The 55256-nt window shown below is 60.7% G+C and carries 56 protein-coding genes and 1 pseudogene (2 of these 57 cut by a window edge); 38 read left to right on the top strand and 19 right to left on the bottom strand.

Annotated features, from left to right (window positions below):
* The 8 genes from AC07VL_RS21535 to AC07VL_RS21500 all read left to right on the top strand — a co-directional run.
* Positions 1–307: the end of a TolC family protein gene (locus AC07VL_RS21535; protein ID WP_494807648.1), read on the top strand. Its footprint begins 986 nt before the window's first position; the window shows 307 of its 1293 coding nt (coding positions 987–1293); the start codon falls outside the window, past its left edge; its stop codon occupies positions 305–307.
* Between the two features lie 105 nt (positions 308–412).
* Complete coding sequence (locus AC07VL_RS21530; protein WP_494807647.1) at positions 413–1690, top strand: lipoprotein-releasing ABC transporter permease subunit; 1278 nt, start codon at positions 413–415, stop codon at positions 1688–1690.
* 102 nt (positions 1691–1792) lie between these two features.
* A complete protein-coding gene (locus AC07VL_RS21525) occupies positions 1793–3058 on the top strand; it encodes a lipoprotein-releasing ABC transporter permease subunit (protein WP_494807646.1) in 1266 nt (421 codons plus the stop codon).
* Positions 3059–3074: 16 nt separating this feature from the next.
* Positions 3075–3800, top strand: a complete 726-nt coding sequence (gene lolD / locus AC07VL_RS21520) for a lipoprotein-releasing ABC transporter ATP-binding protein LolD (RefSeq protein ID WP_494807645.1) — start codon at positions 3075–3077, stop codon at positions 3798–3800.
* A 19-nt stretch (positions 3801–3819) separates the two neighbouring features.
* Entirely contained in the window at positions 3820–4617 is a 798-nt protein-coding gene (locus AC07VL_RS21515) for a TatD family hydrolase (protein ID WP_494807644.1), read from the top strand.
* Between the two features lie 4 nt (positions 4618–4621).
* Positions 4622–5863, top strand: coding sequence for a PQQ-dependent sugar dehydrogenase (locus AC07VL_RS21510; RefSeq protein WP_494807643.1), 1242 nt, complete (start codon positions 4622–4624; stop codon positions 5861–5863).
* 156 nt (positions 5864–6019) lie between these two features.
* Positions 6020–6409, top strand: a complete 390-nt coding sequence (locus AC07VL_RS21505) for a Rap1a/Tai family immunity protein (protein ID WP_494807642.1) — start codon at positions 6020–6022, stop codon at positions 6407–6409.
* A gap of 1 nt (position 6410) precedes the next feature.
* Positions 6411–6884: a T6SS effector amidase Tae4 family protein gene (locus tag AC07VL_RS21500; RefSeq protein ID WP_494807641.1), complete on the top strand. Its 474-nt coding sequence runs from the start codon at positions 6411–6413 to the stop codon at positions 6882–6884.
* Positions 6885–6887: 3 nt separating this feature from the next.
* Here AC07VL_RS21500 and AC07VL_RS21495 read toward each other — a convergent pair whose 3' ends face one another.
* The gene (locus AC07VL_RS21495) at positions 6888–8873 is read right to left on the bottom strand and encodes a helicase-related protein (RefSeq protein ID WP_494807640.1); all 1986 of its coding nucleotides are present in this window, start codon (positions 8871–8873) and stop codon (positions 6888–6890) included.
* 417 nt (positions 8874–9290) lie between these two features.
* Here AC07VL_RS21495 and AC07VL_RS21490 point away from each other — a divergent pair, with 417 nt between their 5' ends.
* Positions 9291–10082 carry a ComEC/Rec2 family competence protein gene (locus AC07VL_RS21490; protein WP_494807639.1) on the top strand — a complete coding sequence of 264 codons (792 nt, stop codon included), beginning with the start codon at positions 9291–9293 and terminating at the stop codon, positions 10080–10082.
* Positions 10083–10092: 10 nt separating this feature from the next.
* On the opposite strand, the gene AC07VL_RS21485 is transcribed toward AC07VL_RS21490, so the two are convergent.
* Positions 10093–10458, bottom strand: a complete 366-nt coding sequence (locus AC07VL_RS21485; RefSeq protein WP_494807638.1) for a helix-turn-helix domain-containing protein — start codon at positions 10456–10458, stop codon at positions 10093–10095.
* A 364-nt stretch (positions 10459–10822) separates the two neighbouring features.
* On the opposite strand from AC07VL_RS21485, the gene AC07VL_RS21480 reads away from it, so the two are divergent.
* From AC07VL_RS21480 to AC07VL_RS21470, 3 genes are all read left to right on the top strand, one after another.
* Positions 10823–11260, top strand: coding sequence for a hypothetical protein (locus AC07VL_RS21480; protein WP_494807637.1), 438 nt, complete (start codon positions 10823–10825; stop codon positions 11258–11260).
* Between the two features lie 219 nt (positions 11261–11479).
* Positions 11480–13282, top strand: coding sequence for a recombinase family protein (locus AC07VL_RS21475; RefSeq protein WP_494807636.1), 1803 nt, complete (start codon positions 11480–11482; stop codon positions 13280–13282).
* A 458-nt stretch (positions 13283–13740) separates the two neighbouring features.
* On the top strand, positions 13741–14451 hold the full coding sequence (locus tag AC07VL_RS21470; RefSeq protein ID WP_494807635.1) for an AbiU2 domain-containing protein: 711 nt from the start codon (positions 13741–13743) through the stop codon (positions 14449–14451).
* Positions 14452–14473: 22 nt separating this feature from the next.
* Here the strand turns inward: AC07VL_RS21470 and AC07VL_RS21465 are convergent, their stop codons facing one another.
* The 6 genes from AC07VL_RS21465 to AC07VL_RS21440 form a co-directional block, all read right to left on the bottom strand.
* A complete protein-coding gene (locus AC07VL_RS21465; protein WP_494807634.1) occupies positions 14474–15052 on the bottom strand; it encodes a hypothetical protein in 579 nt (192 codons plus the stop codon).
* A gap of 56 nt (positions 15053–15108) precedes the next feature.
* Complete coding sequence (locus tag AC07VL_RS21460; RefSeq protein WP_494807633.1) at positions 15109–16158, bottom strand: hypothetical protein; 1050 nt, start codon at positions 16156–16158, stop codon at positions 15109–15111.
* A gap of 128 nt (positions 16159–16286) precedes the next feature.
* Positions 16287–16475 carry a hypothetical protein gene (locus AC07VL_RS21455; protein ID WP_494807632.1) on the bottom strand — a complete coding sequence of 63 codons (189 nt, stop codon included), beginning with the start codon at positions 16473–16475 and terminating at the stop codon, positions 16287–16289.
* Between the two features lie 388 nt (positions 16476–16863).
* Positions 16864–17496, bottom strand: coding sequence for a hypothetical protein (locus AC07VL_RS21450; RefSeq protein WP_494807631.1), 633 nt, complete (start codon positions 17494–17496; stop codon positions 16864–16866).
* A gap of 420 nt (positions 17497–17916) precedes the next feature.
* Positions 17917–18246: a hypothetical protein gene (locus AC07VL_RS21445; protein ID WP_494807630.1), complete on the bottom strand. Its 330-nt coding sequence runs from the start codon at positions 18244–18246 to the stop codon at positions 17917–17919.
* A gap of 199 nt (positions 18247–18445) precedes the next feature.
* A complete protein-coding gene (locus tag AC07VL_RS21440) occupies positions 18446–19051 on the bottom strand; it encodes a tyrosine-type recombinase/integrase (RefSeq protein WP_494807629.1) in 606 nt (201 codons plus the stop codon).
* A gap of 194 nt (positions 19052–19245) precedes the next feature.
* Here AC07VL_RS21440 and AC07VL_RS21435 point away from each other — a divergent pair, with 194 nt between their 5' ends.
* The 9 genes and pseudogenes from AC07VL_RS21435 (at position 19246) to AC07VL_RS21395 (ending at position 27528) form a co-directional block, all read left to right on the top strand.
* Complete coding sequence (locus tag AC07VL_RS21435; RefSeq protein ID WP_494807628.1) at positions 19246–20619, top strand: serine/threonine protein kinase; 1374 nt, start codon at positions 19246–19248, stop codon at positions 20617–20619.
* 14 nt (positions 20620–20633) lie between these two features.
* Positions 20634–21776: an ATP-binding domain-containing protein gene (locus tag AC07VL_RS21430; protein WP_494807627.1), complete on the top strand. Its 1143-nt coding sequence runs from the start codon at positions 20634–20636 to the stop codon at positions 21774–21776.
* Positions 21763–23202, top strand: coding sequence for a hypothetical protein (locus tag AC07VL_RS21425; RefSeq protein ID WP_494807626.1), 1440 nt, complete (start codon positions 21763–21765; stop codon positions 23200–23202). The genes AC07VL_RS21430 and AC07VL_RS21425 overlap by 14 nt, the downstream gene beginning before the upstream one ends.
* Before the next feature lie 21 nt (positions 23203–23223).
* A complete protein-coding gene (locus tag AC07VL_RS21420) occupies positions 23224–23478 on the top strand; it encodes a hypothetical protein (protein ID WP_494807625.1) in 255 nt (84 codons plus the stop codon).
* Positions 23479–24041: 563 nt separating this feature from the next.
* Positions 24042–24638 (top strand): hypothetical protein, encoded by a 597-nt coding sequence (locus AC07VL_RS21415; protein ID WP_494807624.1) that lies wholly within the window; start codon positions 24042–24044, stop codon positions 24636–24638.
* 19 nt (positions 24639–24657) lie between these two features.
* The gene (locus AC07VL_RS21410; protein WP_494807623.1) at positions 24658–25200 is read left to right on the top strand and encodes a hypothetical protein; all 543 of its coding nucleotides are present in this window, start codon (positions 24658–24660) and stop codon (positions 25198–25200) included.
* Positions 25201–25284: 84 nt separating this feature from the next.
* Positions 25285–26937 (top strand): annotated as a pseudogene (locus tag AC07VL_RS21405) (DNA internalization-related competence protein ComEC/Rec2); the annotation flags it as partial.
* 81 nt (positions 26938–27018) lie between these two features.
* The gene (locus tag AC07VL_RS21400; protein ID WP_494807622.1) at positions 27019–27258 is read left to right on the top strand and encodes a hypothetical protein; all 240 of its coding nucleotides are present in this window, start codon (positions 27019–27021) and stop codon (positions 27256–27258) included.
* A 39-nt stretch (positions 27259–27297) separates the two neighbouring features.
* Complete coding sequence (locus AC07VL_RS21395; RefSeq protein ID WP_494807621.1) at positions 27298–27528, top strand: hypothetical protein; 231 nt, start codon at positions 27298–27300, stop codon at positions 27526–27528.
* A 24-nt stretch (positions 27529–27552) separates the two neighbouring features.
* Here AC07VL_RS21395 and AC07VL_RS21390 read toward each other — a convergent pair whose 3' ends face one another.
* Entirely contained in the window at positions 27553–28476 is a 924-nt protein-coding gene (locus tag AC07VL_RS21390; protein WP_494807620.1) for a LysR family transcriptional regulator, read from the bottom strand.
* A 150-nt stretch (positions 28477–28626) separates the two neighbouring features.
* Between AC07VL_RS21390 and AC07VL_RS21385 the strand changes: the two genes are divergently transcribed.
* The 4 genes from AC07VL_RS21385 to dcd all read left to right on the top strand — a co-directional run bounded on the left by AC07VL_RS21385 (position 28627) and on the right by dcd (position 31667).
* Positions 28627–29388 carry a sulfite exporter TauE/SafE family protein gene (locus tag AC07VL_RS21385; protein ID WP_290599778.1) on the top strand — a complete coding sequence of 254 codons (762 nt, stop codon included), beginning with the start codon at positions 28627–28629 and terminating at the stop codon, positions 29386–29388.
* Between the two features lie 21 nt (positions 29389–29409).
* Positions 29410–30087 carry an HAD family hydrolase gene (locus AC07VL_RS21380; RefSeq protein WP_494807619.1) on the top strand — a complete coding sequence of 226 codons (678 nt, stop codon included), beginning with the start codon at positions 29410–29412 and terminating at the stop codon, positions 30085–30087.
* A gap of 76 nt (positions 30088–30163) precedes the next feature.
* Positions 30164–30964: an alpha/beta fold hydrolase gene (locus AC07VL_RS21375; protein WP_494807618.1), complete on the top strand. Its 801-nt coding sequence runs from the start codon at positions 30164–30166 to the stop codon at positions 30962–30964.
* Between the two features lie 133 nt (positions 30965–31097).
* Positions 31098–31667 (top strand): dCTP deaminase, encoded by a 570-nt coding sequence (gene dcd / locus AC07VL_RS21370; RefSeq protein ID WP_034755486.1) that lies wholly within the window; start codon positions 31098–31100, stop codon positions 31665–31667.
* A 31-nt stretch (positions 31668–31698) separates the two neighbouring features.
* On the opposite strand, the gene AC07VL_RS21365 is transcribed toward dcd, so the two are convergent.
* On the bottom strand, positions 31699–32934 hold the full coding sequence (locus tag AC07VL_RS21365) for a PrpF domain-containing protein (protein WP_494807617.1): 1236 nt from the start codon (positions 32932–32934) through the stop codon (positions 31699–31701).
* A 173-nt stretch (positions 32935–33107) separates the two neighbouring features.
* Here AC07VL_RS21365 and AC07VL_RS21360 point away from each other — a divergent pair, with 173 nt between their 5' ends.
* Positions 33108–33446: a FlxA-like family protein gene (locus tag AC07VL_RS21360; protein ID WP_494807616.1), complete on the top strand. Its 339-nt coding sequence runs from the start codon at positions 33108–33110 to the stop codon at positions 33444–33446.
* Between the two features lie 24 nt (positions 33447–33470).
* Here AC07VL_RS21360 and AC07VL_RS21355 read toward each other — a convergent pair whose 3' ends face one another.
* Both AC07VL_RS21355 and AC07VL_RS21350 read right to left on the bottom strand, forming a co-directional pair.
* Positions 33471–34988, bottom strand: a complete 1518-nt coding sequence (locus AC07VL_RS21355; protein ID WP_494807615.1) for a sensor histidine kinase — start codon at positions 34986–34988, stop codon at positions 33471–33473.
* Positions 34989–34990: 2 nt separating this feature from the next.
* Positions 34991–35680 (bottom strand): response regulator transcription factor, encoded by a 690-nt coding sequence (locus AC07VL_RS21350; RefSeq protein WP_494807614.1) that lies wholly within the window; start codon positions 35678–35680, stop codon positions 34991–34993.
* A 242-nt stretch (positions 35681–35922) separates the two neighbouring features.
* Between AC07VL_RS21350 and AC07VL_RS21345 the strand changes: the two genes are divergently transcribed.
* The 4 genes from AC07VL_RS21345 to AC07VL_RS21330 are packed head-to-tail and all read left to right on the top strand — an operon-like array spanning position 35923 to position 38090.
* Positions 35923–36414, top strand: coding sequence for a periplasmic heavy metal sensor (locus AC07VL_RS21345; RefSeq protein WP_494807613.1), 492 nt, complete (start codon positions 35923–35925; stop codon positions 36412–36414).
* A gap of 21 nt (positions 36415–36435) precedes the next feature.
* Positions 36436–37107: a hypothetical protein gene (locus AC07VL_RS21340; RefSeq protein ID WP_494807612.1), complete on the top strand. Its 672-nt coding sequence runs from the start codon at positions 36436–36438 to the stop codon at positions 37105–37107.
* Between the two features lie 3 nt (positions 37108–37110).
* On the top strand, positions 37111–37275 hold the full coding sequence (locus tag AC07VL_RS21335; RefSeq protein ID WP_494807611.1) for a hypothetical protein: 165 nt from the start codon (positions 37111–37113) through the stop codon (positions 37273–37275).
* Positions 37233–38090, top strand: coding sequence for a dioxygenase family protein (locus tag AC07VL_RS21330; protein WP_494807610.1), 858 nt, complete (start codon positions 37233–37235; stop codon positions 38088–38090). The genes AC07VL_RS21335 and AC07VL_RS21330 overlap by 43 nt, the downstream gene beginning before the upstream one ends.
* Here AC07VL_RS21330 and AC07VL_RS21325 read toward each other — a convergent pair.
* From AC07VL_RS21325 to AC07VL_RS21315, 3 genes are read right to left on the bottom strand one after another with little or no spacing between them, the layout of a single operon-like run.
* The gene (locus tag AC07VL_RS21325; protein ID WP_494807609.1) at positions 38087–39535 is read right to left on the bottom strand and encodes a DUF1501 domain-containing protein; all 1449 of its coding nucleotides are present in this window, start codon (positions 39533–39535) and stop codon (positions 38087–38089) included. The genes AC07VL_RS21330 and AC07VL_RS21325 overlap by 4 nt on opposite strands.
* A gap of 9 nt (positions 39536–39544) precedes the next feature.
* Positions 39545–41350 (bottom strand): DUF1800 domain-containing protein, encoded by a 1806-nt coding sequence (locus AC07VL_RS21320; protein WP_494807608.1) that lies wholly within the window; start codon positions 41348–41350, stop codon positions 39545–39547.
* Between the two features lie 18 nt (positions 41351–41368).
* Complete coding sequence (locus AC07VL_RS21315; RefSeq protein ID WP_494807607.1) at positions 41369–41764, bottom strand: hypothetical protein; 396 nt, start codon at positions 41762–41764, stop codon at positions 41369–41371.
* Between AC07VL_RS21315 and AC07VL_RS21310 the strand changes: the two genes are divergently transcribed.
* The 8 genes from AC07VL_RS21310 (at position 41763) to AC07VL_RS21275 (ending at position 49971) form a co-directional block, all read left to right on the top strand.
* On the top strand, positions 41763–42338 hold the full coding sequence (locus AC07VL_RS21310) for a hypothetical protein (RefSeq protein WP_494807606.1): 576 nt from the start codon (positions 41763–41765) through the stop codon (positions 42336–42338). The genes AC07VL_RS21315 and AC07VL_RS21310 overlap by 2 nt on opposite strands.
* Before the next feature lie 83 nt (positions 42339–42421).
* Entirely contained in the window at positions 42422–43141 is a 720-nt protein-coding gene (locus AC07VL_RS21305) for a hypothetical protein (RefSeq protein WP_494807605.1), read from the top strand.
* Between the two features lie 4 nt (positions 43142–43145).
* Entirely contained in the window at positions 43146–44501 is a 1356-nt protein-coding gene (locus AC07VL_RS21300; protein ID WP_494807604.1) for a hypothetical protein, read from the top strand.
* 10 nt (positions 44502–44511) lie between these two features.
* Positions 44512–46650: an 8-amino-7-oxononanoate synthase gene (locus tag AC07VL_RS21295; RefSeq protein ID WP_494807603.1), complete on the top strand. Its 2139-nt coding sequence runs from the start codon at positions 44512–44514 to the stop codon at positions 46648–46650.
* 20 nt (positions 46651–46670) lie between these two features.
* Positions 46671–47717, top strand: coding sequence for an aminotransferase class I/II-fold pyridoxal phosphate-dependent enzyme (locus AC07VL_RS21290; RefSeq protein WP_494807602.1), 1047 nt, complete (start codon positions 46671–46673; stop codon positions 47715–47717).
* Positions 47701–48531 carry a hypothetical protein gene (locus AC07VL_RS21285; protein ID WP_494807601.1) on the top strand — a complete coding sequence of 277 codons (831 nt, stop codon included), beginning with the start codon at positions 47701–47703 and terminating at the stop codon, positions 48529–48531. The genes AC07VL_RS21290 and AC07VL_RS21285 overlap by 17 nt, the downstream gene beginning before the upstream one ends.
* A gap of 36 nt (positions 48532–48567) precedes the next feature.
* Positions 48568–49218 carry a hypothetical protein gene (locus tag AC07VL_RS21280; RefSeq protein ID WP_494807600.1) on the top strand — a complete coding sequence of 217 codons (651 nt, stop codon included), beginning with the start codon at positions 48568–48570 and terminating at the stop codon, positions 49216–49218.
* An 18-nt stretch (positions 49219–49236) separates the two neighbouring features.
* Positions 49237–49971: an amidohydrolase family protein gene (locus AC07VL_RS21275; protein ID WP_494807599.1), complete on the top strand. Its 735-nt coding sequence runs from the start codon at positions 49237–49239 to the stop codon at positions 49969–49971.
* Between the two features lie 6 nt (positions 49972–49977).
* Here AC07VL_RS21275 and AC07VL_RS21270 read toward each other — a convergent pair whose 3' ends face one another.
* The 4 genes from AC07VL_RS21270 to AC07VL_RS21255 form a co-directional block, all read right to left on the bottom strand.
* Positions 49978–51363, bottom strand: coding sequence for a sigma-54-dependent transcriptional regulator (locus tag AC07VL_RS21270; protein ID WP_494807598.1), 1386 nt, complete (start codon positions 51361–51363; stop codon positions 49978–49980).
* A 278-nt stretch (positions 51364–51641) separates the two neighbouring features.
* The gene (locus AC07VL_RS21265; protein ID WP_290599755.1) at positions 51642–53900 is read right to left on the bottom strand and encodes an arginine/lysine/ornithine decarboxylase; all 2259 of its coding nucleotides are present in this window, start codon (positions 53898–53900) and stop codon (positions 51642–51644) included.
* Between the two features lie 262 nt (positions 53901–54162).
* The gene (locus AC07VL_RS21260; protein WP_494807597.1) at positions 54163–54648 is read right to left on the bottom strand and encodes a dihydrofolate reductase; all 486 of its coding nucleotides are present in this window, start codon (positions 54646–54648) and stop codon (positions 54163–54165) included.
* 74 nt (positions 54649–54722) lie between these two features.
* A protein-coding gene (locus tag AC07VL_RS21255; protein ID WP_494807596.1) for an alpha/beta fold hydrolase crosses the window boundary here: on the bottom strand, positions 54723–55256 show its 3' portion. The gene runs 237 nt beyond the window's last position; 534 of the gene's 771 nt are visible here — the last part of the coding sequence; the start codon falls outside the window, past its right edge; the stop codon is at positions 54723–54725.

The following is a 55256-nucleotide window of genomic DNA, read 5'->3' as shown; positions in this document are numbered from 1 at the left end:
GCGCGCCGAGCAGGGCACGCGCGCCGACCTGGCCAGCATGCTGCCGCGCATCGCCAATGCGCAGCGCACCCTGGCCCTGCTCGACGAGCAGGAAAAGAAGATGGCCTTCGTCGTGCGCGGCGGGACCATCCAGTACGAAGCGGGGCGGCGCAACCTGCAGCAGATCATCCAGACGCGCGACACGTATTTCACGATACAGCAGCGGCGCATCGACCAGCTGCACCGTCTGACCCTGGCGCAGATGCGGCAATATGCGCTGGCGGGGCAGCTGTTGCGGGTTTTCGGCCTGGCGCAGGAGGCAAAATAGGGCAGGCGTGCGCGGTTTCACACAGAGATGACGCAGAGTTGATGCATGAAATGCCCATTGTGTGGCACACTGCGCGCTCGCATATCATCGTTGTCGCGGGAGCGCATGAGCATCATCAAACAATTTCCCTTCGAGTGGCAGGTCGGCGTGCGCTATACGCGCGCCGGGAAACGCAGCGGGCGCAATAGCTTCATTTCCTTCATCTCCCTCATTTCCGTGGCCGGCATCGGCCTGGGCGTGGCCGCCCTGATCGTCGTCCTCTCCGTCATGAACGGCTTCCAGAAGGAAGTCACGGACCGCCTGATGTCGGTGCTGGCCCATGTCGAGGTGTTCGACACCAGCGGCTCCATGCCCAACTGGCAGGCGCAGGAGCGCGCCGCCTACGCCAACCCGCAGGTGAAAGCCGTGTCGCCCTTCGTGGAAACCCAGGGCATGCTGCTCAACGACGAAACCATGCGCCCGTCCATCGTGCGCGGCGTGCTGCCGCAGCAGGAAGCCACCGTCTCCAGCGTGGCCTCCCAGATGAAGCAGGGCAGTTTCAATGCGCTGACCCCCGGTTCCTACAACATCGTGCTCGGTATCGACCTGGCCAAGGCACTGGGCGTGCAGGTGGGCCAGAACGTCACCCTGATGCTGGAACGCGAGCCGAAGGCGGGCGACCCGGCCAACGGCATCGTCATGCCGCGCATGCGCGCGCTCAAGGTGGCCGGCATCTTTGAGGCAGGTCATAATGAACTTGACGGCAGCCTGGCCTTCGTCAACATGCAGGATGCGCAGCAACTGCTGCTGCTCGACGGCCCGTCCGGCCTGCGCCTGCGCCTGCACGACATGAACCAGGCGCCGCGGGTGGCGCGCGAGCTGAAGGCGTCGATGCCGGGCCAGCTGTGGATGCGCGACTGGTCGCGCGCCAGCGCCAGCTGGTATGCGCTGGTGCAAAGCCAGAAGAACATGATGTTCATCATCCTCAGCATGATCATCGCCGTGGCCGCGTTCAACCTCGTCTCGACCCTGGTCATGTCCGTCACCGACAAGCAGGCCGACATTGCGATTCTGCGCACCCTGGGCGCCTCGCCGTTCTCCATCATGAAGATCTTCATGATCCAGGGCGCGCTGGTGGGCCTGCTGGGCAGTACCCTGGGCGTGGCCGGCGGCGTGCTGCTGGCGCTGAACGTGGGCGTCATCGTGCCCTTCATCGAAGGCATCTTCGGCCTGCACTTCATTTCCAAGGAAATCTACCAGATCAGCGCCGTGCCGTCGGACGTGCACTGGCTGGACGTGGCGCAGATCGGCCTGATCGCCTTTGGACTGGCGCTCGTGGCGACCATCTACCCGAGCTGGCGCGCCGCCAGAGTCAAGCCGGCCGAGGCGCTGCGCTACGAGTAAGCGGCTTGTAAAACCGGGGTCTGACCCGCCGGGTCTGACCCCAGCCCTTCGTTGCACGGGCTAACGCGATGATATGTTGCATACATAAGAATTAACGAATTAATGAGCATGTTAAAAAATCTTCCCTTCGAATGGCTGGTCGGCCTGCGCTACACGCGGGCCGGCAAGCGCAGTGGCCGCAACAGTTTTATCTCCTTCATCTCGCTCATTTCCATGGCCGGCATCGGCCTGGGCGTGGCGGCGCTGATCGTCGTGCTGTCCGTGATGAACGGCTTCCAGAAGGAAGTGACGGACCGCATGCTGTCCGTGCTGGCCCACGTGGAAGTGTTCGACAACAGCGGCAGCATGCCCGACTGGCGCGCCGAGGCGGCGCAGGCGTTCAAGAATCCGGCCGTGAAGGGCGCCGCGCCCTTCGTCGAAACGCAAGGCATGCTGCTGCGCGACGACGCGCTGCGCCCGGCCATCGTGCGCGGCGTGCTGCCCGAGGAAGAGCCGAACGTGTCCGACATCGCCGGCCAGACGCGCATGGGCAGCTTCAAGGCCCTGCAGCCGGGCACCTTCAATATCGTGCTGGGCATCGAGCTGGCGCGCGCCCTGCGCGTCAACCTGGGCGAGAAAGTCACCCTGATGCTGGCCCAGGGCCAGGTCACGCCGGCCGGCGTGCTGCCGCGCATGCGCAGCTTCACCGTCAGCGGCATCTTCCAGGCGGGCCACAATGAATTCGACGCCGGCCTGGCCTTCATCAATATCGAAGACGGCCAGCGCCTGCTGCGCATCGACGGCCCGTCCGGCCTGCGCCTGCGCCTGGCCGACATGAACCAGGCGCCGCAAGTGGCGGCGGAACTCAAAAAGAGCATGCCGGGCGACCTGTGGCTGCGCGACTGGTCCAAGCTGAACGCCAACTGGTTCGCCGCCGTGCAGACGGAAAAGCGCATGATGTTCATCATCCTGACCCTGATCATCGCCGTGGCCGCGTTCAACCTCGTCTCGACCCTGGTGATGACGGTGACGGACAAGCAGGCCGATATCGCGATTTTGCGCACCCTGGGCGCCTCGCCCGGCTCCATCATGAAGATCTTCATGATCCAGGGCGCGCTCGTGGGCATCCTGGGCACGATTTTGGGCGTGGGCGGCGGCGTGCTGGTGGCCATGAACATCGACGTCATCGTGCCCTTCATCGAACACCTGCTGGGCGTGCAGTTCCTCTCCAAGGACATTTACTTCATCAGCACCGTGCCGTCCGACCTGCGCTGGCCCGACGTCACCAAGATCGGCGTGCTTGCCGTGATCCTCGCCTTCCTGGCGACCCTGTACCCAAGCTGGTGGGCCGCCCGCGTCAAACCTGCGGAAGCCCTGCGCTATGAATAATCCACTGACGACTACCATGACCGATCTGAACAAACCTGCTTCCAACGGCGCTTCCGCCGATTCCGCCGTGCTTTCCTGCCGCGGCCTGGGCAAGACCTTCACGCAGGGCAGCTACAAGGTGCAGGTGCTGGCCGGCATCGACATCGACATCCACCGCGGCGAGCGCGTCGCCATCGTCGGCGCCTCCGGTTCCGGCAAGTCGACGCTGCTGCACTTGCTGGGCGGCCTCGATACGCCCACCAGCGGCAAGGTGGCCCTGCTGGGCAAGGATTTCGCCACCCTCAGCGAAAAGGCGCGCGGCGACTTGCGCAACGCCTCGCTGGGCTTCGTCTACCAGTTCCACCACCTGCTGCCCGAGTTTTCCGCGCTCGACAACGTCGCCATGCCGCTGATGATACGCCGCATGAAGCGCGCGCCGGCCACCGAGCTGGCGCAGCAGATCCTCGCGCGCGTGAACCTGTCCAAGCGCGTCACGCACACGCCGGGCGAACTGTCGGGCGGCGAGCGCCAGCGCGTGGCCCTGGCCCGCGCCCTCGTCACGCAGCCGGCCTGCGTGCTGGCCGATGAACCGACGGGCAACCTCGATCACGCCACGGCCGAACAGATCTTCGACCTGATGCTGGAACTGTCGCGCACCCTGGGCACGGCCTTCGTCATCGTCACCCACGATATCGAACTGGCCAAGCGCTGCGACCGCGTGCTGCGCCTGACGGACGAAGGACTGCAGCCTTATCAATACTGAGCAATACTGGGAGTCCGCCATGTGGATCGACACGCACTGCCACCTCGACGCGCACGAATTCGGCAGCGAATCGCTGCAGGTGGCGGCGCGGGCGCAGCAGCTGGGCGTGGCGATGATCGTCATCCCCGCCGTCGAACGGGCCAATTTCGCCATCGTGCGCGACCTGGCGGCAGCGGCGCCCAATGCCTGCTATGCGCTGGGCATCCACCCGATCTACGTGCCGCAGGCCACGGAAGACGATTTGATCGCCCTGCGCGCCGTCGTGGAAGCGGCCATGGCCGACCCGCGCTTTGTCGCCATCGGCGAGATCGGCCTCGATTTCTTCCTCCCGATGCTGTGCGAGCCGGCCATGCGCGCCAAGCAGGAGCATTTTTTGCGCGAGCAGCTGAGAATCGCCCGCGACTTCGATTTGCCTGTGCTGGCCCACGTGCGCCGCTCGCAGGACATCGTCCTCAAGCACGCGCGCCAGATCCGCCCGAACGGCGGCATTGCGCATGCGTTCAACGGCAGCTTCCAGCAGGCGCAGGGCTATATAGCCCTCGGTTTCAAGCTGGGTTTCGGCGGCGCCATGACCTTTACGCGCGCGCTGCAGATACGCCGCATGGCCGCCGACCTGCCACTGGACGCCATCGTGCTGGAGACGGACGCGCCCGATATTTCCCCCAGCTGGATCCACCCTGGCCGCAACAGCCCCGAAGAATTGCCGCGCATCGGCGCCGTGCTGGCCGAACTGCGCGGCCTGGATATTGCACAGGTGGCGCTTGCCACCAGCGCCAATGCCCGCGCCGTGCTGCCCCGACTACCCCTGATGGAATGAGACCATGAACAAGAAGATGATCGCAGGCGCCCTGGCCGCCTGCCTGTCCGGCGCAGTCCTTCCCGCCCTGGCGGCGCCCGTCGCCCTGTGCGACGGCATGCCGCGCCTCGACGTTACCACGCCGACCGGCTTTTGCGTGGCCGTGCTGGCCGACGGCCTGAAATTCCCCCGTGGCGTGCTGCCGCTGACGAATGGCGACATCCTCGTCACGGACATGGCGGGATGGACGCCGAAGCAGGGCAAGCTATGGCTGTTGCAGCGCAAGGCGGCCGGCGCCGGCTACGAACGCAAGCTGCTGCTCGACAAACTCGATCGCCCGAACGGCATCGTGCAGGGCCCGGACGGCATGGTCTACGTGGGCGTGGTGGGGCGCATCTTCCGCTTCGACCTGCGCGACCCCGCCCGCGCCATCACCGACATCATCGGCGGCACGGCCACGACGCCGGCCTTGCCGGGGCTGGGCCTGCACCTGCTGACGAACATGCGCTTTGGCCCCAAGGGCGACCTGTACGTCAACGTGGGTTCGAGCACCGACCACTGCGAGAACGACGGCAAGGCGCCCGATCCCGCCAAGCCGTGCGCCTCGGCTGAAGGCCCGGAAGCGCTGGGCGCCATCCGCGAATACAAGATGACCTGGCCGGCCGGTACGGTGGCGGGCTGGCGCACGCATGCGCGCGGCTTGCGCAATTCGATGGCGCTGGCCTTTCACCCGGCCACGGGCGAGCTGTGGCAGGCGGAAAACGCGCGCGACGCCATCCAGGCGGCCATGCCGCAGCTGAAAAGCGACGAGAGCTTGCCGCACGAGGAGTTGAACCTGATCCAGGCCGACCAGCACTACGGCTGGCCCTACTGCTACGACGACAACGTCGCCAGCCCCGAATACCCGAAAACCAATTGCGCCGCCAGGTACGTGGCGCCCCGGCGCCTGCTGCCCGGGCACGCCGCGCCCCTGGGCATGACGTTTTATACGGCCAGCCGCTTTCCCGCGCTGTATAAAAACAGCCTGATCATCGGCTACCACGGCTACCGTGCCAACGGCCACCGCCTGGTGGCGCTGCTGCCCGACCAGGCCGGCGCCCCGCTGGGCAAGTCCGTCGAGCTGATCGGCAACTGGGAGCGCAAGGGCAAGCAGGGCAGGGGCGCGCCCGTGGACGTCAAGCAGGGCCAGGATGGCGATATCTATATGGCCGACGACCATAACGGCCTGGTGCTCAAGCTGCACTATGCGGCGCCGGGCAAGCCCTAACCCGACAACAGCCGTAGCGCCAGCAATGCCGTCGGATGACGCGCGCCTTCGGACGCGCGGATCCGACCTACCCGACCTGTGCTTGACCTCGCTCAGTGCGGGTCTGGCGCATCCTCCTACAATCGGCCAGACGTTCCCCATTCACCAGGGCTGGCCATGCATGTCCCCTTGCTGCTCATCGCGCTGTGCCTGTGCCTGCCAAACGCGCGCGGGCAGGGCGCCGCCTACCCGCCGGCGCCGCGCCTGAGCGCCGAGCAGCTGATCGCCGATTACCGGGAGACACCGCCGGCGCGGCAGGCTGCCGATCCCGCCATGCTGCTCAGGCAGCGCTATGCCAGGGGCTACCTGGCCGGCGTGGCCGATGCGGGGCAGGGCAGGCAGTGGTGTGACACGGGCCGCATCAAAACCGTGGAAATCGACGCGCAGGTCATCGCCGAACTGAAACGGCTGCCCGTCCGCGCGCGCCAGGGCGATGCCGCCATCCTCGTCGTCGCCATCCTGGCGCGGCATTTTCCCTGTTCCGCTTCACCACCGAAGGGAGGCTGACGTGAAACCTGCATTCATCAAGCTGCGCGAAAATTATCCGAGCGTGGCCGCCGTCGACCAGGCCACCCTGTTCGGCGAAATCGGCTGGGAAGACCTGGTCGGCAAGGACAGCTTCGCCAACACCTGCGCCATCCGCGTCAGCCTGGCCCTGATCAAGGCCGGCATCAAGCTGAAAGGGCGCATGGCCATCCGCAAGGGGCCGTTCAAGGGCGCGCTGATCGAGCCGGGACAGGCCAGGCTGGCGCACATGCTGGCCAGCCCCGCGATGTTCGGCGCGCCCGAAAAATTCGCCCGCGATGCGGCCGTCGCCGGCATCGGCCAGCGCAAGGGCCTCGTGGCCTTTTTCCGCATTCCCGGCTACCTGGGCGGCGCGGGCGGGCATATCGACATCCTGCTGCCGGCGGCGGGCGTGCAGGTGTGCGGTTCCGAATGCTACTGGACGTGTGCCGAGGTGTGGTTCTGGGAACTGCGCTAGGGCCTATTTGAACTTCTTCGAACGTCCGCGCGAGGCCGCATTGTGCGCGCGCAGGATGGAATCGACCCGTTCCGAGGCGTCGCGCGACAGGTTTTGCGCGACGGCGATATCGGGGAAGAACTCCGGCAGGCGGTAGCTGAGCCAGGCATACGCGGAGTAGTAGCGGCAGGTGTCTTCCACCTGCTGCAGGTTTTGCGTGCCGCCGCCATACGCGTGCTGGCGCAGGGTGGACGCCTTGCCCTGCGACAGAATCTTCGCCCAGTGCTCCCACGCCGTCTGCAGGGACGGCACCTTGCTGGAGATCGGCACCAGCGACAAGGTAAATTTGTCGGCCACGGACAGGGGCAGGGTGTCGAGCCAGACGGCGCGCTCCTTCTGGTCTTCCGTGATGCGCGGGAAGAAGAAGCCGTCCGGCACGTCGATGTTATGGATGAAGCGGCGCAGCAGCTTGGACAGCGACAGCTCGCCCGTGACGGACGAAATGCGGTGCAGATGCTCGAGCGAGGGCGCCACGGCGAAGCCGCTGGTGTTCAGCGGATGCAGCTTTTCCTTCAGCAGGGCGCGCATGACTTCATGCGTCTCGTTGTCGTAGCCGGCCACGAGTCCCTCTTCATGCACGCCGTAGCGGCCCGCGCGCCCGGCGATCTGGCGCGCCAGCGCGGCGGAAATCTCTTCCTCTTCGCGGCCGTTGTATTTGACGCTGGTGGTCATGACGATGCGCGCGATCGGCATGTTCAGGCCCATCGCCAGGGCATCCGTGCCGACGACGATATCGGCCGTGCCGTCGCGGAAGCGCTGCGCCTGCGCGCGCCGCACCTCGGGCGACAGGTTGCCGTAGACGGTGGCCACGGACAGCCCCGTTTCCGTGATCATGTCGCGCCACATCAGCACTTCGCGGCGCGAAAAGGCGATGACGGCGTCGCCGCGGCGCAGGTTGCGCACCTTGCGCACGGCCGTCGCCTCCATCGACAGGGGCGCCATGCGCTTCAATACGTGCACTTCCAGCGGACAGTCCAGGCGCTCGGCCAGCGCCTCGATGGCGCGCCGCGCTTCCGGCGCCCCCACCAGGTAGACGGTGTGGGCGGGCGCGCCGCAGACGGCGGCCGTCCACGCGGCGCCCCGGTCCGGGTCGGCCAGCATCTGGATTTCATCGATGACGGCCACCTCGACGACGGTTTTCGTGTCCAGCATTTCCACCGTGCTGGCGATGTGCGTGGCGCCGTCGACGACGCGGCGCTCCTCGCCCGTGATCAGGCTGACGGCCAGCGGCTTGCCGTGCGGCGCGGCTTCCTGCAGGCGCTCGTAGTTTTCCAGGGCCAGCAGGCGCAATGGCGCCAGGTAGATGCCGCTCTTTGCCTTGACCAGCGCTTCCATGGCGCGGTGCGTCTTGCCGGAATTCGTGGGCCCCAGCAGGGCGATGAAGCGGCGCGGCAGGCGGCGCGCCATCTCGAACGAGGCGGGATATTCGGCCAGGTTGATGCTCTGGCGCGTGCGCGCCGCGTGCTGCTCTTCCTGCTGGCGCTCGATGGCGTGGTTGAAGCGCTGGCGGATGCGGTCGAAGACCATGCCGGCCGGCTCCGACGTCTGCATGTCGCCCAGCGTGTGCAGGAACAGCATCGGGTCGGCTTCGACGTCCTCGCACTGGCCCGCGATATCGGCGACGAAGTCCATCACGTGCTGGCGCAGCTCCTCGAAGACGGCCGCGCTGGCCCGTTCGCGCACGAGGGCCAGCCGGGTCTCGCGGTCCATTTTGCGCCACTTCGCCGGCCGCGCCAGCACGCCCTGGCTTGGTACCAGCGCATACGGCACGCGCAGGCCGCCCGCCTTGACGACGCCGGAAAAGCGCACGAAGACGCGGCCTTCCATTTTCACCAGGCGGACATGCTCGGCCAGTTCCCCCAGTTCCGCGACCAGGGTGGCGTCGTTATTGTCTTCGGTGCTGTCGGTAAGGTCGGTGGAAGTGTCGGGAGGAAGTGCGGAGGAAGTCATGTCGTGCCTGGGTGTTGAAATAAGCGAGGCCGATTATACCGTCGATGGCGGCGGGCGGTGGCGGCGCGCTCAGGCTGCCGGATGTGCACGCGGCGCGGGCGCGTGCCGCGCGCAGGCCAGGTCGAGCATGTGCAATGGCGTGTCCACGGCCGGTATCAGGCTGGTTGCCTTTGATGAAAGATAGGTGTCGGCCGCAGTCAGTGGGGGTAAACAAGGTTCGCACAGTCATGGCGGCTTGGCGCCGGATGGCCATCTCCGCATGCGAAAAGTGACACCTACTGCCGTGGAGCACTGCATGGACGAACGGTTTTATCCACGCCAGCATTGCGCCAGATCAGACGGCAAAGAGTGGAACGCGATCATAGTAGCTGAGTCCTTTCGCCGCGCGCGACCATTCTGCCTTGATCCTGCCTTCTCATGCGCATCCTGATACTCGGCTTTGTCGCCGGCGCCGCCTGCCTGCAGACGCAGGCAAGCTTGCCGCGGCATGCGGGATGGATGTTGCTGGCGAGCGCAGGGGCGGGCATGCTGGCCGCTGTGCTGCTGCGGCCTTGCGCGCGCTGGCGCTGCGTAGTCGCGCTCATTGCCGGTGCCGGGCTGGGTTTTTACTGGGCCGCCTGGCTGGCCCAGGCCGCGCTTGCGCCGCAGCTGGCGCTGGCCGACGAGGGGCGGGACGTCACCGTCACGGGTACCATCGCCAGCCTGCCGTACCGCTTCGAGCAGGGCGTGCGCTTCAATTTTGCCGTGGAGCAGGCCGTTGGCGCGACCGTGCCGCGCCTGATCGCCCTGTCCTGGTACGCGGGCTTTCGCGATGCCATGACGAATGCGGTGGGCGACGTGCAGCCGGGCGAGCGCTGGCGACTGACGGTGCGCCTGCAGCGTCCGCACGGCAATGCGAACCCGCAGGGCTTCGACTACGAGGCGTGGCTGCTGGAGCAGGGCGTGCGCGCCACGGGCTACGTGCGCCCGCCGCCGCGCGCCGATGCGCCGAACGTGCGCCTGGCCGCCTTCGTGCCCGCTTTCGGCAACGTGGTGGAAGCGAGCCGCGCGGCGCTGCGCGCGCGCATCCTGCGCAGCCTGGAGGGAAAACCGTATGCGGGCGTGATCGTGGCGCTGGTGGTGGGCGACCAGCGCGCCATTGCCCAGTCGGACTGGCAAGTGTTCAACCGCACGGGCGTGAGCCATTTGATTTCGATAAGGTGTCTATGAATACATAACTTTAAGAGTCACTTTCTCTCTGCCGCCCATTTTTTTTGAGATGATTAGATAGTTTTTCGACAACGGAGACAATTACCTGTCTATCGACAACAGAGTTGCGCATAAGCATTTGATCGATGTATGCAGCTTGATCGGATGGCCTGCGACTTCCTTCGATCAAAAAAGTTTCGACACCGCAGTTGAACAAGTCGGCCAGCTCATATAGTTTGAAAATCCCAGGGCTGACTAGCCCCCTTTCAATACGAGAGAAAGCCTCGGTACCAATTCGCAGTCCTTCAGCTACTTCTTCTTGTGTCAGACCTGCAATCTTCCTCTTACGAGCGATTGTATCGCCGATCTTCTTGTTGATCGATAGTTCGTTTGCCATGTCCACCTCAAATTTTCATCCAACTTAGATGGTGGTCTATCGACTCTTTCTTCGTAACGACTAAAAATGTTGCTAATCAACTGTTTACATCGAAAATATAACGGTATATAGTTGTCACACAACCTTTTTAGTTGATTTAAGGCATGGCACAGGTGGATGGTATTTACTTTACATGTCTTACTGTAACTGAGCATCTACCTGAAATTTTAGAAAGTATTTGGTTATGGAGAAGCGCTGTAACTTTTGACGGTTGATATTTCGTGTGGTGAGTTCAATTACCTGCGATAGAAATTGTATATTGGTATTTGGTTTTTCTGTAATACAGCGACATACCATTTGTGTCTAATAAAAGGAGAAATGTATTGTGATTGATAAGCAAAGTAACGATGCGCAGACTAGTGGATTTAAAAGGAAGGCGTCATGGTGGCTAATTGGGGCAATTGTTGTTATCCCGTATGTTGGGGCATGGTTCACACTTAAAAGTGGCTATAGTAAGCTAATACGTATTTTGGCATTTTCATGGATGGGCTTGGCAATAATTGGGGCAATGTTGCCGAAGCATACATCGAAGAGTCCCGAAACGTCTCCTGCTCAAGCGGATGAAGTGACAGAGCAAGTTATAGCTGTTCCTTTGTCTCCTGCTCAAGCGAACAGGCAAATGATTGATAGTATTGATGCGAAGGGTGGGCGGTGTTCTCAGCATGCTTTTGCACTCAGGAATGAGCTTCAAATGGCAGAGCGCTTTGGTAATGATACACGGTTCCTGCAAGCTCTCGGGCGTGCAACAGAGGAAGGATGTTGATAATAATTTAGTTGAAAAATTATTAATTTAAATATATTGGTAATGATTAACTAAGTAAAAATTTGAAAGCTTAAGACATCGGGAATAGTTGAAAAACTATTCCCTTTTTTTGCACTTAAAAATAGTGCTACTTTTTTAAAGTGGATTTTCATAAGTTAAGCATTATGTTATAATGTCAAGTGAATTGTGAAATAATTTTATTACATTAGGGGGTTGATCGTGCCGGTTGCATATAGTTATGTTCGTTTTTCAACGGCTGAACAAAAAAAAGGAGACTCACTTCGTAGACAGTTGGAGCTTTCTGAGAAGTATGCAATTGAGAATTCCCTTACATTAGATAGTGATTTCCAATTGCACGATCTGGGATTTTCCGCATTCGATAGATCTAATATAGAACGAGGTGCGTTGGGTGGATTTTTGGAGGCTATTAAAAGAAAGCGCATAGCTCCAGGTTCTTATCTTTTAGTCGAGTCTTTAGATCGACTGTCGAGGGACAAGGTATTGGCAGCACTTGAGATTTTTATTTCAATATTGAGCCATGGGATAACTATAGTGACTTTGGCGGATCGCATGATTTACAATAGTGAATCGGTCGGAAGTAACTTTGGAAATTTAATAATATCAATTACCGTAATGGCTCGTGCACACGAGGAGTCGGTGACGAAGAGTCGCCGAATCCTTGCCGCGTGGGAATCCAAGCGGTCAAATATCGGCCGAAAGAAGCTTACAGCTCAATGTCCTCGTTGGCTTAAGCTTAATGAAGAAAAAACAGAATTTTTATTTGTGCCAGAACGTGCTGCATTAGTAATCGAGATTTTAGCGTGGCACAAAGCAGGCTTAGGGCAATCAGTAATTGCAAAAATGCTTAATAAAAGGGGTGAGAAACCCTTTGGTCATGGAAAAGGTTGGCACTCTTCTTATATTCAGAAAATAATTAATAGTGATGCTCTTTATGGCGAATTTCAACCCCGCCTTTGGAACAGAGGTGAGAATATTGCGGAGGGAGAACCGATAAAAAACTACTTTCCGGCATTGATTACAAAGGAAGAGTTTAATCTTCTTAAAAATTTTCGTTCGGAGCGCCGCTTTCCAGGTGCGAGAGCGAAAAAGAGCACCGACATACCAAATATTTTAAGTGGTATTGTTAAGTGCGGTTATTGTGCTAGCACTATGGTTTTAACTACCACTTCAGCAAAAAGAACTCGGTCAGAGGATGGTGGCGGCATTAGTCGCCCTTCAAAAAAAGTGCTCGTTTGTGATGGTGCAAGAAGGGGCTTGGGATGTTATGCAGTTCAGTGGGATTATAGTGCGGTTGAGAAAAGTTTTCTTTCCTTTTGTTCATCGATAGATCTTCCTATGTTGCTCAATGATTCGAAAATAGTAGAGGCTGATAAAAAACGAGAAATGAATATCTCGGAACGTCTCGTATCCACAAATGTATCAATAATTGATTGTGAGTCGAGGTTAGAGAAATTATTATCTGCGCTCGAAACCGCTCAAGGTTCCGACGCAATTGTTCGACGAATAAAAAAGGTTGAATTAGATTTGTCTAAAATGTCTTCCGAAAAAATAGTCTTAGAGCGTGAACTTTCTTCTCTCATGACGACGGTGCATAACATTTCTACTCATGCTGAGTCTATTCAGAATGCAATAGAAACGCTTAATTCGCTTACTGGTGAACAACGGTTAATAACTAGGTCTATGCTTTCCGAAAATATCCGGCATTTGATTGAGGCTGTAAAATTATACCCTGCAGGAAGACTTATTGCGCCAGAGAAGTTAGCTTCGTTGCGAAGTGAGTTGCTTGCTAATGGATGGGAAGAGGGAAGGGTTAACGAGTATATCGCTAATGCTTACCGAACCAAGCCACTGCGTACAGGCCGCGGAATCCGAGGGCGCTATGCATCGAGAGCTGATATCGGACGATTTTTTGTTATTAAAGCCCGAAATGGTAGTATGCGGGTTGTCTTTCCAGATTTTGAAGATCCGTCGAAGGTGCTGGTAACTTTAGGTGAAGCATGACCTGTTCTGAGTTCTGGAAATAGTTACTGCCTATGGCTATGTTTATAACTTCTTTGGGGTCTCCAGATGAGGCCTCTCGACTTAAAGAAGGTTCTTTCTATAAGGTTATAGCCCTAAACTACGACTAGGATTCAGGTCATCCTGGATAGTGATGAAAATATGTTAAATGTAGCTTGAGTGGGAATTTTTCAAATAGGGGTTAATGTGGATATCTTTTCAATTGTTTTTGAAAGGTATAGGCGTGGAGACCCGAAAACTTTCTAACTTCATCTAGATTTTCAAAGAGCGTGAATTGATAGAAGGGAGATTTCCAGACCTGATTGTTGATATATGCGAACACAAATGCCATCAAAATTAAACATTAGATGCGCGGTTGATGCGGGCGTAAAAAAGTCCCTTTAGGGTTCAGGTGATACAATGAGGTTGAAGTTTATTGATAAAATGGAAAGATTTTTTCTATGGCCTTTGATGAAGAGTTGGATGAAATGAAGAAAGCGGTAAAAGCCGCAGAGGACGAAATCGTTATGGCCGTCATGTTTCATGAGACATGGAAGCCAACAGCCTATGATGAAGACCTCCACAAGCGGATGGGGAATTCGTTCGCTACGCATTCTTTTCAGATAGTACGGTCGTCTCTTCGACGTGAAATGTTGATGGCTTTAATGAGGCTTTGGGATAAGGATAAGCGCGCCATCCGAATGACCAATATCGCGGATAAGTTGCGTCACAAGGAGTTTTTTGAGGCGCTTGTGGCTAAGCGCGCTGGCAGTACTGGGCTATCGCCGAATGGCGTCAATCAGTATATGAGGGAAGCCCTAAAGCCAAAGAGGGACGCTGTCGTCAAGCTAGTTCAGAAATATTCCGAGGGAGGATCAGGTTTCGCCGTGATTGAGAAGCTCCGGGTGCTGCGGCATGAACGCCTAGCGCATCGGCAAACAATGCAGTCAAGCGAGACGAGAGTGGATGCGAGCGATCAAGAAATTGAAGCCTTCTACGAAGACAATTTGGAGCTTGTTAGCCTTCTTCTTTCGCTCGTGATGGCGACAGCTTTTGATCTCACAGAGGCTGCAGGCGTATATCGCCACCATGCGAAATTCTTCTGGGCGAACGCACGAGGTGAGCGAACCGAAGGTCATCCAAACTACCGCGCACCTAAGCTACCGCTTTAGTTCTTGGGCGGTTGGGTGCGGGTTAGCTCAGGTGAATTGGGCGTGGTGCCTCTGTAGGCTTCGTGACAGTAAGGCGGTGACTTACATCAGGGGCTTTCCTGATTTTGCCATCTTCAAGCCGACTTAGGAAGAGCTGCAGTTCAACACAAACGTTCGACAAGGTGGACCAAAGCTTTTCTCGGTCGCCACCTTCGATCGGCTTTTGATCGAAGGTGTATCCACTTAACTGCCCTATCATTGCTCTAATGTCATTTTGCTCCAACGAAACGCCTTCCCAATTATGGGCATATCGATTGCGCACTTTTCGCAATATCTCCATGTCCTTAAACTGATCCTCAGTTGCTAGACCAAATGCGTACACCGCTTTGATACGACTGCTTAAGGTGCCAATTGGCGCATTAAATCCGGAGATCAGCTCACGAGTGGCCTTACAGTCTCTGAAATAGGCCAGTAAAAGGCGGCCTAGCGTATCCTCGATAAAGGTCGCTAGAGACAATACCATCGAATGGTCGTCCTGGCCGCGGACCAATCGTAAGAATCGATTCAGATTTCTAAGTGAACCTTCGTCATCAAGATCGTCGGGATTTTGGTCAACTGGCATAGATTTGGTGAAATCGGTGTAAAAAATAAGTCTACTTGAAAACGTGCTTAGCAGTTCTAATTTTTATCGAACTTGAGGTCATAGCCTGCGCGTTCCAGGACTAGAGCGGATAAGGCAGCGGTATCGACCGGTTTGGCGCAGCGCCATCCGTCATGTTCACTGAAAAATGCGTTCGAAGTGCTGCGGAGGTATTCATGCACTACGTCGATGACTTCGCGCTCAAGACGGAAGTAGATGTTCCACTTCGATCCATTACCATCTTGTACAATCGGCTTGAGCATTTTCCAAATCTCTTTGATACTCGCGAGCATTTCCTGCACTTGCGGGTCAGCTTTGATACGGTCAAGCGCATCGCGGTTATAGCCCAACAGCTCGAACGTGGAGCAGGCGTAGTACGGGGTCAGGCGGGCACCGTTGAAGAGGCTGTTGATAACCGCTTTTGATTGTTGCAGGGTCAATCCGGATAGCTCAGAGAAGTGTTCACGAAACGCGCCTTTTTCATCGAGGTACCTTTGCACGCCGGCTAGTTTTTCAGCAGGAAGTCCACCGATGCGTGCTGTTTGCGCCAACAGATTAGGGGCGCAGGCAGAAATGTCATAGTCGTAAGGCAGATACTTCGACCAGAATTCTTCCTTTTCGCTGCGGCGTATGTTCTGTAGTCCGTGCCAGAGGCGCTCGGATTTCTCGCGATAGTTGAACTCAAGGGTGTCCAGTTCATACTGATATTTTTTTTCGTACTTCTGTAAATCGCTGAGTGCAATTGCTGTTTCGCCCATCATTGAGCGGATACGTGCAACAGCACCCTCGCGAAGCCTATAACCGTATACCAGTTTGCCCGGGTGGTAAATGCCACTCTGAATCAATAGGTTGTAGCGCAGCCACTTCGACAGTGGGTTCTGCTGTTGGCCAAACACGTCAGTTATCGACAGCTTTTTTGCTGAAGGCGAACCCTTCTTTGTGCTTGTGACAGCTCGAATGTTTGTAGGCTGGTGCTCAAACAGATTTGAGTCACACCAAGCGAGGACAGACGACACACGTTTCTGAACCCGCTTGTCTTGCAGGTTAGGAGTGTACGCGTCGTCAGGCTTGGTGAGCTTCAATGCCATTTCAATCTTTCTTCAATGCTTCGAGTACATCTATCTTCAGGACTTAAAGATCTTGCATTTTATCGGTGAGGATCGATCATCCACGTTTCTACGCAAGTTCCTTGGACTCGATGAGAGCCAGCCCAGTTTTAGTCATCCGTGACACCCACGTTGTCCGCAAAGCGTGCCATCGACAGCCTACCGACGTAGCCCGCAAAGCTACGTGCTTGACCCTGATAGGGGCCAACCAAATCGCGGCCTTTCAGTTCATTCAGCACGTTGGCCAGCAGCGCAGACAATTGCAAGTCGTCAAGCGATTTTATTTCTTCTTTGTTCATGGTGTTATCCTGTAGTTGTGTAAAATACATAATTGTAAATTTTACTACTCTATATACAGAGAATGGGGAGTATAAATGGTTTTCAGGTAACTCTGAGTTGCATGATTTTTTTCACTGTCAAATGCAGTGCAAATGATCCAATACGACGCGATACGTCTTCATACAAAATTTTTTTGCGGTTTTTCACGTTATTCATAGGGCACTTACTTAGCTATAGCTCTATGTTTATTACTTCTATGAGACGAGAAATTTTTCTCGTCATCAGTAGGTAGATATCAGCATACAGCTCTATGTTTATTACTTCTTTTTTGGGCAGGAAAATATCTGCGGCGCGCGAATGATTCGCAACGATGACAGCCTTACGGCGCTTGCGAAGACAGCGCCCAGCTCACCATTTCTTGGCGAATGGCCCATCCGCAGTTGCCTGAATGATCCTAGGAGGGGTGCCGTCGCTGGGCGCTTGAACAAGCCAAGTTCCCCTGAATACCGGTGTTTGGATCAATGCTGCATGCGAATGTAGTAGGGTGCGCAATTTGCTGACTACGCTTGGAATCTCTTTTGCAAAGTTATCCCAGCCCTTTTCGCTGCCCCATGGATTATCAGCATGAAGAAACTTGCCTAATCGGGCGTAGAATTTCTCGAATTGTTTGCGCGCCATGTATCCATCTTTGAGTTCCTGAAATGCGAATTTTCCCGGAAGCTCTTTAACTGGTTCTCCAAGTGCTATTGGGTAGAAGTCAGGGTTTACTTTCTCAAGATTGAGAAAAATTGATGATGCGCTCCAATCATTTCCGTGGTGAGCTGGTTTAGTAGCATTCTTACGAAATTGCTCGTACATCTTCTCATTTGGTGCAATCGACGCGAAGGCAACCGCTTCCATGGCCTTCCGTAATTGCAGGGCAGCAGACTCAAGATCGTAGATGTGCGTTTTTTCTTCATAGGCCGCGACGTAGATTTCGCATACAGAAAGTCGATCCAGTGCTTCGGACATCATTTTGAGGTAGATATCAGTAGGTTTCATGCTTCTAGATTACTACAAAATTGTCGCGAATCGTCGGTGATAGCTCCGCGTTCCAGGACTGTACCTCATGCGTGAAGTGGTTTTATACAGGGGAAATATTCCCCAGAATATAATGGCACTAAGGCAACAATGAGAAAGTGTCAAAATTGCAATATATCAACTCCTTATCTTCTATATGCAAGGTGACGAGTCGAGACCGTCAGTGTTGTGATTTTGATATTAATGGGAGTCGGGAATGGCAGGTGGGGGAGTTTGTACATTGCTGGCTATGCGCGGATGATGTCAAAGTGCGTGACCGGCAAACGGCCTAGAAAAACGTTCTCGGTGCGCTAAAATTGAGTTTGCTCGAGGATGAGTACTCTAGCTTTCTGAGTGAAACGTCTGCCTGCGCCGTCGCAGGCAGTAAGCTAGGAACCTAAATTAATTTTTAGAAATTTTAATTTTAAGCAATTTTTCAATCAGTTCATTCGCGGATGGATCGCCATGTTCAACGAGCAAGGAGATACGACGCATTACAAGTCGTGCTTTGTGAGAGTTTCCGCGCGACAGTTCACGCATCACTGCTGTTGGGATTGGGGAGTTTGCAGCAAGCTTTGCCTTGATAGTGTCAGCATTCAGCTTGATTTTCTTTTCTTGTTCAATCAATGCATTGTCTACCTCAGTCAACGTCATGCGCGCCACCGGTGTGTCGTCCCGTGCCTCCTTACTTGTCGTGTTCAGAGATGCGGTGCGAGAAGCTTGGTCGTTCATAAATTTCCTTGATCAGTTGTCTCTCAGGATCGAGAGCTTCTGTTGCTAATCTATACAGATGGGCATGCATGTACATAGGAAAATTGTAACGGGACTAGCGAAGTTATGTGATTGTCTAAATGCTGGCCGTCGAGGATCGGTCCGCTGTGAGAGATAGGAATTGCGAAGGGGCAACTATTGGCGAGGGGAAGTAGCCAGTCTATACTCCAATCTTGACGTCCTCACACATTCGACGGAGGCGTACTGGATTATCTTCAACGTAGTGTGCAGTCATAGCAATAGACCCATGTCCCATAAGGGTTGATACAGCTTTTATGTCAGCGCCGCGCTCGATCAGCGATGTCGCGAACGTTCGACGGCCAGAATGACTAGATGCCTGATCAAGTCCAGCCCAGAGATATATTCGTTTGAAGAGCATCTGCATTGTATTAGGGGTAAAACTACCGCCTTTTCTTGATCTGAACAGAGGCGCTTCTGGGTGGAGAGCAATCGTACCTTCTTTGCGCCTTTCCTGAAGATAAGCGATCAGTGCTTTTCGAACATCTTTGTTTGTGAGGTAAATCAGACGCTGCCTTCTACCCTTTGTAGTGTTCCTGGTGAGTAAAACTTCGTCTTTGACTGTTCCGTTATTGGCGAGTACGTCTCCTACTTTGAGCAGGCTCATCTCTTTTGCGCGTAGGCCAAGCGCTGTGGAAAAGTAGAGGAGTGCTACGTTTCGGTTCGCCTGGCCGTGGATACGGGCTGTGGCGACCGATCGTCGAAATTCCTGTTCAGACAGAACTGGTGCCTTTTTTTCAGCAGTCATTAAAATCTCAAAGTGTTATTAATATACCTACTATAAATTATAACACATTGAGAGTACACACTTTTTTGAATTGGTTCTAAGTTATTGAATTCATTAGCAATGTTTTACAAATGCAATTTGTAAACATTTGATGTTGACTAACATCATTTTTCTGGTAGGCTTGATAACTCTTCAATGTAACGAAAGTTGTCGATATGCCCGAAATGCCGGAAGCTCAGCTTAAGCGGTTAAGAACGCTTGCGGAACAGTTTGCCCACTCTCGACGGGGCAACATTGGCAGCGATCTCGGATCTGGAGGCTCTGCGGCCGTATTCAAATACACTCATGGAAAGAATGTTTTTGCTATTAAAGTATACGAACCGTCCTTTTTTGACGAAAAAGACGGCCCTGCTGAGCGCCACAGAATAGACTTGCAAAGAAAATTAATTGGCCATGGTTGTGTCAGTTTAGTTGAAATTATTGGTATTGATTATGAATTTGATACTTGCTTTATTACGATGGAATTCGTGGAGGGCGTCGAGCTAAGCAAATGTTTAGATAGAATTCCACGTGAAAGTATCTTTGGACTGATTTGTCAATTATCAGTTGCGTTAAGGTATCTTTACGATATTAACCTCGTGCATAGAGATATTAAACCTCATAATGTTATGGTTTCTGGCGATTTTCAGAAACTTACTCTTATCGATTTAGGCGTTGTTCGTGAGGTCGACAGTAAAGAAGATTATGATGGAACTGATCATGGGGGCAGGAAGCCTTTTATAGCAACAGCGCAGTATAGTTCTCCAGAATACCTTTTTCGTTTGATTGAGCCTTGTGCAGAACTTTGGCTTGGTTTGACATTTTACCAAATCGGTGGAGTGCTTCATGATCTAATTGCCCGTCAACCGCTTTTTTTTGATCAAATAAAGTCAGAAAATAGATATGTTGTGGCAATGGCAGTGCTCCGAACTATGCCCTTATTTGATTCTATTACGGATGTGGATGTGGGGCTTAAATCTTTAGCGATGCGTTGTCTGACAAAAGATTTGTCACATCGCCTTAATGTTGTCAATTGGAATGATTTTCAGCCGAAATTGAGCTCTAGAGATAAATTGCGTAATAGGCTAGGTGCCATTTCCAGCACAGATACTGTCGGTATTGAATTGGAAAAAAGTAAAGTGTTGTTGGCTAGACGTAATTGTTTCGCATCGTTGGTTAGAGAATTTAAACTCCAATTGCATGAAGAGTACGATGAGGTTCTTTGTGAGGAAATATCCGTCAACATCCCTCAAGATAGTGCTTTAATTTTAATTAAATTGCAAAAGCTTGGGTTGACTGTAGGACTATCTCTTAGGATTGATTGGCGCGATGAGGATCATAAGGGTATTTTACTATCGAAAGCAATATTGCATAATGACAATGTTCCAGTTCACTTCTTTGATCCAAATAAAGAAATTATTGAGATCGATATAAATGTGCCTAATGATCCGAATGCGGTCCACGAGCTAAAAAATACCACGGCAGATGCATTGGTAAAAGCAATGGACTGTCATGCATCAGGCGAAATGCCAGAGCAAGGCGTGCTTTAAGATAGGGAGGGGTTATGCAGGAAAGTTGGTGGAAGGAACGGAAAGACCTAGATCCCGAACAAGAAAGAGTGATCGTTCTTCAGCCGGACGGAAATCATCTTTTGGTTGGTCCACCGGGCTGCGGGAAAACGAATTTGTTATTGCTACGTTCTAAGTTTTTAAGTAGTGCTGGAAAAACCAATATCCTTTTCTTGACGTATGGGCGCACGTTGGCGGAATTTATTAAAACAGGGATTGGGCCAAAGCAGCTTATAGAAGAATCATCGATTATGACTTTTCGATGGTGGGCGAAACGTATGCTGGGCGAGTTTTCTCCAGCATCTTTGAAAAGTGAGCCTGACGAATTGTATGAAAAAGTCCGCCACTGGTATATCGAAGAACTCCAAAAAGCCTTGGTAAATTTACCCAAGGATTATTATGATTCAATATTCGTCGATGAGGTGCAAGATTTTGGGTTTGAGGAACTGCAAGTTTTATCCCGACTAACAACTCGGTTGAACATGGCGGGAGATCATCGCCAAAGTATATTTCAGGCTGAAGGTATAACTTCAGCCGAAAAATTTGATTTTAATACGATTAGGTTGAATTATCATTATCGTATCGGATTTGAAATATGTAAAATCGCAGATAAAATATTGCCGCCGACAGATGGAGTTAGTCCGCTGCTATCCACTAGTCATTATCCGGAAAAGAAAAATCCATCTACGGCCTCATGTGAACCTTGCGATAGCTTTGATGAGCAATTGGAGAAGATGTGCGGTTATATAAGAACCCAATTAAGAGCATTTGTTGATGAGACAATAGGCATCTTGGTACCATCCTTTAAGCATGGTATATTAGATAGGATTCAAGAAGTGCTGGGGGAAACAGAATTTTCTGATCTTGTTGGTTATCATACTTCTGACAGTAGAAAATTCGATGGAGCTAAACGAATTTTCGTAATGACTTGTCATTCCGCCAAGGGGACGGAATTTAGGGCAGTGCATATTTTAGATTCACAAAAATTTGTTGGTCATTTAGGAAAGCGCACGTTAGTTTTTACGGCTGTAACTAGAGCTAAAACGTCATTGCGCGTATATCACACTGGTCGTTTGCCGTCATTTATTGTGTCCGCATTTGCAGAAGAAAAGGTCGGAGATATTGATGCAATATTCTAAAGAATTCCCGATGAAATGGTTTGCTGTTCGCAAGACAGATTTGCCATCAATTTTGGAGCGGAGTGCTCCAGAGAGTAACGGCTTGGCTAAACCAAAATCTGACGAAGAGATAAATGTTGGCTTTGCCCAAGGGCCAGATAATTGGGTATTAAGTCAAATAATTATTAATGATAGGTCTAAGCAAGAGGTTCTTGCTTGGATAGCTACTTTTGCATCAGAAATATTCCCATTAAGCCAGGTGGCGAGATTGTTGTCTTGGCAGGATTTTTCGGAACTAAATGGTTGTGAAAATTCTGTGCAAGTTCTTGGTCGAGAATTGGTTTGGCCCTCTCTGATCATTGGCGAAACACTGGCTCAGGGCGAAGCTTCACAATCACTTCAGTCGCTACCGCTTTCTAGAATTACTGCTAGCTTTAGTTATTGTCAAGCGCGATCAGATATCCTCTATGGTCGGAATAACAAAGTATCTAACCTTTGCGCTGAGAGATTAGAGCAGCTCGAATCGGAGCGTTCATTCATTCGTCGCCCAGTTGGCGTCCGTGAGCTGCGGTCGGCTTGGAATTTCGTCAATGATTTTTTTGCAAGTAGTATTTTTCAGAAGGAGTGGATTCGTCAAATTATTGAAATAACGGAGGCGAAGACTTCACCAAAAATATTTAATAGTTTATTTAAGAATTTAGATATTTCCGTCTCTCGTTTGGCGCAAGGTGGTGTCGAGGAAAGGGTATTAGAGTTTGAGCGTGCGGTGGAAAATTTCATGCCTTATATTAATAAAAACCCAGATGTGCGAGGTGATATTCCTTTGGTCATTGCAGGCCTTTGTTTCCTCGTCGGGGGTGGCACCAGCCATATAACTTTGCTGGACGAATACGCCACCGGTTTCCCAGCGGTTTACTTATGGTTTGGACTTCTGGCCGGTCTTGCCGGCCCAACAGCGTGGGATTCCCACTGGGCTCGTTCCTGTACGTCTGTGGAGCGCCAACTTAGGGCTGGGTTCAGGCAGCTAGATCCGCCTAGCGCTGACATATGTTGGGCCGAATATGAATGGATAGCTTCTCAACGTGTGACTTTGCCATGGCTACGTGAATTACCGAAGCTTTATCCAAGGCTTGTATCCATAGAGGTATTTCCTGGCGCGACATGCCAGCTTCGGTTGGCCGATGCGGATGATGCAAATCGAAAAAATCAATCACGGATCGATGTAGTAGCCTCGGAAGAGAAAAAAGTAGAGGCTTTACCATTATTGGATACTGGAAAAGTTGAAGATGTGGTTCGTAAGCTAACAACACTGTTGGCTGATGTTCAAGCGCTTTTACCGCAAGATGCTACGATTTACCCCCCTATACAGCCAGGCTTATTCGGATCACAACCTATTAATGAGCAAAAGAAACCTCCGCGTAAGCGGGCAAGCAAAAAATCAACGTAACAATTCGCATTGGAGGCGAGTATGAAGTTAGGCGGACATGAGTTGGCAGTGGTGAAATCGGCTACTTTTGAGATAAGTGGAAAAGGACCAATCAAAATCATCCTTGCCAAGACGCAAGATGGCAGCGGATGGCTCTCTGCAATATCTTCGGAGGAGATAGGAGGAACGATGCATGGCGGGATTCAGGAACGCTCCGCAGCTGAAAAACAATATGTTGATTATTCTGCAAGGGCTGCGCGCGTTACTGAATCGGACTCTCTGATACTTGTTCCTTAGAAACTAATTGGAAGAAAATCGTAGAAGTGGCTTCGTTTAGTGTTTATGTATTCATAGATACCTGATTTCACTCTGTCACGCTATTCCTTTATTGCCTCCCATCAGCATTCAAAAGTGGAGTGAAGTTTTTCTCAAGCAAGGGAATGTCTATTTTTGGTTCGCCTACCCGCCGACTGCATCCTTTTCTTGCTGTTGTGAATCGTAAGCGTCGATTCTGGATCGCACCGCCCGGTTAACTTGATGCACGCCTTAGGCAATCGAATTTGAAGTGTGTCTGTGACAATTGGAGAGTAAGTGGACAAAATAAGTAGTCAAAATGACCGGTGTTGACGATTTGTTCGATGTGTGGTTTGTAATTTGCGAAATCATACAAAGCTGAACAATTATTTTCTCCGTGTCAACGATGCTTTGGTCGCGTTGCGTAATAAGCGCCCATTAATTCCACACAACTTTTCTACTTGATAGGACTAGACGCTATGGATACGAGAGATACGAAAGTTCAGACGAGAAATTTCAGAAGCCCCCGTGTTGTATTGCCTACGGTTAAATTGATGCCTCAACGAATGGACGCCTTGGAAGGCTCCAGCAAAAGTGGGGTTGCAGTCACTACGTATGGAAAAGGGCAGGTAACCGGCGGTATCTACACAGTTCCGGCACACGGTCAAATCGATCTCGATTTCAAGGTGCGAATTCTCTGCGTTACACCAGAAGATGTTCAGAACTTGAGCAACCTCATTCGCTCCCTTTTGGATTCGTCTAAGAAACACGTCTTTGATGAGTTGGAGACGACCAGTGTTTCTGGTGGAGCAAGTTTCTTTGGTTTTTTCGGTTGGGGTGGTGCTTCTGGATCGTACAGTGACACCAAACATACCATGGACAGCTTCGGTTTGAGTGAGGAAAACCAAAGAACAATTGTTGATGCCATGATGAAAGTTGTCCAAACACCTAATGAATTTAATTATAAAGGAACGGTCTTTAACAAAGATTATGACTACGACGTTTCTGGCAGCCTTTGGGGCATTGTGATGGATGCCACAATTAAGCAAGATCAATATCAAAATTCAGTACGTTTCCTAGCCCCAAACGTTCACTTGGAAGCGCCTGATGGAACCAGCCTTCCGTCGGTTGGAAAACTATATCAGCTAAATAACCTCATGTAATGCAACGGGGGGGGGCGACATGTTACAGCATGCATTGAAACTGCTTTGCCTGTTTAGCTTAGTGGGTTGTGGCTCGCTGCCATCATCCGTCACCCCTGTCGTTACTAAGCACGAAAGTTCCGCTCAATCTGTAAGAGTTGATCTTGAGCCTGATTGGAAAATCCAGAATTTGAATCCAAGTGAGGATGAGATTCTCATAGATGGAAAAGTTCATCCATTTTCTATTGATGTGCATTTTTTCTTACATGGAACTGCCACGCGTAATTATTTGGTTTTCTTCAAAAATAATAATGTAAATCATCATCCGTTAAAAGTAGAATTGGAAAGTTCTCAAGGAACGATTGATTTCAAGGCTACATCGACATGGTATGCTAAGGCGAATGGCAAAGACCAATACGTGGAAATGAATCTGTATAAAATGGAAAAATCGGCATCCGGAAACACAAAAATTACGACCCTTCTTAAGAGCATCGAACGAAAATATAAAGTTGTATGTGATAAGGAGGAATTCCCATTAATACGCTTCTTTAAGCGCATATTTGATTGTTGTGAAGATATATAGCTGACGCTGCTACTACGGATGTCAGCGCCCTCTAGCCTGAGAGGCGCGGAACATTGATCCAGTTCATGTATTCATAGACCCTATATTTCCATTTCGGGCTTGCACATCACCATGATCGCGGGCCTGTTCGCGCTGGGGGCGGGCGCGCTGTGGCGGCGCTCCTTCTTCACGGACCGCCAGCTGCCCCTGCTGCTGCCGGCGCAAAAGGTGGCGGCCCTGGCCGGTGCCCTGGCGGCGTTCCTGTACGTGCTGCTGGCCGGCTTCGGCGTGCCCGCCCAGCGTACCCTGTACATGTTGCTGGTGGTGGCGCTGGCCCTGTGGCTGGGGCGCGCCAGCAGCGTGGCCCACGTGCTGTGCCTGGCGCTGGGCGTGGTCGTGCTGCTCGATCCCTGGGCCGTGCTGTGGCCCGGCTTCTGGCTGTCGTTCGGCGCCGTCGCCACCATCCTGTACGCGACGGCGGGCCGCACCACGGCGCCCTTGCCGCCGCAGGCGGGACGCTGGCGCCGCCTGCGCGCCGCCGTGGCGCTGGGGGCGCACACACAGTACGTGGTGACGGTGGGGCTGGTGCCCTTGACGATGCTGCTGTTCTCGCAAGTGTCGCTCGTGTCGCCGGTCGCCAACGCCCTGGCCATACCCGTCATCAGCCTGGTCGTCACGCCTTTGTCCCTGGCGGGCAGCCTGCTGCCCGCGCCCCTGTCCGACGGGCTGTTGCTGCTGGCGCACGCCATCGTGCAGATGCTGGCGCAGGTGCTGGACTGGCTGGGGGCGCGCCGCTTTGCCGTGTGGACGGCGCCCGCGCCGCCAATGTGGAGTTTTTGCTGGGCACTGTTCGGCACGGCATGGCTGCTGGCGCCACGCGGATGGCCGCAGCGCTGGGCCGGCATGCTGGGCTGGCTGCCGCTGCTGACGGCCTTGCCATCGAGTCCGCCGCCGGGCCAGATGTGGATCACGGCCTTTGACGTGGGACAAGGCATGGCCGTGCTGGTGGAAACCCACGGCCACCGCCTGCTGTACGACACGGGACCGGCCTACAGCCTCGATGCCGATGGCGCCAGCCGGGTCATCGTGCCGTATCTGCGCGCGCGCGGCATCAGCAAGCTCGACGGCGTCATCATTTCCCACAGCGACACGGACCATGCGGGCGGCGCCGTCTCCCTGCTGGAAAACGTGGACGTGGGCTGGCTGGCCTCGTCGCTGTTCGACGGCCACCCGGCCATCGAGGCCCGGCGGCAAGCCCGGCGCCCGCATCTGCACTGCATGGCGGGCCAGCGCTGGACCTGGGAAGGCGTGCACTTCGCCATGCTGCACCCGTTGCCCGCCAGCCACATGGACATCAGCCTGACACCGAACGCCCGCAGCTGCACCGTGAAGATCACGGCCGGCAAGCATGCCATCCTGCTGGCCGGCGACATCGAGGCGGCGCAGGAAGCGCAGCTGCTGGCCCGCTCGGCGGAGGGCGAACTGGCGGCCGACGTGCTGCTGGCGCCCCATCACGGCAGCGGCACCTCGTCGACGCCGGCGTTCCTGGCCGCCGTGCATCCGGCCCTGGCCATCTTCCAGGTGGGACACCGCAACCGCTACAAGCATCCGAAGGCGCAGGTATATGCGCGCTATGGCGACCTGGGCATCAGCCGGCTGCGCACGGATGTGGCAGGGGCGGTGGTGCTGGCGTTTGGCGACGATATCGATGTGACGCTGTACCGGGCCAGCCGGCCGCGCTACTGGCATGGGCGCTAGCGGACGCCACTGCATTAATGGTATATATCGGCCATGGGTTGGCAGCCCCGGCGCTGCCTGGATTGTTCTGAAAGGGTGAAGATGGGCTTGTTTGCTTGGAAGAAAAAGGCGGCCGTGCCGGCGATCAGTTTCGAGGAGCGGATCCGCTCCCAAGGCAAGCCGTCGAAGACGCTGTCATATGACTTGCAGGGGCGGCAAGCTGATGCCGTTCGCCTGCAGCATCCCTATCTGTTTCACGTGACGGACCTGCCAAGCGCCGAGGCCATCGTGACGCAGCGCCTGCTGCATGGCGCTTTTGCCTATGTGACGCTGTCGCAGTGACTGCAGGGGGCGCTTTCGCAGGCGGAAAGGAAGGGGTGCGTGCTGGTTTTCCGCTTCCAGGGACAAGCCGTTGTCGGGATGATGCCGGCCAGCAAGACGCCGGAGGTGGCGTACCATCATGTCGGTTCCGAAGGCTATGTGGAGACTTTTATTGCGTATGGCACGGTCACGCCGCTGGAACTCATCGCAATATCGTTTCGTGGCGAGGCGCCGATCTATGACGTGGCGTGGGTCCTGGACACGCCTGTTTCTGTCAAGATAATGGCATAGCGGCCCGTCATTGCGGTGCAGGCGTCAGCCGTGCCGCTCGTCCGGTATCTCCAGCCCCCGCTGCCGCACATACTCCAGAAACAGCCGCGCCCCCTTGGCCATCCTCGACGTGCCGTAGACGGCATGGATGCTCGGGTCGAGCTCCTTCGACGACGTCAGCCGGTACGCCGTGCAGACGCGGCGCAGCGTTCCTGCCGCTACGGCCGGTTCCGCCAGCCAGCTGGCCAGGCGCACGATGCCGGCGCCTTCCAGGGCGGCCTGGAAGGTAGCGATGCCGGAAGTAAAGCGGAAGCGGGGCTGCACCTGGTAGCGCACGTTGCGTTCGCCGGAGACGAAATGCCAGTCGCGCAGGATGCGGGGGGCCGAGTGCATGATGATGTCGTGGCCGGCCAGCTCTTCCGGTTCGTCCGGCGCGCCCATGCGTTCGATGTAGGCGGGCGAGGCGTACATGTAGCGGCGGTAATTCCACAGGGGATAGCCGATCAGCTCGCTGGACTGGGGGAAGGCGCCGCGGATGGCGAAATCGAGCTTTTCCTGGATGGGGTCGATGGATTTGTCCGAGAAGTGGATGTCCACCGACACGTTCGGGTAGTCGCGCGAAAATTGCGCCACCACTTTCGGCAGGAAGCCCAGCGACAGGATTTCCGGCGCCGAGAGGCGCACCCAGCCTTGCGGCGAATTGCTCAGCTCTGCCAGTTGCTCTTCCGCCTCGGCCTGCGTTTCCAGCAAGTGCTTGGCCGACGCGTAATACGTTTCGCCGGCCGTCGTCAGGGTGAACTGCTTTTGCGTGCGCAGGATCAGCTCGGCGCCGATGGCTTCTTCGAGGAACTGGATGGCGCGCGTGACGGCCGACGGCGAGCGCCCCAGCATGCGCGCCGCATGGATGAAGCTGCGCTTTTCCACCACGGTGCAAAAGGCGCGGATCTCCCACATCAGTTTCATCGACATTGCGCGCTCCCGGCAAAAGAGGCCAGTAGACCGCACGGGACGCATTCCGTCAAGCGTTACGCCTGATTGCGTTTTCCGCAATTTGAAGTTGCATCCGGAAAAATCCACGGCGCCTATACTGCCGCTGTCGCCCATTTTCCGCTGCCTATCATGCTGACCATCTCGCTGCTGTGTTTATTTGCCTTCTTTGCAGGCCTCATCGATGCGGCCGTGGGCGGGGGCGGGCTGATACAGCTGCCGGCCCTGTTCAACCTGATGCCGAACATGGCGTCGACGTCCTTGCTGGGCACGAATAAATTCGCTTCCGCCTGCGGCACCACGTTTGCCGCCCGCTCCTTCGTGGGCAAGGTGCACATCCCGTGGCTGCTGGTGCTGCCGGCCGTGGCCAGCGCCTTCGTCATGTCCTTCATCGGCGCGGCCGCCGTGTCCTACGTGCCGCAGCAAGTGGTGCGGCCCATGGTGCTGGTGTTGATCATCATCATGGCCATCTACACCTTCATCAAGAAGGATTTCGGCAGCATGCGCGAAGCGCGCCCCATCGGCCCCCGCGAGCGCATCCTCGCCATCGTCATCGGCGGCGCCATCGGCTTTTATGACGGCCTGTTCGGGCCGGGCACGGGCAGTTTCCTGATTTTCCTCTTCATCCGCGTCTTCGGCTTCGATTTCATCCTCGCCTCGGCCTGTTCGAAACTGGTGAATATCGCCACCAACGTGGCCGCGCTGGCCTTCTTCATTCCCGCCGGCCACGTGGTCTACGCCGTGGCCGCGCCCATGGCCGTGTGCAACATCCTCGGCGCCCTGACGGGCACCTGGATCGCCGTGCGGCGCGGCGCCGCCTTCGTGCGCATCCTCTTCCTCGTGCTGCTGGTGCTGCTGATCGTGAAGTTGTCTTACGACATCTTCTTCAAGTAAGTTTGTGAGCCGGAACAAGCCATGCAAACCATCCAAGGCGTGCTGTGGGACAACGATGGCGTGCTGGTCGATACCGAGCAGCTGTTTTATGAATGCAACCGCGACTTGCTCTTGCCTTACGGCATAGACCTGACGCCCAAGCAATTCTTTGACTGGTTTCTGGACAATAACTACGGCGCCTGGCATGTGCTGCTGGGGCAGGGACACGGCATCGAACTGGTGGACCGCCTGCGGGCCGAACGCAAGCAGCTGTTCGGCGAACGCCTGCGCCAGGCGCGCCGGCTGGCCATGCCCGGCATCGCGCCGCTGCTGGCGGCGCTGCGCCCGCACGTGGCCATGGGCGTCGTCACCAGTGCGTATGCGCAGCACTTTGACATCAGCCATGCGGCCACGGGCTTGCTGCCGCACTTCGATTTCGTGCTGACGCGGGAAATGTACGGGGACAGCAAGCCGGCGCCCGACGGCTACCGCCTGGGCTTGCAGCGCCTGGGCCTGGCCGCCGGCGCCTGCGTGGCCGTGGAGGATTCGCCGCGCGGCTTGCGCGCCGCCAACGCGGCGGGACTGGAGTGCATCGTCCTGCGCAACCACATGAACCGCGGCTACGCCTTCGACGGCGCCTTTTGCGTGGTCGAATCCGTGGCCGAGCTGGGCGCCGTGCTGGCGTCCTTCGTGCCCGGCATGGCGCCCGTGCGCGGGTAATTAGAGGCCTTCCTCTGATCCGTCTTGCCGGCCTGCCATTACAATTGCCTATCGCATTCACCGGCACGGCTCCACGATGACACTTCCGCAGCTGCACTTTGCCCACGCCAACAGTTATCCTGCAGGCACCTACCGCAAGCTGTTCGGCCTGCTGGGCCGGCACTACGCCGTGCAGGCGCTCGACATGCATGCGCACGACCCCGCCTATCCCGTCAGCACGGGCTGGCCCGAGCTGGTGCGTGAGTATATCGACGACCTGGAGCGCCGCTACAGCGCGCCCGTGATCCTCGTCGGCCATTCGCTGGGCGGCATGCTCAGCGTGATGGTGGCCAAGCAGCGGCCCGACCTGGTGCGCTGCGTCGTCCTGCTCGATTCGCCCGTGGTGGCGGGCTGGCGCGCCTTGCTGGTGCGCCTGGCGCGCAACACGGCGCTGGGCGAGCGTTACTCTCCCGCCCGTTTTTCCGCCCGGCGGCGCAAGCTGTGGCCCGACGCGCAGGCGGCGTATGAGCACTTCGCCGCCAAGGAGATGTTCGCCATCTGGGCGCCGCAAGTCTTGCGCGACTACATCGCCAGCGGCCTGGCGCCCCATCCGGACGGGGTGCAGCTGCGCTTTACGCGCGAAGTGGAGACGGATGTCTACCGCAGCCTGCCGCACCACATCGGCGGCCTCGTCAAGGATGGCTTTCCCGTGCCCATCGGCTTCATCGGCGGCACGGCATCGGTGGAATGCCGCCAGGCGGGCCTGGCCGCCACGCGCAAGCTGGTCGGCCCGTTTTTCCGCCAGGTGCCCGGCGGTCATTTGTTTCCCATGGAAAACCCGGAACTGACGGCGCAAGTGGTGCAGGAGATGATCACTTCCTTGCTGGCGAAACACTAGCTGACAAGCAATGATTTTCGCGTGGCAAGGGCCAAAAGTGGCGGTTTTTCGCGTAAAATCCTGCCATCCGGGCCGCGCCTGCGCCAGGCGCGCCGCCCCCGCCATTCCGATATTCTAGAAAGATACCCCTGCGATGACGATTAAAAGCGACAAATGGATACGCCGCATGGCGGAAACGACGGGCATGATCGAGCCGTTCGAACCGGGCCAGGTCAAGGAACGCGACGGCAACCGCATCGTTTCCTACGGCACGTCCAGCTATGGCTATGACATCCGCTGCGCCGACGAGTTCAAGCTGTTTACCAACATCAATACCACCATCGTCGATCCCAAGGATTTTGACGCGAACAACTTCGTCGACGTGTCCGGCAAGGGCTATTGCATCATCCCGCCGAACTCGTTCGCGCTGGCCCGTACCGTGGAGTATTTCCGCATCCCGCGCAACGTGCTGACGATTTGCCTGGGCAAGAGCACCTACGCCCGCTGCGGCATCATCGTCAACGTCACCCCGTTCGAGCCGGAATGGGAAGGTTATGTGACCCTGGAGTTTTCCAACACGACGCCGCTGCCGGCGAAAATCTACGCCAACGAAGGCGTGGCGCAAGTGCTGTTCTTCGAATCCGACGAAGTGTGCGAAACCTCGTACAAGGACCGCGGCGGCAAATACCAGGGCCAGGTGGGCGTGACCCTGCCCAAGACCTGACGACCTGCAAGGGCAGGGCGCCAGTCCTGCCCTAAAATTGTTTCAGCAGCCATGCCTTCAGGGCGGCGGATGCCTGGTACAGGGGCACATGGCCGCGCAGCAGGATTTGCGCGCTGCGCCGGTAGGCCGCGCTGCCGATCGTGATGCCGCCTGCCGCCTCAGGCTGGCGCGCCACGATGGTGGTGTCCAGGATGCCGGCAGGATTTTCTATCCCCAATGCAATTTCCGTCGCCTCCCGCCCCACGGGCGGCACGCCGCGCGCCAGCGCGTGCGCCACCGTGCCCGGGATCAGGCAGGCCGCCGCCAGGCAGCAGCCGCCCGAGACGGCCAGCGAAGCGTGCCCCGTCTGCGGCGTAAAGTAGCGTACTGCAATATTTCCCTCTCCTTCAGCCGGACCCACGATGCAGAACTTGGGGATGGTTTCGCTGCGTTCCAGCTCTTCCCGCGTCATCAGGCCGCCATCGCGCCGCCGCAAGCCCATCAGCAGTCCCGCCGCGCTCCACAGCTGGCGTATCTCCCGCATGAAGGCGGCGTCCGCTTCCAGTGCCGAAATTGTCTCCTGCGCCGTCTTGCCGAACTGGCTGGCGCGGGCGATGACCATGGGCACGGCCACGTCCACGCAGGAGACGTCGTAGCCGAGTAGCTGGTCTTGCGCATTGCCTGTCGGCAATAAATGCCCCGTCTTGGCGCCCACGGGGGCGTGCAGGAACAGGTCCACGCGGGGGAAGCTGCCCGGCACGCCGGGGATGGCGGCGGCCGCAAAGCTGCCGTCGGGCGCGCGTTCCATGCGCGAGGTGGTGAGCACGCCCGTATTCGTGTTGCGGATGTCGACGGCGTGCGTGCCGATGGCCAGCGCCTCGATCACGCCGCTGTCCAGGCCCCACAGCTGCAGGGCGGACGACATATTGCCGCAATTGACGCTCCAGTCGATGGCCGCATGGCCGCCGGCCAGCTGCGCCAGGGTGCTGACGAGGCGCGGCTGGCCCGCATGCTGCTCCACTTCGGCCAGGAAGACCTTGTTGCTGGTGGGCGCGCCCCGTCCCAGCCCCGTGGCCTGCCGGTTGCCGGGCAGTTCGCCGCACTGGGGCACGCCCATCAGGTGGCGCAGCAATTCCTCGCGCAGGGCCTGATCGGCCGGCACGCTGGCCGCGTGCAGCACCAGGCCCGTCGAGGTGCCGCCGCGCATGTGGTGGACGGGAAACTCGACCACGCCGCAGCGCTGGCGGGGAACGAGGTCGGGCAGGGCAGGCAGCAGTGGCGTGGTCATCGGCGGTCGGCATCGGGGGAGGGAGGGGCCAGTGTGCCAGTTTTTCGTGCCGGTATGCAAGCGCACGCGCGTCCAGCCATCTTTACCTGCCTTTACGTGGCTTTACATGCGCAGCACTGTGCCCGCGCCTGAGCCTGCCGTTAACCAGGGTATTGACACAGACAGGAGGCATCATGGTAGCGGCAATCGGTTCCGGCGGCGCGGTCAGCGCGGCCAGCAGCAGTTCGGGCAGCAGTGCGCAGATCGCGGCGCTGCAAAAGCAGATCACGGCGGCACAGAAGCAGTTGACGGAGTCGCAGAAGGGCGAGCAGACGGAGGCGTCGCAAAAGCTGCAGCAGCAGTTGGCGCAGCAGATCCAGGCCTTGCAGGCGCAAATTGCTCAGTTGCAAGCGGCTGCCGCGCAGCAGGCGGCGCAGCAGGATTCCGGGAAGGCCGGCAGCGCCGAGACGGCGACGAGTCCGGCCAGGTCAAGCTCGTCGACCCTGGGCAGCATCATCGATACGCAGGCATAAGGAGGGCACGGCCAGGCCGGAAGGTCAGCCTGGCGCCGCCACGGGCAGCAGCATTTCCACGCACAGGCCGCCGCCGTGGCGCAGGCTGGCGGCGATGCGCCCGCCATGGGCGCCGATCACGTGCTGGGCGATGGCCAGGCCCAGGCCATGGCCTTCCGTGCTGTGCTGGGTGTTGCTGGCGCGGAAGAAGGGTTCAAAAATGCTGGCCAGGTCGCCCGGCGGCACGCCCGGTCCCCGGTCCAGTACGGCAATGCGCAGTTGCCGGCCATCCTCCTGCCGGGCCATCTGCACCTGCACCGTGCCCGCATCCGGGCTGTGCTTGACGGCATTGCGCACGACGTTTTCCACGGCACGGGCCAGCAATTCGGGCTGGCCCGTGACGGTGGCGTCCAGGCTGGCCGCGTCGCCCGCCAGGTCGATGGCGATCTGGCGCGGCTCCGCCTCGTAGCGGGCATCGGCCACGATATCGTGCACGAGGTCGGCGATGCAGATGTCCTCGCTGTGCGCAGGCAGGGCGCCCGCCTGCGCCGCGCCCGCTTCCAGCCGGGACAGGGTCAGCAGTTCACCGATGAGCTTATCCATGCGCTCGCTTTCGCGCTCGATGCGCTCCATCGAGGCGGCCATCCGGTCCGGCTGCTGGTGGGCCAGGCCGATGGCTGCCTGCAGGCGCGCCAATGGCGAGCGCAGCTCGTGCGAGACATCATGCAGCAGGCGCGTCTGGCTATCCATGAGATTGCGCAAGCGTCCCGTCATGCGGTCGAAGTCGCGGCCCAGGTCCGTCAGCTCGTCGCCGCGCTTGCCGCTGGCGTGGAAGCGGGGCGCCAGGTTGCCGTGCGAGGCGGCCTCGAACGCCTGCCGCAAGTCGCGGATGGGGCGCGCGAAGTACCAGGCCAGCAGGAAGGCGAACAGCAGGCTGGCGGCGATGGCGGCGGCGACGGGAATGAAAGTGCGGTAGGGGCTGTCCATGCGCGGGCCGGGCGGCATGCCGCCCATCTCGCGTGGCGGACCGCGCTCGTAGCCGGCGCGCGGCGGGGCGTCGGCGGCATCGGCACGGGGGCCGCCGCCCATGGCGCGCGGGCCGTTCAGGGTAACGGCATTGAGGGTGTCGCGCGCGGCGCCCGCCTCGGCATTGCGGAAGCGCTCGGACGAGGGCAGGAACAGCAGGTAGGCCGCGCCGTCGCTGCTGCGCGCCTCGCGCACCACGGCATGGGGCGACGCTTGCGCCAGCAGGGCGCGCGCCTTGCCGAGGATGGCGGGATGGACCTTGCGCCCCATCAATTCGTGCCCTTGGGCATCGACCGCAAACACGCGCATGCGCTCCATCCTGCCGAGAAATTGCCGCAAGGCCTGGCTGCCGCCCGCTTCCAGGGTGGCGCTGGCCGCCTCGATGGCCATCTGCGCGGGCGGGCTGGTATCGATGTCCAGCGCCCGCTCCTGCTGCGCGGCGCGGTTCTTCAGCCAGAAGGTGCCGCCGATGCCGATGGTGGCCGTCACTTGCGCCAGCATGATGCACAGGAAAAATTTCCAGAACAGGCGTCCCACGCTTATTCCTTGATCAGCTGGTAGCCGAGGCGGTACACCGTCTGCAGGCAGGAGCGGCCATCGGCCAGGCTGCCCAGCTTGCGCCGCAGGCTGCTCAGGTGCACGTCGATATTGCGGTCGAAGCGGGCCATGGGCCGTCCCAGTCCCAGTTCGGACAGCTGGTTCTTGCTGACGGGCTTGCCCGCATGGCGCACCAGCACTTCCAGCAGGTTGAATTCCGTGCTCGTCAGCTCCAGGTGCGCGCCGGCCCAGGCGGCGCGGCGCTGCTCCGGCCACATCGTCAACTGGCCCACGGCCAGCGGCGCCAGGCCCGACGCGTCGTGCGGCGCCGCCTGCGCGCGGCGCAGGATGGCGCGGATGCGCGCCGTCAGCTCGCGCGGCGTGCACGGCTTGGTGACGTAGTCGTCGGCACCCAGCTCCAGCCCCACGATGCGGTCCGTGTCGTCGCCGCGCGCCGTCAACATCAGGATGGGCAGGTTGCTGCCGGCGCGGATGCGGCGCAGGGTTTCCAGGCCATTCATGCGCGGCATCATGACGTCGAGGATGGCGATGGCGTACAGGCCCGTCAGCGCTTCGGCCGCGCCGCTTTCGCCGTCATGCACGGCCTTGGCGTCAAAACCTTCCTGCGTCAGGTATTCCTGGAACATGCCGACCAGCTCGACATCGTCATCGATTAACAAAACCTTGCTCATGCCTGTGCTTTTTCGCGTGAAGATCGCCCGATGATAGCAGCCAAAGGGGGGTGTTCAGCAGCGTTTTACGCGCTTTTACACAGTTTCCCCGCCCATTGCCCGTATTGCGGGCGCGCGCGCCCGCGCAGCATGCCCGCTTACATTCCCGCTTACATTCCTTTACACGCTTTTACGCGGGCCTAACGTTGCTTTACATGCGCCACGTCGACAATCAAGGCTGTTCGCCACGAAAGGATAGCCCGATGAAATACCTGAGTATTGCCGTATCCCTGCTGCTGTTGTCCGCCGCCAGCATGCCGCTCGTCGCCCTGGCCCAGCAGGCGCCAGCGCACGACGGCCCGCCGCCGCGCGCCCAGGATGGCGGCCCGCCGGGCTGGGGCCATGGTCCCTTCCCCGGCGCGCAAGGCTTGCCGCTTTTCCTGCGCGGCATCGCACTGAGCGAAGCGCAGCAGGACAAGGTCTTTGCCGCCACCTACGCCCAGGCGCCGCTGCTGCGCGAGCAGCAAAAGATCGCCTTCAAGGCCGACGAGCAGCTGCACGCACTGGCCGCTTCCAGCGCCTACGACGATGCCCAGGCCGGCGCATTGGCGAACGCGGCGGCACAAGCCATGGCGCAGATCCGCTTGCTGCAGGCGCGGCTGGAGCAGCAATTGCTGGCCGCGCTGACGCCGGAGCAGCGCAAGCAGGCCGAGCAGCAGCGCGACAGCCATTCCGGCCCGCGCCGTCCCCAATAAGCCAACCACAGGAGAGTGAGCATGACCATCAGTGCCTTGAGTTCCAGCAGCGCCGCCAGCCAGCTGAGCGCTTTCAGCCGCCTGGGCGGCAGCAGCAACAGCGGCAGCACGGCCAGCACGGGCGGCGCGTCCGGCACGCGGCCGTCCAAACCCGACGACGGCGCCTTGCTGGACGCCGTTTCCAGCGCCCTGTCCGCGATCGGCGTGTCCGTCGACGCCAGCGACAGCGACAGCGATACGGCCGCCGACGGCACCGGCGCCGCCAGCGGCAGCGACGCGGGCCAGGCGCTGGGCGCCTTCCTGCACCAGCTGATGGGCAGCCTGCATGCGCAAGGCGGCAGCGCCGACGGGCGGGCGGAGGGCGGCGAAGGGCCTGCCGGACCGCCGCAGGGCGGCGCGCGCGGCGCCGGCCCCGGCAATATCGAGTCAGACTTGCAGAGCCTGCTGCAAAAGCTGTCCGCCTCCAGCACTGACAGCACCGATAGCACGGACAGCGCCGACAGCAGCGTGACGGACCTGCAAGCCAGCTTCGCCAGCCTGATCAGCGCGCTGGGCGGCGATGAGGGCAGCGGCAGCGGCAGTTCCGGCAGCAAATTGAGCAGTTTCCTGCAGGCGCTTTCGGGCAGCCTGGGCACGGCCAGCGCGGGCGGCAGCCTGTCCGCCAGCGGCAACCTGGTCAATACAACGGCCTGAACCATGGAACGCAAGCTCGCTCTTGTCCCCAGGAAAGCGCTCTCGGAACGGGCGACGCAAGCCCTGTTCCTGTGCGCCAGCCTGAGTCCGGCGCTGGCGGGCTTGCCCCACTTGATGGAGTATGTATGGACTTACATGATCACGGTCTGGCATCCGACCTCGAAATGATGCGCCAGCTGGCGGCCGAGCGGCGCCAGGTCCTGCGCTGGCTGCTGGCCGGCGCCGCCACCTTGCCCCTGGTCAGCTGCGGCGGCGGTTCGGATGCCGGCGCCAGCGCCGTCAGCGGCACCACCGGCACGTCCGGCACGGCCACGGTCACGACGCCGACGACGGGCGCCTGCGCGGTGATCCCCGAGGAGACGGGCGGGCCGTATCCGGCCGATGGCACGAACACGAGCGGTGGCAGCATCGTCAACGTGCTGAACCAGTCGGGCGTGGTGCGCAGCGATATCCGCGCCAGTTTCAACGGCGCCACGGGCGTGGCGGCTGGCGTGCCTTTGAGCATCAAGTTGCAGCTGCTCAATGCCAGCGGCAGCTGCGCCACCCTGGCCGGCTACGCCATCTACCTGTGGCATTGCGACCGCGACGGCCTGTATTCGCTGTATTCGAACGGCGTGACGGGACAAAACTATTTGCGCGGCGTACAGGAAACGGACAGTGCCGGCAACCTCGTCTTCACGACGATCTTTCCTGGCTGCTACGCGGGCCGCATGCCGCACGTGCATTTCGAGGTCTATCCCAGCGTGGCCAAGGCGGCCAGCGCCGCGAACCGCATCAAGACGTCGCAGTTCACGTTCCCGATGGCAACATTGAACGAGGCCTATGCGGCCAGCGGCTACGCGGCCAGCGTGCGCAACCTGGCGCAGATCAGCTATGCCACGGACAATGTCTTTGCCGACGGCACCAGCCTGCAGATGGCCACGGTGACGGGCAACGCCACCGATGGCTACGTCGCCACCCTGGTCATCGCCGTGAACGGTTAACTTGTCGTCATGAAACCCAGGTCGCGCCGGCCGAAGTTGCCGATATTCGGGAACACGTCGGCCAGCTGACTGTCGGCCACGCCGAACCACCTGGCCAGGGTGGCGCCGTACTGGTCGACGGAGGTCGTCGGCAGCAGGGCGCCGGAGCCCACGTCCAGTTCGTGGCCCAGGCCCGACGCCGGGAAGGCGCCGTAGATGTCGCGGCCCTTCACGGCGCCACCCGCGACGAAATGGTGCGCGCCCCAGCCGTGGTCCGTGCCGTCGCCATTGCTGCTGAAGGTGCGGCCGAAGTCCGACGCCGTAAACGTCGTCACCTGGCGCCGCACGTCGGCCCCCTGCAGCGATGCCAGGGTGCTGTCGAAATACGCCAGCGCATGGGCCAGGCGGGCCATCAGGTCGCCATGCAGCACTTTTTGCCGGTCGTGCGTGTCGAAGCTGCCCAGGGTCACGTAAAACACTTGCCGTTTCGCCCCCAGGGGGCCGCGCCCGGCGATGATGCGCGCCACCGTCTGCAATTGCACGGCCAGCGGATTGACGCCGGCCACGCCCGTGTTCGGATTGACGTAGGGCGGGGGATTGGGCACGCCGCCCGCGCCGGCCGGCAGCATGGCGCTGCTGAGCACGCTCTGGCTGGAAATGGCACGCTGCACGACGGCCACGTGTTCCTGTTCCATCATGTCGCTGCCCGCCGTGCCGATGATGTCGCGCAAGGCCGACACGCCCAGGGGCGTGCCGAACAGATAGCCGCTGCCGCTGATATTGCGGATCGGCACGGCGCCCGCCTGGCCCACCTGGAACTGGCGCACCTGGCGCCCGCTGAGGAAGAGGGCATTCGAGGCCGCCGAGATGGCCGTGAACGTGGCGTTGGCGTTGCCGCCGCCGAGCAGGTCGCCCAGGCGTCCGCCCCAGCCGACGCTGGCGCCTTCGGGCAGGCCCGACTGCCATGTCGATTGCTGGTCGTTGTGCGAGAACAGCTTGGGCGGCAGCGCCACGCTGCCCGCCTTGTATTGCGCCAGGGTGACGGGCTGGATCAGGGTGCCCACGTTGGCGACGATGGCGGCGCGGCCGCCGTCGAACAGGTCTTTCATGGGGCCGAGGGCGGGGTGCAGGGCAAAGCTCCGGCCCGCCTGCGCGGTGGCGGGTACGACGGGCAGCACGCCGCCCGTCTCGCCCACGCCGGGCAGGTGGATCGAGTCATTGCCGCCCGTATTGCGCAGGCGCAGGTATTCCGTCCACGACGCGCTGTCCGTGGCCAGCACCGTATTGAAACTGTCGTTGCCGCCGGCCAGGAACAGGCAGACGAGCGCCTTGTAGTCGTCGGCCGACTGGGCCGCGGCCTGGCCCATGGCCGCCAGGTTGAGGGCGAACGGGGCGGCCGCGCTGCCGGCCAGGCCCAGCATGGAGCCGAGGAAGCGGCGGCGGGAAAAAGGAGGAGTGTTGGACATGCGGCTTCCTTATTTTTGAACCAGGTATTCAGGCGAGGCCATGGCCAGCAGGATGGCCAGGTGGACGCGGTAAGTCTTCATCGTGTTCACCTGGGCGGCATTGCTGGCCGTCGCGGCAGGGATGGGCACGCTGTCGACGGCGGCCAGGATCTGCCCGCGCAGACGCGCCGACATACTGCCGGCCAGTAACAGCAAGTTGACCCGGTCCAGCAGGGTGCCGGACTGGTCTGCCAGGGCCAGTTCCGCCGTGTAGTCGGCGCGCACGGCGCGCTCTTCCGCCACGCCGCCGCTGATGGCATCCTGCATGAAATTCAGGTAGCCCGTGACGGACGGCTCCGACGTGATCTGCATTTCCGGCGCCACCAGTCCTGCCGTCGCCAGCGCCGAATTGGGCGGCACGTAGGAAGGGCGGAAGTAATTGAACACGGACGGGGCGTTCATGGGGTTCTGGCCCAGGCCCGAGAGGGGGTCGCTCAGGTAATAGATGCGGTATTGCAAAGCGGCATCCTTGGCGTCGAAGGCGCGCATCCAGTTGGCCAGGCGCACCAGCGGTTCGCGCAATTTGCCCGTGCGCAAGCTGGTGCCCGCGGGCGCCAGCGCTTCGCGGTCCAGCAGCACGGCGCGGATCACGGCCTGCATGTCGCCGCGCACGCCCGAACCGTTGTCGGCGAAGGCGGCGGCCACCCGGCCCACGTAGGCGGGGCTGGGGTTGCTGGTGACGAGGCGCTGGATCAGCTGGCGGCCGAAGAAGGGGCCCGCGTTCGGGTGGTTGAACAGGGTGTCGAGGGCCAGCGCCATGTCCGCTTCACCACCCGCCGTGCCGGCGGCGCTGACGCCGAGAAAGCGTTTTTCGCTGGTGGAATGGTATGCCGCATAGTTCTGCATCGGCTTCCAGTCGCGGTCCGGGTCGGCCACGCTGCCATTGAAGCGGTTGGCGCCCTGGTCCGGGCCCGCCCAGCTCCAGCCCGTAAATACCTTCGCCAGGCCGCTCACGTCATCGCGCGTGTACGTGTCGATGGGCTTGCCGCCAGACAGCTTCAGCGAGCCATCCCCGTTCAGCTGGTACAGGCCGATGGTGAACAGCTGCATGACTTCGCGCGCGAAATTCTCGTCGGGCGTGCGCGTCGCCGATTCCTTCTGGTTGCGCAGGTGCGACAGGTACAGGCCCATCATCGGATGGGTCGCCACGGCTTGCAGCAGGGTGCGGAAGTTGCCGAATGCGTGTTGCCCCAGCGTATCGTAATAGCTGGCGACGCCCCGCGTCAGCGGCCACACGGCCTCATTTTGCGTGGAGACGACAAAAATTTCGGATAGGGCAAAGGCCACGCGCTGGCGCAGTTGGTCGTCGCCGCGCACGGCCTGCTGCCAGAACGACTCATAAAAATCCGTCGGCACGGCTTTGCCGGGCGCCGTGGGGTATTTGGCGTCGATATATTTGCGGTGCAAGGTTTGCGGCTTGGAAAACTGGGCCTTGAACCACGCATCGCTGTCGCTGGCGGCCAGCGCATCGATGGCGGCCATGTTGGGGCCGAAGGTGGCCCGGCCCAGGAAGCGCGACGCTTCCTGGCGCGTGAAGGTGACGGCTTGCGCGATGGGCGGCGTGGTCAGGGGCGGCGGCGGAATGGTATCGCCGGGCGTGGTGCCAGGCGGGGTGACGGGCACGCCGGGATCGCCGGGCGCGACGGTGGCCGGCGGCACGGCAGGGGTGTCCGGTTTCAGGCTGGTGCTGTTCTGGCTGTCGCCGCCGCCACCGCAGGCGGACAGCAAGGCGGTCAGTGCCAGGGCCAGCACGCGACGCAAAATTGGGTGGGTCATTTAGTTTCTTTCAGGCAATCAAATTCTGGCCCGATAATTGTAGAGCTTGCCTGCTGGAATTTCGTTTGCAGTTCGATATTTGCATCTTGCCCACCTTTTCATTTGCCCGGCGTTGCCATGGAATTGGCGGTATTTTCCGCGACGTAGCGGGAACTTTGTGTTTTGCAAATGAAAAATATTTTTTGCCGCGTGCGGCCAGTGTGGCGGATAGGCGACGTAATCATTCCCGCCAATCAAGCTTGTTGGAAAGCTCATCTTGACAACGAAACTCGCTTCGCCGGAAACCATGGTTTTTACGTCATCGGCGAAACGCCGTTCGCCGCCGATACCCCCTTCTCCCCCGTCCGGCGCTGGCACGGCCCTTGCGATAGCAGGGCATGGGCCGCGTGCCTTCCTATTGCCGGAGCCTGCCATGACCAGCCGCCTGCTTGCCTATCGTCCCGAAATGGAATTGCCCGCAGGACCGGGCACCCTGCCGCTGCAGCAGGAGGATGAACTGGCGCTGGCGGCACAGCTGCTGGAAGTGCCGGCGCCGGCCCGCTTCGATGCCTTTCTCGGGCGCCAGCTGGCGGCCACGGCGGCCGGGCGGCAGGTGCGCGGCACGCCGCTGGAACTGCCGCTGCGCCAGTTGCTGAACCGGGTACTGGCACCCCTGCTGCCCCTGCATGGGGACGGGGCGCAGGCACGGCGCCAAGGCGCGGCGCGCATCTTCGGCATGGAACTGGAAGGGCTGAGTCCCGAAGACCAGGAATTCGAACTGGCACGCCACCTCGTGCACCTGATCGATGCCGTCCATGCGGAGCTGGCGCAGAACGGCGCCGCGGGCGGCCTGGCCGCGCGCGCGCCGAAGGCGCAGGTGGACACGGCCCTGCTGCGCGTGGCGCGCACCCTGGCGCCGGGCCTGCTGCGGCAGGCGGCGCGGGTGCCGCCGCCGGACGGCGGCCGCTGGCGCCGGGAAGGGGGGCACATCGTCGTGTCCGACTGCTAGGGGGAGGGCGCCGTGCCGCGCGGCGGTGGTAGTGGGGTGTCTGTTGGAGATGTCAACCGAGGTGTCACTTTGAGGAGCTCATCATGCATGACATAGATCGTACGACCCTGGAATACGGGCAGGAGATGTCGGGTTTCGAAGCGGAACAGTTCGAATTCGGCCAGGGCGAGTGGAGCGGCGAGGGCGGCGCGAACGCCATGTTTTCCGAGGCCGAGGAAATGGAGCTGGCCAATGAACTGCTGTCGGTCAGCAATGAAGCGGAACTGGAGCAGTTTCTCGGCAATTTCCTGCGCAAGGCGGCCTCGGTGGCGGGCAGCATCATCAAGTCGCCCGTGGGGCAAGCCATCGGCGGCGTGCTCAAGGGCGTGGCGAAGAAGGCCATTCCCCTGGCCGGCGGCGCCATCGGCGGCTATTTCGGCGGTCCCCTGGGCGCCAAGATCGGCAGCGGCCTGGCCTCGGCGGCCGGCAATGCGCTGGGCCTGGAAGCGGAAGCGTCATCGAATGAAGACCGCGAGTTCGAGGGCGCCCGGCAGTTCGTGCGCCTGGCCGCCGACACGGTCAACCGCGCCGCCCAGGCGCGCGGCAATGGCGACCCGCGCGCCGTCGCCCAGGCGGCGGCCAGCGCGGCGGCGCGCCAGTTCGCGCCCGGCCTGCTGGGCCGTTCCGGCGGCCAGGTGGCCACGCAGAACGGCAGCGGCGCGGGCGCCATGGCGCCGGCCGGTGCGCGCCCCGCATCGGGCATGCGCCCGTCCAGCGGCCGCTGGGCGCGCCAGGGCCACAAAATCGTCCTGTACGGCGTCTGACATCATGGCCATCGGCGCTTACGCGGCCTGGATGCTGGCGCAGGAGGCGCGCTCGCTGCTGACGCGGCTGGCGCGGCTGGAACCGTTCGCGCTGATCGAGCCGACGGTGCTGGCGGCCGCCCTGATGCCCAGCGCCCAGTCGGCCATCGAAAGCCAGCTGGTGCAGGGCCGGCGCGAGCTGCGGCGCATGGTGGCGCAATTCCAGTCGTGGCTGCGGCGCGAGGCGGCCGACGGCGCCAGCATGGCCACGGCCGCCGAGGCGCAGCGCCGGTTTACCTTCCTGCGCCTGAAATTCAACGCCGCCCTGACGCAGTTCGACCTGTTCAACGAGGTCATCACGCAGCGCAGCGAGCACAAGACGGGCGTGTGGCTGGCCGGCCTCGACATCGTTGCCGCCGACGCGCTGGCGCTGCCCGGCGAGGTCTACCAGGCGCCGCCCGTGATCTGCTACCTGGACCGGGGGCCGGGCGCGGCCATCCGCCGCGCGCGCACGCGCCTGCCGGGCGGCGGCGACAATCCCGTCGCCATCATCCGCCTGCCGCGCGAGCGCATGATCGGCAGCGGCATCGCTTCCTCGCTGGTGCACGAGGTGGGCCACCAGGGCGCGGCGCTGCTGGACCTGGTGGCCTCGCTGCGGCCCGTGCTGCAAGCCATGCAGCACGGCGGCAGCGGCGCGGTGCACGTGTGGCAGCTGTGGGAGCGGTGGATTTCCGAGATCGTCGCCGACTACTGGTCGCTGGCGCGGGTGGGGGTGGCGGCCACCCTGGGCCTGATGGGTGTCGTCAGCCTGCCGCGCGTGTTTGTCTTCCGCCTCAACGCGGACGATCCCCATCCCGTGCCGTGGCTGCGCGTGCGCCTCAGCTGCGCCATGGGGCAGGCCCTGTATCCGCACCCGCAGTGGCGCCGCCTGGAACAGCTGTGGCTATCGTACTACCCGCCGGACGGCCTGCCGCCAGCCCAGCAGAAGCTGCTGGAGCAGCTGCAGGCCAGCATGGCCGCCCTCGTGGGCTTGCTGGTGCAGCACCGCCCGCCCGCCTTGCGCGGCGGCTCGCTGGCCGAGGCCATGGCCGTGCAGGTGCGCCAGCCGGCCATGCTGGCACAGCTGTTCCGCAGCTGGAGCCTGGCGCCTGGCCAGATGTACCAGGCCACGCCGACCCTCGTGTTTGCCGTGCTGGGCCAGGCGCGCGCCAGCGGCACCTTGAGTCCGGAAGACGAGAGCGAGCTGCTGGGACGATTGCTGAGCCACTGGGCCTTGCGCAGCACCCTCGACACGTCCGAACTGTGCGCCGATGTCGTGCGGCATGGCCGCCAGCCCGGCAGGCCCATGCCGCCCCTGGCATCGCGTTTGATTATCCATTGAGGAGAGTGACATGAGCAGCAAGAACAGGGTGGCGGGCCAGGCTGGCCCGAAAAACCGGGGCGGCAGCATCGCCGTCACCGTGCACGAGCAGGACAGCGGGACGATGGTGGCGAACGCCGCCATCAGCCTGTACCGGGGCGCTGAAGCCGATTGCCACAATTTCAATGCCGTCAACTGGGTCCCCGACCCGGCCATGCTGGTGGGCGTGCGCTGGACCGATGCCCATGGCAGCACCGTGTTTGCCGACCTGGTGGCGGGCAGCTACGTGGGCGTGTACGGCAACTTCCCGTCCACCTCGCCCCAGTGCGTGACGGTGCAGTCCGGCTGCAGCGCCGTGCTGTGCTTCAAGCCCCAGCTCAACCCGCAGGTGGGGCTGGTGTTCGAGACGGCCGACTGCCATCCCAGCGACTGCCAGTTTGGCAGGGTGGGCGACCGCGCCATCGCCACCGTCTCGTTTGACGGCGACCAGACGGCCGACGGGCGCGACCTGGTGCAGGTGCTTGCCGCGGCGCCGTGGCTGCCCGTGCGCGGCACGGCGAATGCCTTTAGCGCGCCCGTGCGGCGCGCCGGCGTACACCGCTTCGCAGGCCAGATGATGCTGTCGCAGCGCCCGGAACTGCGCAGCGCCATGCCCGTGCCCGAAGGACTCAGTCCGCACGCCATGCTGGCCGTGGAGGCGGAATACGAGTCGGAAGAGCGCCTGCCCACGCCGATCTCGGGCAATGTGGGCGTCTCGCTGACGCGCACGGAAACGGAGCCGACCGAGGACCTGCCCCTGTGGACCTTGATACGCAACAGTACCGAGGCCATGTCGTTTACGAATTACCTGCATTTCATGGACAGCCTGTTTTGCGGCGACCTGGCCAATGTGCGCGGTTTCGAGCAGGAGCGTTTCGTGAAAAAGGCCGACATGTTCCAGCACCTCAAGCACCGCCGCGCGCTGCCGTTCTCGGACTCCGATTCCTACCGCGTGCTGAAAGTGGCGACGGAAGCGTTCGTGATGGTCAATTGCGGCGTGCTGAACCAGCCGCTGGCCTTCAATCCGGCCGAGGACAATGCCTACCTGGACCGGCGCGACATTCCCCAGGGGCGCGACCTGGAAACCGTGCTGCGCAACGACTACCTGGAAAACGTCGACGGCTTCCAGACCTTGCCCTACCTGGCCGTGATCCGCCGCAAGCTGCCCGACATTCCCATCAGCATACCGCGCGGCCGGGAAGGCGAGGTGGACCTGTGCTTTGGCATCATCCAGGACAAGCTGGCCAATCCTTGCCTGCTGGAACTGATCTGGTCGTACTGGCACGAGGAGGGCATGCTGGTGCAGACCATGAATGCCATCACGCAGCGCTTCCAGAACCTGCGCGCGCCAGGCGGCGGCCTCGATCCCCTGTCGAACACGGAAATCGACATGCTGCGCCCCCTGAACAACTTGCTATGGGGCTATACGCAGGACGAGCAGCACCGGCTCACCGTGGTGCGCCGCAACTACGAGTACGACCACCATTACGGCGTGCGCCTCGACGGCAAGGCGGTGCAGCACTTCCGGCCGGCCGACAGCCGCTCGAAATTCCTCGAAGCTTTTCATCACCTGCTGCGCCTGCTCACCTCCTTTTATAAACAGGACGACGACACGACGGTGAAGGCGGACGCCTTTCCCGTGCTGAACGCCCTCAAGGAAATCCATTTGATCCTGTCGCAGGGCGCGCACAACCAGTTCGGCGACCTGCCGTCGACGGCGCGCATCGAAATGCTGATGCAGCAATGGATGCTGGCGCGGCCCGAGTTCCGCGAGTTTTTGCCCACGCGCGTGATGGTGGCGTATCCGGAACCGTGGATGGACCGCGTTGATGCCATGAAGAAACTGCAAGGCTGGACGGACACGAGCGTGATGCATTTCCGCAACCTGGCCATCTTCGGCGAACAGCTGCTGCTGTCCGTGCGCTACGGCAACTGGAGCGATATCTACGAACCGACGCAGGCGTTCAACTGGGCGCGCTTCTGGCGCCCGCAGGTGCAGGGCTATATCCACGGCTACCGCGCTGCCACGGGGGTGGATTTGTCCGTCGACAGCAGCGACCCGGCCATCGAATCGACCATGCCCTCGGTGCTGCTGCGCCAGCGCCTGAGCCAGCAGTTGCGCAGCGTCTAGCAAGGGGAGGAGGCGCCTGCATGCTGGACTTTAGCAGTGCCCTGTACCTGGGCATGCGCCATGCGGCAGCCGAGCTGGCGCCGTGGAGCAGCCTGACCCTGGGCAAGCCGGCCGCGCTGCAGGAGCCGCCGGGCGCGCAGGCGCTGGCGGCGCAACTTGCCGCATTGCAGGGGTGCGCCGCGGCCTGCGTGCTGCCGTCGACCCTGCACCTGTTCTGGGACCTGTTCGGCATGCTCGCTGCCGAACCGCTGGTGATACTCATCGATGGCGGCAGCTACGCCATCGCGCGCTGGGGCGCCGAGCGGGCGCAGGCGCTGGGCCTGCCCCTGCGCCTGTTTCCCAGCGGCGACGTGCCGGCCCTGCGGCAGCTGGTGGCCGCCTGGCGCGGGCGAGGGCGGCGCCCCCTGGTCCTGGCCGATGGCTACGTGCCGGGCAGCGAGCAGTCCCTGCCGCTGGCGGCCTACGCGGCGCTGGCGGCGCAGGGCGGCGGCTATCTGCTGCTCGACGATACGCAGGTGCTGGGCGTCTCGGGGCCGCAGGGGGGCGGCTCGGCGCGCCTGCATGGCTTGCGTGGCGGCTGGGACGGGCAGGGCGGGCAGCTGATCGTCGGCGCTTCGTTGGCCAAGGGCTTTGGCGTGCCCCTGGCCGTGCTGGCGGGCAGTGCCAGCCTGCTGCGCCGTTTCGCCGCGCACAGCCAGACGCGCGTGCATGCCAGCCCGCCTTCGGCGGCCGTGCTGGCTGCGGCGCGGCGGGCGCTGGCCCTCAATGCGCGGCATGGCGATGCCTTGCGCGCCAGCCTGGCAGCGCGGGTGGCGCAGTGGCGGACGGGCATGGCGGCGGCCGGCATCGCTTGCCGGGGCGGCGGCTTTCCCGTGCAGCGCCTGCCTGGCTGTGCCCGCTTGCAGCAGGGCTTGCGCGCGGCCGGCGTGCTGGCGCTGGCGCAAGCGGGGGGACAGGCCGGGACATTGACGTTTTTGCTGCGGGCCGACCATACGCCCGGGCAACTGGAGCAGGCGATGGGCTTGCTGGAACATCACATCAGGAGGCGACATGAACGACACCTTTGAAATGCTGCCCTTCGCGGGGCAGGGGGCGGGGGAATACGCGCCGGAGCAGGAATGGGAACAGGAGTGGCAAGGGGAAGGCGAGGGCGAGTGGGAAGGCGAGCGCAGGCGTCCGGGCGGGCCGCGCTATGGCGGCGCCCTGCGCGCGCGGCCTCCCCTGCGCGGGCCGCGCCGTCCCATGCCGCCCCGCTACCAGGCACACCAGGCGCGCCGGCCGCCGCGCTACGCGCCCCATCCCTTGCCCTACCTGCCGCCCCGCTACCGGGGCTGGGGCGCCTATCCCGCCCTCTACCCCGGCATCTACCCGGCACCCTATCCCCTGGCGCAGCCGTCGTTTGGCGACCAGCCGGAGCCGGGACCGGACCAGGATCAAGGCCAGGGCCAGGACCAGGACCAGGACGACGGCCAGATGCAGGGCGAAGTCCCGCCCACCCTGGCCGGCACCATGGGCCGCGTGCCGGAAGCGGCGGCCCTGAACTACCTGGCGCTGGGGACGCTGGCCAGCGCCTTGCGCGACCCGAACGGCACGGGGCCCGGCCTGTACCTGATCGAATTCGATGCGGGCGGACGCCGCCGCGCCTACAGCGGGCAGACGGACGATCTGCACCGGAGATTGCTGCAGCACCGCCTGTGCGGCCAGATGATGGGCATCGACCTGAGCGGGCACCAGGTGTACGTGGCGCCGCTGGCGTCGGCGGCGCAGCGGCGCCGCATCGAGCAGCGCATCCACGACGACATGTTCGCCCACCAGCGCGGCGTGCTGACCAACCAGCGGCGCGAGCTGGAACTGGCCGTGCTGGGCGAGATGTGGCATTGACGATACGGCCCGTTCATCACTGCGAAGGAGAGCATCATGCACCAACTGGAATGCACGTGCGCGCAATGCCGGCAGCAGGCCGGCGCCGCGTTTGAAGTGCTGGAATTCGGCGAGACCTGGCCCGGCAAGGACAGCGCCCCGGCCGTGTTCAGTGCGCAGGAAGAGCTGCAACTGGCCATGGAATTGCTGGAAGTATCGAGCGAGGAAGAACTCGAGCAATTCCTGGGCAATGTCTTCAGGAGCGTGTGGCAGGGCGTCAAGAAAGTGGGCTCGGGCCTCGCCAAGGTGGCCCAGCCCCTGGGCGGCGCCTTGAAGGCCGTGGCGAAGACGGCCCTGCCGTTTGTCGGCGGGGCGCTGGGCTCGATGATCCCCATCCCGGGCGTGGGCACGGCGCTGGGCACGGCCCTGGGGCGCGCGGCCAGCAGCGCGCTGGAGCTGGAAATGGCGGCTGCGCCACCGGCCGACCGCGAACTGGACATGGCACGCCGCTTCGTGCGCATCGCGGGACAGGCGGCGCGCCTGGCGGCCGAGGGCGACGGCAGCCCGCGCGCCGTGGAAAGCGCGCTGACGCGTGCCCTGCACCAGCAGTTGCCGCATTTCCGCTCGGCCGCGCCGCAGGGCGAGGAGGAGAGCGGGCGCTGGCGCCGGCGCGGCAACCGCATCGTCGTGATGGGCGACTGGACCTGAGCGGCAGCGGGGCATGGCATGGCGCCCGTCATCGACTGTCACTGCCACGCGGGGCCCGGCGACGGCCTGGGCGGGCCGTGGGCCAGCGATGCGCCGTTGACTGCCTATCTGCGCCGCGCGCAGGTGGCCGGCATCGCCCGCAGCGTGCTGTTCGCCACCTTTCACTCCGATTACGCCATCGCCAATCACGGCGTGGCGCGCCTGGTGGCGTCCGATCCGCGGCGTTTCTACGGCTTTGCCTTCGTGCATGCGCGGCGCGACCGGGGCCGCATCCTGGACCTGGTGCGCACGGCCGTCGAGCGCTACGGCTTTGTCGGCATCAAGGCGCACCGCTTTGACGCGCGCATCAGCGGCGAACTGTGCGAGGCGGCGCGCTTCTTCGGCTTGCCCGTGCTGTACGACCCGATGGGCGAGGTGGCCGTGGCCGAGCTGCTGGCGCAGCAGTATCCTGACGTCAACTTCATCCTCCCCCACCTGGGCAGCTTTGGCGACGACTGGGCGGCCCAGCTGGCGCTGATCGACCACCTGGCGCGCCACCCGAACATCCATACGGACAGCGCCGGCGTGCGCCGCTTCGATTTGCTGGAGCAGGCCGTGCGGCGGGCCGGACCGCACAAGGTTTTGTTCGGTTCGGACAGCCCCTGGCTGCATCCGGGGCTGGAATTGCACAAGATACGCTTGCTGGGATTGCCGCCGCTGGATGCGGCGCTGATCACGGGCGGCAATTTTTTGCGGCTGGCGGGGCTGGCTTGAGGCAGATCAAGGCGCCGCTGGCGAGGTTGGAGTGGCGGCTATACCCGCCTGCGCCGCGCAGGCGGCCGCCTTGCGGCGTATCTGCAGGGCGCGGTCCGTCAAGCCCAGGCGGGCGGCGGCGCGCTGGTTGTTGCCGTGTTCCTCGGCCAGCACGAGGCCGATGGCCACGTCTGCGGTGCAGCGCGTGATGTGCGACAGGTGCAGCCCCAGGTGCAGGGCCCGCCGCACGGCCGCTTCGAAATGCTGGTCCGGCCAGCCCGGCGCCAGCAGGCGCTCCTCGGGCGGCAGGGCGCCGATGGTGATGGGGCCGGGACCGCAATGGCGGTGCCAGATGCGCGTGACGGTCTGGCGCAGCTCGCGCACATTGCCCGGATAGTCGCGCAGCAGCAGGTACTCGCGCACTGCCGCGTCGAGCGGGGGCGGCGGCTGCTGCGCCAGTTCGGCGAGGAAATAACGGGCCAGCGGCAGGATGTCGTCCTGGCGCTCGCGCAGGGGCGGCGTCTGGCAGCGCCAGCCCGCGATGCGGTAATACAGGTCGGCGCGGAAGGCGCCGCGCGCCACTTCGCTCTCCAGTTCGCGGTTGGTGGCGCAGACGAGGCGGAATTGCGTCGGCTGCCAGGTATTGCCGCCCACGCGCTTGTATTTGCGCTCCTGGATGGCGCGCAGCAGCTGCGCCTGCAGCGGCAGGGGCAGTTCGCCCACCTCGTCGAGAAACAGCACGCCGCCGTCAGCCAGGGCGAAGGCGCCGTCGCGCGCGCCGGCCGCGCCCGTAAACGCGCCCCGTTCATGGCCAAACAGTTCGCTGCCGGCCAGTTCCGGCGACAGGGTGGCGCAATCGAGGATGGTGAAGCCTCCCGTGCAGTTGCCGACACGGTGGATCAGTTGCGCCAGCAAGTCCTTGCCCGTGCCCGTTTCCCCCGTGATCAGCACGGAAGCCTGGCTGAAGGCGGCCATTTCCACGACGCGGTGCAGCAAGCTGCGCCACGCCGCGCTGTCGCCCACCAGGTGCCTGCGCACGGCATTCGACTCCAGCAGTTGCGCCACCGCCTGCCAGCGCCGCAGCCGCGCCAGCACCTGCTCCGCATCGATGGCGCCGTCCGGCCACAGCAGCACGTCGAGGGCGCCCGCCGCCAGCACGGCCCGCTGCTGCGCGCAGCTCGGGGGCTGGCCGCAGGCGGCGATGGCCAGCACGCGCGCCTGCTGGCAGCAGGCGGGCAGCGCCCGCAACAGGGCAGCGTCGGCCTGCGCAAACACGACGATGCCATGGCTGGCAGGCTCGCCATCGCCACGCCGCACCATCGTGACCTGAGCCTGCTTCAAGGCCGCAAGCAGCAGGGCGCCACTCCCGGCCGCCGCCTGCTGCATGATTTCCAGCCACACCTTGAGCGCCATATACGGGCCATCCCCCTACGCGAGTGGCCCATCTTAAAAGCCCGCCACCCCAGCCATTTGATCTGGCACAAGCGTGCGCGGACGCCGGAAATGAAAAACGCCGCCTGATGGGCATCAGGCGGCGTTACCAGCACTAACTGTTTTTGACGAACGTCACAACGGTTCATCCAATCGTAGCGAGCGGAAGCAAATTGTGGCCGAGAAGCGCAACCGTACTGAAGTACGGTGAGCATCGCAGGCCGCAAGTCGCGACGCGTAGTAGATTGGCTGAGCCTTCACTAGTCGTCCATCTTGACGCAGTCGACGAAATAGCCGCGCTTGCCGTCGACTTCGCGCTTGACCAGGCCATGCACATCCGTCTCGAAGCCGGGGAAGCGCTCGTTGAAGTCGCGCGCGAAGCGCAGGTAATCGACGATGGTCTTGTTGAAGCGTTCGCCCGGGATCAGCAGCGGGATACCCGGTGGATACGGCGTCAGCAGGATGGACGTGATGCGGCCTTCCAGGTCGTCGATGGCCACGCGCTCGATTTCGCGGTGCGCCATCTTGGCGAAGGCGTCCGATGGCTTCATGGCCGGGATCATGTCCGACAGGTACATTTCCGTCGTCAAACGCGCCACGTCGTAGGCCTTGTAGAAATCGTGGATCTGCTGGCACAGGTCGCGCAAGCCCATTTTTTCGTAGCGCGGGTTGGCCGCCGCGAATTCCGGCAGGATGCGCCACATCGGCTGGTTCTTGTCGTAATCGTCCTTGAACTGCTGCAGCGCCGTCAACAGGGTATTCCAGCGGCCCTTGGTGATGCCGATGGTAAACATGATGAAGAAGGAGTACAGGCCGCATTTTTCAATGATGACGCCGTGCTCGGCCAGGTATTTGGTGACGATGGACGCGGGGATGCCCGTCTCGCCGAACTGGCCGTCCAGCGACAGGCCCGGGTTGACGATGGTCGCCTTGATCGGGTCGAGCATGTTGAAGCCGGGAGCGAGGTCGCCGAAACCGTGCCAGTCGTCCTCGGCGCGTATCATCCAGTCTTCCTGCTGGCCCATGCCTTCGTCGTTGAAGTTGTCCGGACCCCACACCTGGAACCACCAGTCCTGGCCCCATTCCTGGTCGATCTTCTTCATGGCGCGGCGGAAATCGAGCGCTTCCATGATCGATTCTTCCACCAGGGCGGTGCCGCCCGGCGCCTCCATCATGGCCGCGGCCACGTCCAGCGAGGCGATGATGGAGTACTGCGGCGAGGTCGACGTGTGCATCAGGTAAGCCTCGTTGAAGGCGTCCTGGTCCAGCTTGACCGTGTCCGATTCGCGCACGAGGATTTGCGAGGCTTGCGACAGGCCGGCCAGCAATTTGTGCGTGGACTGGGTCGAGAAGATCATCGATTCCTTGGCGCGCGGACGGTCCTTGCCGATGGCGTGCATGTTCTTGTAGAAATCGTGGAAGGTGGCGTGCGGCAGCCACGCTTCGTCGAAGTGCAGGGTGTCGATCTTGCCGTCCAGCATTTCGCGCAGGGTTTCCACGTTGTAGATCACGCCATCGTAGGTCGATTGCGTGATGGTCAGGATGCGCGGCTTCTTGTTCTTCGCTTCGCGGGCGAACGGATTCGCCTCGATCTTGCGGGCGATGCTTTCCGGCGTGAACTCATGCAGCGGGATGGGGCCGATGATGCCCAGGTGATTGCGCGTCGGCATCAGGAACACGGGAATCGCGCCGCACATGATGATCGAGTGCAAGATCGACTTGTGGCAGTTGCGGTCGACGACGACGATGTCGCCGGGCGCCACGGTCGAGTGCCACACCATCTTGTTCGAGGTCGACGTGCCATTGGTGACAAAATAGCAATGGTCGGCATTGAAGATGCGCGCCGCATTGCGCTCGGACGCGGCCACCGGACCGGTATGGTCGAGCAGCTGGCCCAGTTCTTCCACGGCGTTGCAGACGTCGGCGCGCAGCATGTTTTCACCGAAGAACTGGTGGAACATCTGGCCGATCGGCGACTTCAGGAAGGCCACGCCGCCCGAGTGGCCGGGGCAGTGCCACGAATAGGAGCCGTCGTTGGCGTAGTGCACCAGCGCGCGGAAAAACGGCGGCGACAGGCCGTCTAGATACGATTTCGCTTCGCGGATGATGTGGCGCGCGACGAATTCCGGCGTATCTTCGAACATGTGGATGAAACCATGCAGTTCGCGCAGGATATCATTGGGGATGTGGCGCGAGGTGCGCGTTTCGCCGTACAGATAGATGGGGATGTCGGCGTTCTTGTAGCGGATTTCCTCGACGAAGGCGCGCAGGGACTTGAGCGCGTGGTCCGTTTCCTCGATGGAGCCGGCGCCGAATTCCTCGTCATCGATCGACAGCACGAAGGCCGACGCGCGCGATTGTTGCTGGGCAAATTGCGACAGATCGCCGTAGCTGGTCACGCCCAGCACTTCCATGCCTTCTTTTTCCATTGCGGCGGCAAGGGCGCGAATGCCCAGGCCGGACGTATTTTCAGAACGGAAATCCTCGTCAATGATGACGATAGGGAAACGAAATTTCATGCATGTCTCCAAAAAAGCAAGCCGCCCCTGACGTAATGGAGGGGCGGACTAGGGCGCGCCAGCCTGGCAATCTTGGTGCCCGGCCGTCGCAGAAAAAAAATAAGAACGGGATTCTCGCAGAAATGCGGCGTCTGCGGGAAAAAAATATCACAGCAAAGCGCCAGCAGCGTGCGCTAGCGTGACGCAACGGTATGACAGGGGTATTACAGCAAGCGGCGGGCGACAAATATGCACCGGCATAGCCACCTTTATTGCCACCTTATCAGGCTTTGCGTTGCAGCGTCACGAAGGCGTACGGCAGGCCGGATTTCTCCGAGACATGGGCTTCGCGGGCGGTTTCTTGCCACACGGCATGGTCCACGGCAGGGAAAAAGGCGTCGCAGTCGAAGGTCTGGCCGATTTCCGTGATGATCAGGCGCTGCGCCAGGTCCAGCGACTGCCTGTAGATCTCGGCGCCGCCGATGACGTAGCCTTGCGCGCCGTCCAGCAGGGCGACGGCTGCTTCCAGCGACGACACGGCTTCCACGCCTTCGTGGCGCCAGTCTGGATTGCGCGTGATGACGATGTTGCGGCGGTTCGGCAGGGGGCGGCCGATGGAATCGAAGGTCTTGCGGCCCATGAGGATGGGGTGGCCCGTCGTCAGGCGCTTGAAGTGGGCCAGGTCTTCCGGCAGCTTCCATGGCAGGGTGTTGTCGATGCCGATGCCGCCTTGCTGGTCGGTGGCGACGATGATGGTCAGTTGGGTCATGTGGATGTGCAAAAAAGTTGCCAAATAAAAATATTGTCAAGTTGCAATGGGCTGGCTGCGCCCGATGCGCATCATTATCGTTGAAATTGCGCCGCCGCTCCAATTGTGCGCCCGGGCGCATCGTGCACAAGGAAGGCGAGCATGGCCTCGGCCAGCGCGGCGGGCGCTTCCAGCGGCACCATGTGGCCGCAGTCATCGCCGATCATGTGCAGGGTGGCTTGCGGCAGGCGCGCCGCCATGGCCCGCAGATCGCCTGGATGGACGAGCTTGTCGTTCTCGGCGCCGACGATCAGCACGGGGCAATCGAGCTCCGCCAGGCGCGCCATCAGGTCCGGGCGGTCGATGGTGGTGATGAACTGGGCCAGCAGCACATCCTTGCCCAGGTCCAGGCCCATCTGCCGGATCAGGTCCGTGATGGCCCCGTCGTCCAGGTGGGACGGGTGCAGCAGTTCGCGCAGGCGCTGGCGCGTGATGCCCGCATAGGCATTGCGCTCCAGCATGGCGACGATGCGCTGGCGGGCGGCGATTTCTTCCGGCTGCAAGCCCCTGGCAGAATTGGCGACCAGGGTCAGCGACTTGACGCGCTGCGGATGGGCCAGCGCATGTTC

This window comes from Janthinobacterium sp. GW821-FHT03C08 (genome assembly GCF_059420905.1).
The sequence above is the reverse complement of the archived record's forward strand: the minus strand, read 5'-3'. Positions and strand labels throughout refer to the sequence as shown.

Excerpts from the sequence above, each read along its gene's own strand:
- AC07VL_RS21530 (WP_494807647.1), top strand. The coding sequence starts at position 413 with ATGAGCATCATCAAACAATTTCCCTTCGAGTGGCAGGTCGGCGTGCGC.
- AC07VL_RS21525 (WP_494807646.1), top strand. The coding sequence starts at position 1,793 with ATGAGCATGTTAAAAAATCTTCCCTTCGAATGGCTGGTCGGCCTGCGC.
- lolD (WP_494807645.1), top strand. The coding sequence starts at position 3,075 with ATGACCGATCTGAACAAACCTGCTTCCAACGGCGCTTCCGCCGATTCC.
- AC07VL_RS21515 (WP_494807644.1), top strand. The coding sequence starts at position 3,820 with ATGTGGATCGACACGCACTGCCACCTCGACGCGCACGAATTCGGCAGC.
- AC07VL_RS21510 (WP_494807643.1), top strand. The coding sequence starts at position 4,622 with ATGAACAAGAAGATGATCGCAGGCGCCCTGGCCGCCTGCCTGTCCGGC.
- AC07VL_RS21505 (WP_494807642.1), top strand. The coding sequence starts at position 6,020 with ATGCATGTCCCCTTGCTGCTCATCGCGCTGTGCCTGTGCCTGCCAAAC.
- AC07VL_RS21495 (WP_494807640.1), bottom strand. The coding sequence starts at position 8,873 with ATGACTTCCTCCGCACTTCCTCCCGACACTTCCACCGACCTTACCGAC.
- AC07VL_RS21490 (WP_494807639.1), top strand. The coding sequence starts at position 9,291 with ATGCGCATCCTGATACTCGGCTTTGTCGCCGGCGCCGCCTGCCTGCAG.
- AC07VL_RS21485 (WP_494807638.1), bottom strand. The coding sequence starts at position 10,458 with ATGGCAAACGAACTATCGATCAACAAGAAGATCGGCGATACAATCGCT.
- AC07VL_RS21470 (WP_494807635.1), top strand. The coding sequence starts at position 13,741 with ATGGCCTTTGATGAAGAGTTGGATGAAATGAAGAAAGCGGTAAAAGCC.
- AC07VL_RS21465 (WP_494807634.1), bottom strand. The coding sequence starts at position 15,052 with ATGCCAGTTGACCAAAATCCCGACGATCTTGATGACGAAGGTTCACTT.
- AC07VL_RS21460 (WP_494807633.1), bottom strand. The coding sequence starts at position 16,158 with ATGGCATTGAAGCTCACCAAGCCTGACGACGCGTACACTCCTAACCTG.
- AC07VL_RS21455 (WP_494807632.1), bottom strand. The coding sequence starts at position 16,475 with ATGAACAAAGAAGAAATAAAATCGCTTGACGACTTGCAATTGTCTGCG.
- AC07VL_RS21450 (WP_494807631.1), bottom strand. The coding sequence starts at position 17,496 with ATGAAACCTACTGATATCTACCTCAAAATGATGTCCGAAGCACTGGAT.
- AC07VL_RS21445 (WP_494807630.1), bottom strand. The coding sequence starts at position 18,246 with ATGAACGACCAAGCTTCTCGCACCGCATCTCTGAACACGACAAGTAAG.
- AC07VL_RS21440 (WP_494807629.1), bottom strand. The coding sequence starts at position 19,051 with ATGACTGCTGAAAAAAAGGCACCAGTTCTGTCTGAACAGGAATTTCGA.
- AC07VL_RS21435 (WP_494807628.1), top strand. The coding sequence starts at position 19,246 with ATGCCCGAAATGCCGGAAGCTCAGCTTAAGCGGTTAAGAACGCTTGCG.
- AC07VL_RS21430 (WP_494807627.1), top strand. The coding sequence starts at position 20,634 with ATGCAGGAAAGTTGGTGGAAGGAACGGAAAGACCTAGATCCCGAACAA.
- AC07VL_RS21425 (WP_494807626.1), top strand. The coding sequence starts at position 21,763 with ATGCAATATTCTAAAGAATTCCCGATGAAATGGTTTGCTGTTCGCAAG.
- AC07VL_RS21420 (WP_494807625.1), top strand. The coding sequence starts at position 23,224 with ATGAAGTTAGGCGGACATGAGTTGGCAGTGGTGAAATCGGCTACTTTT.
- AC07VL_RS21415 (WP_494807624.1), top strand. The coding sequence starts at position 24,042 with ATGGACGCCTTGGAAGGCTCCAGCAAAAGTGGGGTTGCAGTCACTACG.
- AC07VL_RS21410 (WP_494807623.1), top strand. The coding sequence starts at position 24,658 with ATGTTACAGCATGCATTGAAACTGCTTTGCCTGTTTAGCTTAGTGGGT.
- AC07VL_RS21400 (WP_494807622.1), top strand. The coding sequence starts at position 27,019 with ATGGGCTTGTTTGCTTGGAAGAAAAAGGCGGCCGTGCCGGCGATCAGT.
- AC07VL_RS21390 (WP_494807620.1), bottom strand. The coding sequence starts at position 28,476 with ATGTCGATGAAACTGATGTGGGAGATCCGCGCCTTTTGCACCGTGGTG.
- AC07VL_RS21385 (WP_290599778.1), top strand. The coding sequence starts at position 28,627 with ATGCTGACCATCTCGCTGCTGTGTTTATTTGCCTTCTTTGCAGGCCTC.
- AC07VL_RS21380 (WP_494807619.1), top strand. The coding sequence starts at position 29,410 with ATGCAAACCATCCAAGGCGTGCTGTGGGACAACGATGGCGTGCTGGTC.
- AC07VL_RS21375 (WP_494807618.1), top strand. The coding sequence starts at position 30,164 with ATGACACTTCCGCAGCTGCACTTTGCCCACGCCAACAGTTATCCTGCA.
- dcd (WP_034755486.1), top strand. The coding sequence starts at position 31,098 with ATGACGATTAAAAGCGACAAATGGATACGCCGCATGGCGGAAACGACG.
- AC07VL_RS21365 (WP_494807617.1), bottom strand. The coding sequence starts at position 32,934 with ATGACCACGCCACTGCTGCCTGCCCTGCCCGACCTCGTTCCCCGCCAG.
- AC07VL_RS21360 (WP_494807616.1), top strand. The coding sequence starts at position 33,108 with ATGGTAGCGGCAATCGGTTCCGGCGGCGCGGTCAGCGCGGCCAGCAGC.
- AC07VL_RS21350 (WP_494807614.1), bottom strand. The coding sequence starts at position 35,680 with ATGAGCAAGGTTTTGTTAATCGATGACGATGTCGAGCTGGTCGGCATG.
- AC07VL_RS21345 (WP_494807613.1), top strand. The coding sequence starts at position 35,923 with ATGAAATACCTGAGTATTGCCGTATCCCTGCTGCTGTTGTCCGCCGCC.
- AC07VL_RS21340 (WP_494807612.1), top strand. The coding sequence starts at position 36,436 with ATGACCATCAGTGCCTTGAGTTCCAGCAGCGCCGCCAGCCAGCTGAGC.
- AC07VL_RS21335 (WP_494807611.1), top strand. The coding sequence starts at position 37,111 with ATGGAACGCAAGCTCGCTCTTGTCCCCAGGAAAGCGCTCTCGGAACGG.
- AC07VL_RS21330 (WP_494807610.1), top strand. The coding sequence starts at position 37,233 with ATGGACTTACATGATCACGGTCTGGCATCCGACCTCGAAATGATGCGC.
- AC07VL_RS21325 (WP_494807609.1), bottom strand. The coding sequence starts at position 39,535 with ATGTCCAACACTCCTCCTTTTTCCCGCCGCCGCTTCCTCGGCTCCATG.
- AC07VL_RS21320 (WP_494807608.1), bottom strand. The coding sequence starts at position 41,350 with ATGACCCACCCAATTTTGCGTCGCGTGCTGGCCCTGGCACTGACCGCC.
- AC07VL_RS21310 (WP_494807606.1), top strand. The coding sequence starts at position 41,763 with ATGACCAGCCGCCTGCTTGCCTATCGTCCCGAAATGGAATTGCCCGCA.
- AC07VL_RS21315 (WP_494807607.1), bottom strand. The coding sequence starts at position 41,764 with ATGGCAGGCTCCGGCAATAGGAAGGCACGCGGCCCATGCCCTGCTATC.
- AC07VL_RS21305 (WP_494807605.1), top strand. The coding sequence starts at position 42,422 with ATGCATGACATAGATCGTACGACCCTGGAATACGGGCAGGAGATGTCG.
- AC07VL_RS21300 (WP_494807604.1), top strand. The coding sequence starts at position 43,146 with ATGGCCATCGGCGCTTACGCGGCCTGGATGCTGGCGCAGGAGGCGCGC.
- AC07VL_RS21295 (WP_494807603.1), top strand. The coding sequence starts at position 44,512 with ATGAGCAGCAAGAACAGGGTGGCGGGCCAGGCTGGCCCGAAAAACCGG.
- AC07VL_RS21290 (WP_494807602.1), top strand. The coding sequence starts at position 46,671 with ATGCTGGACTTTAGCAGTGCCCTGTACCTGGGCATGCGCCATGCGGCA.
- AC07VL_RS21285 (WP_494807601.1), top strand. The coding sequence starts at position 47,701 with ATGAACGACACCTTTGAAATGCTGCCCTTCGCGGGGCAGGGGGCGGGG.
- AC07VL_RS21280 (WP_494807600.1), top strand. The coding sequence starts at position 48,568 with ATGCACCAACTGGAATGCACGTGCGCGCAATGCCGGCAGCAGGCCGGC.
- AC07VL_RS21275 (WP_494807599.1), top strand. The coding sequence starts at position 49,237 with ATGGCGCCCGTCATCGACTGTCACTGCCACGCGGGGCCCGGCGACGGC.
- AC07VL_RS21270 (WP_494807598.1), bottom strand. The coding sequence starts at position 51,363 with ATGGCGCTCAAGGTGTGGCTGGAAATCATGCAGCAGGCGGCGGCCGGG.
- AC07VL_RS21265 (WP_290599755.1), bottom strand. The coding sequence starts at position 53,900 with ATGAAATTTCGTTTCCCTATCGTCATCATTGACGAGGATTTCCGTTCT.
- AC07VL_RS21260 (WP_494807597.1), bottom strand. The coding sequence starts at position 54,648 with ATGACCCAACTGACCATCATCGTCGCCACCGACCAGCAAGGCGGCATC.